This window comes from Paenibacillus dendrobii, assembly GCF_009807035.1.
GTDB lineage: Bacteria > Bacillota > Bacilli > Paenibacillales > Paenibacillaceae > Paenibacillus_AQ > Paenibacillus_AQ dendrobii.
This window is the reverse complement of record NZ_WUBI01000001.1, coordinates 2,190,245-2,247,915: the sequence shown is the minus strand read 5'-3', so window position 1 is coordinate 2,247,915 and position 57,671 is coordinate 2,190,245. Positions and strand designations below refer to the sequence as shown.

The window sequence follows — 57,671 nt, the reverse complement described above, 5'->3', positions numbered from 1 at the left end:
CTTCCTCCGCAAAATGCTCTGCCTAAAGACTATGAAGGCGGCAAATATTTCGTGGGCGGCGGACAGCTCGTCATGGGCGCGACATCCAAGCATAAAGAGGAAGCTTATAAGCTGATGCGGTTTATGACGACAACGGATTCGGAATCGAGATCGGAGTTCGCCGGTGCGAAGAAATCCGACCAGAATAAACTGGTGGACCGTTTGATCGGCAAAAATACAGACAAATACGATGTGGATTCACTCAAAAGCACGCTGTTCGGTCCGGACATTAAATATTTGGATGCCTCCCCGATCGTTACAGTAAGTTCTTCCGATCTGTCCAAGGTCATCGATGACGGGTTCAGCAAATTTATGCTGAGCAACGAACCGATTGAAGTGGTGCAAAAATGGATGGTGGATGAAGCCACCAAAATCATCAATGAGAAGGAAGCCAAGTAATAGAAGAGACACCAGCAAGCGCTTTGAAGATTTAGCCATAGTGGCTGATTAACTAACAAACCCGCCCGAACGCCAATGCGTACGGAGCGGGTTTGTTGGTTAGTCTGGGTTAAAATGCCTGAAGCACAAAATAGATAACGAATAGCAGCGAAACGATATAGAAGAGCGGCTTCACTTTGCGCCATTTGCCTACTGCAATATGGAACAGCGCATAGCTGATGAAACCGATTGCGATACCGTCCACGATGCTGTGCATGAGCGGAATGAACGCGATGATGAAGAACGCGGGAAGGCCTTCTTCCATCCGTTCGAAAGAAATATTGCGAACGGCGGGCATCATCAAGCCGCCAATGAAGATGAGGATCGGCGCTACAGCCTGATCCGGTACGAGCGTAATGACCGGCATCGCGATGAGCGAGAACAAGAACAGCATCCCCGTAACGATCGGGGTCCAGCCTGTTTTTCCCCCGGCCGAAATGCCGGCGGCCGCTTCCACGGTGGAAACCGTCGGGCTTGTGCCGAAGATGCCGCTTAGGAAGACGGTAAACGAAGTGGCTTGAATGACACGCTTGAAGCGTTCCGATCTTCCGCTCATGTTCAATTGCGCGTTAATGAGACCCACGTTCTCGAACACGATGACGAGCGTAAGCGAAAAGACGGCGACGATCACAGTCGTCATCGAGACGCCTTTAAACGAGAGATGGCCGAACACGTCTCCATAGGCGGACCAGGAGGAGCTTCCGACGCTTGCTGCCTTTGAGGGCGCGGCTCCGAATAGATAGGCAAGCACCGTTCCCCCAATTATGGCTAGCAGCAGGTTGCCCGGAACTTTGCGCATATACAGGATGCACGTTAGCGCCAGCGTTGCGAGCGTTACGATCACGCCCGGGTCGGCGAACGACTGCACGGCAATCACCGAGGACGGGTCCGAAACGATCACGCCGCCCTTATGCAAGCCTATGAGGACCAGCATGAGACCGATGCCGACCGAGATGGCTTCCTGAAGCGAAGCGGGGATGGCCGTACGCAACTTCTCGATCAGAGAGGTCATGCTGATGACCAAAAAACAAAGGCCTGACATCATGCCGACGGCCAGCGCCTGCTGCCACGTCAGACCCATGCCTTGAACGAGCGTGTAGGTAAACATGGCGTTAATCCCCATCCCGGGTGCGATAATCAAGGGAGCTTTGCCCCATAAGCCCATAATGAAGCAGCCGACCGCGGATGTGAGGATCGTGGCGACAATACCGGCTTCTTGAGGAATGCCGGCATCCGCCAATATCGATGAATTGACAATAATAATATAGACAATCGCGAAAAAAGACACGGCTCCCGCTAACAGCTCCCGCCGCCAATCGCTAGGAGCGAGACGGGAAGCCGGATTAGGTGAAGTTGTTTCCTTTGCTTGCGATGGCGTCCGACTTTCTTGGTGGACCAATTGAATACCTGCTTTCCATAATAGCCCCTCACCCAACCCTTTCAAATATGAAAGATAGACGGCATGAAGCCGCTATGTGCTCGATTGTAACATATCCATAGTAAAAAAGACTATGATCGAGTCAAATCCGACCTTTGGCGGACAAGAGTGACATGCAGCGAAACTTCGCGTTATGAAAGTCGTACAATATCATGGACCCATTAATAAAGAAGTGAGGATGAAGCGTTTGAAGGCCTTAAAGTCTGTATTGTTTGTATGGTTAAGTTGCATATTGCTTTTGGCTGGCTGCGGGATTAACGAGATCCAGCCGCAATCGGAAAGTTTGACCTCGTTTGAAGGCGTGGCTAACTACATCAAAGCACATCACGAATTGCCGGAAAATTTTATAACCAAAAATGAAGCGAAAAAGCTCGGCTGGGATCCTCAGGGAGGAAACTTGCAAGAAGTCGCGCCTGGGAAAAGCATTGGCGGGGACGTTTTCCAAAACCGCGAAAAAAAATTGCCTTATAAAAAGGGAAGGATATGGTACGAAGCCGATATCAATTACACATCCGGACATCGGGGGAAAGACCGTATCCTCTTTTCCAACGACGGTTTAATATACAAGACAGAGAACCATTACGAGACGTTTGAACAAATCAAGTGAGTCATTGGGGGTTCGGAGATTGCGCAATATCATATTGGATGGCAATATGTTCGATAACAAGAGCCAGCTTCATGCCGTTTTAAAAGAAGCCATGGAGCTTCCGGGCTACTATGGCGGCAATTTAGACGCCTTATGGGATATTCTGACGGGGTGGGCCGACATGCCGCTTACGATCCGGTGGATTCATTTTCAAGAAAGCGAAGAGAAACTCGGGGAATACAGCCGGCAGCTGTTAGCGCTTTTCCGGGACGCGGAGAAAGAAATCGAAGGTTTTCATTTAGAGCTCGAATAATAAAATAAAGCGTAGCTTGGGATGCCGCAATGCCCTTAATCCCCGCCTGAAGAGGCGGGTTTTTCTTTGTCTGGGAGGAGGACATCAAAGAGGACTATGAACGATGGATTTACAAACGGGAGATCACGCAATATAATTCATTTGTATATACAAATGAATTTTGGCTCAAAGGGGGTGGTTTGATGGAGAGTCCCGATTCCGATTATTTGCTAAGTCACTGCTTGTATTTTACTGCTGCGCGATTCGGAAGACATATGGAAAAACTGGCCGTCGAGGCATTCGCATCGTTAGATATTCCGCCCTCATACGGGTATATGATCATCACGATCAATGATCACCCAGGCATAACCCAAAAAGAACTATGCCATAAACTTACGATAGCTCCCTCTACGAGTACAAGATTCATCGATAAACTCGTGAACCAATCGCTTGCGAAACGAAAGCAGGAGGGAAAACACATCTTGTTATTTTTGACGGATGAAGGTAGAGCGATGTGCAACGAAATTTACGAATGCTTCAATAAAATATACATGCGTCATTTAGAAATACTGAATAGCAGTCACAGTCAAGAACTGATCCGTTTGCTTCACGAAGCCAATGAAATTATGGAAAAAAACAATCGATAAGGAGTGTTGGAAATGAGTTTATTGACGAATCGAGTTGCGATCGTTACAGGTGCAGGTACCGGTTTGGGGAGAGCGGCCGCAATCCGGCTTGCGGCCGAAGGAGCGGAGGTTGTCCTCGTTGGACGCCGTCAAGAAAAGCTGGAGGAAGTCGCTCAGATCATTGAGCAGACTAACGGCCGAGCCATTGTATATGCAGCAGATGTCACCAATCCAGACGAGGTTGAGCGGCTGCGCGATCATGTGTTGGCACAGGCGGGACGTGTTGACGTGTTAATTAACAATGCCGGAGGTACGGGTACATACAGCACCATTCATGACATGGATTTTGAGGTTTGGGATCAGGTGATCCGTCTCAATTTATACAGTTCCTTCATCGTAACTCATGCATTCCTCCCTGTCATGAGGAAACAGCAATATGGCCGCATCGTATCGATTACTTCAGCGATGGCGAATTTTGTGTACGCGGGGCTAGGGGCATATTCCGCAGCGAAAGCGGGATTGGAAGGATTAATGAGAACGGTGGCGGACGAGGAAAAAGATAGCGGCATACTGGTGAACATGTTCGATCCTGGCAATTTGAAAACAGAACAAAATCCATATGGAGAGGGAGATCCTGCGAGCGTTGTCGATACGATCGCGGATTTGGCATCCTTGCCCGAAAATGGATCTAACGGACAGGTCTTCAGAGCCAATGAATGACACGAATCTCTACTTATAAATCAATGGAAGACGTATGGGGAAGACTGCCTTTGCGCAGAGCGGCTTAAGATGGGGAGTATCGCTTCCTTGGACTGAGCATTCGGCTTGAAATCAATTCTCGACAGAAAGCATGGTTCACAAAATCTGTGAACCATGCTCTTTGTGCTATATTCATAGAATTTACATTGCGCAAATCCTCCGATTACATAATGAACATAAAATTAATATAACTACATTTACATGGAGGATTTGAATGCCACACTTTAACCGCAAGGACCTTTGGGTCAAGAAAATAACGATTGCGATCATGGCTGCGCTGCTGCTTGATCCAGCCGCATCCAGCCTGGGTTGGGGCGGCCATACGGCTCATGCGGAAGAAAGCGATACCGCTTCAGACGACGTTAATGCCAATCCGCCTTCTGCGGAGGAACAACCAAACGACAGCAATGACGCAACCGAAAATGAAGAGAACGAAGTCAGTTCCGAAATTCCGGAAAACCCGGGGGACGCCCAGTCAGCGGAAGATCCGGATGTTCCTTTTGCTTCGTTGGAGAGCTATGCGGTGCCGGAGTCGGACAAGCCGGTCGTCATCAGCAAAGTTTTCGGTGGAGGCAGCCAGAACGAAGATGCGCTCTACAAATATGATTTCGTTGAGCTGTATAATCCGGCAGATACCGAGGTAAGTTTATCGGGCTGGTCCGTTCAATATGCCGTAAGCACGGCCAAAACGGATAGCACCTCGTGGCAGGTGACTCCGCTTCACGGGACAATTCCCGCCAAGGGTTACTATTTAATTCAAGAGGCAGCCAGTAAAAGCACGCTTAATGGTCCGGATCTGCCCACCCCGGATGATACGGGGAGCATCGACATGGACAATAAAGACGGCAAAGTCGCATTGGTAGCCGGTACGGTCGCATTAACGACCGCCAATCCGGCCAAACCTGCGGCTTCTTCGCTGGTCGATTTCGTCGGATACGGTGCGGCACCAAGCTATGACGGCTCTGGCGCTGCGCCGACGCCATCCGCGCAAAAGACGCTGGTCCGCAAAGCGGAGGACCCTGTTCTGGGTACCGGAGTACCAAGCATTATCGGCAGCGACGCGGAGCTGTACGGGAACGGCTGGAACACGCATGATAACAAAGCAGATTTCGATATCGCTACGCTCGGAACTTTCGCACCTCATAATGCGATGTCTTTAACGCCTCTATCGGCCAAAGCCGATGCGAATTTACATACGGTCAAAATGGCTAATCTGCGGGAAATCAGCGCTTCCGACGCACAGTTTGTCGTAACCATGACTACCGGCTCCCTGAAGCAGGGAGAGCTGAATCCGCAGGATTACGAAGTCGGCGGCTTGCCTGCAGGCTTGTCCGTGACCCGGGCGGAAGCCGATCCGCAGCTTCATCAAGTGACGTTCACGATTGGCGGCACGACTACTGCGGATGTAACGTCCAGCGTGGAGCTTGGGATCGTGATCCGCAAATCGGCCGTGTCGTCCGGGGCTTATGACGATTCCCGCACGGTTAGAGGGATCACGCTGGAGAACAACACGCCGAAAATTAGCGGCGAACTGGTATCGAACACGTTAGCCATGAGGGGGCCGACTACTGCTTCCGGATCGTTCGCCATCCGGGTCAAGACGGGAACCGTCAAAGAAGGCGAGCTTACGGATGGTGAATTTACCGTAACCGGCCTGCCTGAGGGATTGAAGGTTCAGGCTATTGGCGATGCGGTGTCCAATCAAGTCATCTTCACGGTTAGCGGGACCGCCGTTACGCCAATCATCGAGGCGGTGCCGCTGACGGTCGTGCTCAAAGCTTCTGCCGTTGTCACAGAAGGGTCGCTCGACTCCGAGCCGATGACAGGGATCATGCTGGACCGATACAAGACACCGGTTCAAGCGGATGAGAAGCGGAGGGCGGAGTTGACGCAGCGGATTCGAGAGGGCAACGCGTATTATAACGATCCGGATGCCAAGAGCTATAAGTACGGAACCTCCGGCATGGCAGCCACGGCTGCGGCTTTTTACCGCGGAGCCCCATACTTGATGTATCAGGATCTCGGTGCCGCCATTCCGATCCCGGACAGCTGGAAGAAGCTCGTGAACGTGAAAACATGGATCGAAGGGGATGCGCACATCGCCAACGTCGGCTTTTACGATGATAAGCCGGGACAGATCATTTTTGATCTGAACGACTTTGACGGATCGTATATCGCCCCTTTCTACCTGGATTTGCTCCGGATGACATCGAGCCTGTATCTGACCCGCGACTCTGAGAAACTGGGCCTCTCGGATGCGGAGATCAGAGACATGGCCACGGATATGTTGAATGAATATATGTTGACGCTGCAAACCCTGATCGGCAACGATAACAAGAATACGGCAGCAACGAAGCTGGACATGAACCATGTTAACGACGGATTCACGAAAACGATCATGACCAAGCTGGCCAAGAAGACCCAGCTCGATCATTTGATCAAGTGGACTGTGCCGACTGCGGACGGCAAGCATTCTACCGGCGTGTTTAACGTGGCAGGCAAAACGGATAAATACCGTCAGCCGAGCAGCGCCGAGAGAGCGGAAGTGGAGCTGAACTGGCAGAAGTACGTGGATACGCTGGCTCCGGACTTTGTGCAGGCGAAGCTGGCGGAAAACCCGGATTATTTCAAGATCAAGGACGTTGCCGTACGCATCTACCAGGGACTGGGAAGCATCGGGTCGCAACGGTATAATGTGCTGATCGAAGGGCCGACGGCAAGCCATGACGATGATATCATTTTGGATGTGAAGCAAGCCTTCAAGCCGGATATGTTCGAAAATGCGGACGGCGCAGAAACGACGCCATACGATTCTTTTCCTGGCGGAGACGGTGCGAGAGTGAAAACAGCCTATGAAAAATTATCGCTGGATGCCGAACCATTCCTTGGCTATTTCAACAGCAGCACCCGTTCTTTCTTCGTCCATAAAATTTCCCTGTATAAAGGGGATTACGAGGATGCGTCTGGAGGAACGTTCAAGACGAAGGAAAATCTTGCCGACTACGTCGGTTATATCGCCAAAGCTTATGCTTATGGGCATGCGCGTTCTTCAGGCCCGGATGATGCATTTGAAAAAAGCGTCATCTCCCAGGTCTACGATAGCGGCGAGCAGTGGAAATCGTTCGAAACGACTCTGCTGAACTTGGGCGAAGATTATTACAGACAGGTTGCGTCGGATTATGAGCTGATGAAGGCGGATCTGATCGGCGGCAAATTAATCGATGTGGCCGGTTTGAGCGCACTTGGTTTGAACGGCGCTTCATTGTCGCCTGCATTCGCTACGGATAAGCTGAACTATACCGCTTCGGTTGGCAGCGACGTATCGTCCATCGAGATGACGGTTTCTTCGCTAGACGGCAAAGCGTCGATGACAGTCAACGGTGCGGCTTATACAACCGGAACGCCGAAAGTGATCGAGCTTCGTCCGGGAGCGAACCGAATCGACGTGATCGTGACGGCGCAGGATGGAGGCACGACCCAAACCTATACCGTTGAGATTCAGCGGCAGGGGTCTACTGGCGGTGGAAATGACGGAAACGGCGGGAACACTGGAGGAAATACCGGTGGCAACGGCGGCGATGGCGGGAATGCAGGTGGAAATACGGGAAGCAACAACGGCAATACCGGTAATGGATCCGGCTCAGGAACGACCACATCACCGGGACAAGGGAATACGGGCGGTTTGGCTCCGGAACCGATCGTCATCGATGCCGATAAATTCGGAAAAGCATTGTCCGACGCGCAGTCGGGTCCTTCCAAGGATCATCAACTGATTTTTAATGTGACAGAGCATGCGACCAACGGGCTGGTTATCCAGCTCCCGCTTGAGAAACTGCAGGAAGCTTCAAAGCTGCTGCCGGACTTGAAGCTCACGGTGAATACCGAAGCGGGCAGCTATAGCCTGCTGGTCCAGACGATTGATTTCGAGAGCCTTGTCAAAGGTTTGGGAGTACAGGGGGGAGCAGGAACCTTCAACATTCGAATCGCACCGATTGCCGGACCGAATCTAGCGGATGCGCAGGCGAAGCTGAAGGCAGCGAACCTGGAACCCGTGAGCGCTACCGTTGAATTTGCATTATTTGCGGAATTGAACGGAAAGCAGTCGGACATCTCTCATTTGGGCAAACACTATTCATCCATGGTCATTCCTTACACAACGAAGAATCCTGCGAACGAGCTGGTGGTCGTGAGAATCAATGCGGATGGAACGACAACGGTCGTACCGGCTGTTTTCGCGGATGGAAAAGCGGCGTTCTACAGCCCGGATACGGGCATCTACGCGGTGGCGCATGCAATGCCGCGGACCTTCGCGGATATAACCAAGCACTGGGCAAAAAGCGAAATCGAACTGCTTGCAGGCAAACGGATCGTGCAGGGAACTTCGGCAGAAGCCTTTTCTCCCGATAAAGTGATGAGCCGGGCGGAATTGACGTCGCTCTTTACCAAGGCGTTCGCGCTTCAGGAAGATCAAGCATCGGCCGGATTCAGCGATGTTGCTGCTGCAGCCTGGTACGCAGGCGCAATCGGCGCTGCTTCCAAAGCAGGCATCGTCACGGGTTTCCCGGGGGGAGAATTCAAGCCTTCCGAAGCACTCACCCGCGAACAGATGGCCGTGATGATGGTGAAAGCCGCCGAGCTGGCCGGCAAGCCGCTCCAGAGATTGTCGGGTGCAGGCGCAGCAGTCCCGTTCAAGGACGCCGACCGCATCAGCGGGTACGCGCAAACAGCCGTGAACCTGTGCCGCGAGGCCGGAATCATTCGTGGGAACCCGGATGGAAGCTTCTCCCCGGCAGCTCCGGTCACTAGGGCTGAGGCCGCGGTCATGATCAAGCAGCTGTTGCAGCAAATCGGATTTATGAATTGATGATTATGCAACATTTCTCATAAATACTTATTTTAAACCACCTTCATCCGAAGGTGGTTTTTTGCTTTTATTCGTATTTCTATGCCTCTATTGTGGATATTTCCCCGTCATTTAGAGGAATGTATCCCCTTACATTAATTCCAACTATTGTATGATAAGAACAGACAGCAGAAGTCGAAACAAAACACAAAAAAACATTTTAAGGGGGATTTGCAAGTGAAAAGGTCATCTTTAGCTCTACTAAGCATGCTCATGGTATTCACTATGTTCCTGGCGGCTTGCGGTAACAAAACTGAGGAAAAAAATACGGCAAGCGAAACGCCAAAAACGGAAACGGAAACTCCGAAAGAAACGGAAGCTCCGAAAAAAGACGTATCCCTGCGTGTGTTCTCGACCTTCGGCGGAACAGATACCGCTCGCGAAGCTTTCCAAGCTGCGCTGGATGAGTTTACATCGAAAAATCCTAATGTAAAAATTGAAAACGATACCATGTCTGCAAATGATGACGGTTTCAGAACGAAAGTCAATACCGACATGAACTCCGGCAACGAGCCTGACCTGCTCTTCTACTTCGTCGGCACTGACGCGCAAGGCTTCGTAGATGCAGGCAAAGTGGTTCCGTTGAACGATATCTTGGATGCAGACGCTGAATGGAAAGCAGGCTTCTCCCCAGCAGCTCTGGAAAATACAAGACAAAAAGACGGCAATATCTATGCTGCTCCACTTACAGGTTTCTATGAAGGATTGTTCGTAAATAAGAAAATTTTCGCGGACAACAACCTCGAGCTTCCTACAGACTGGGAAAAAATGAAAACAGCCGTTTCGACCCTGTCCAAAAAAGGAATTATTCCGCTCGCGGCACCATTTGACCAATCTCACTACGTCATCGAGCACTTTATCCTGTCCGCTGCTGGTGCTAAAGGCCATAACGCAGGTCTGGCAGACGGCATCGATCCAAACTGGGAAAAAGGCTACGCTGCTATGAAGGAACTGTATGACCTGGGAGCATTCCCTAAAGATGCGGCAACCATCGACCTTGGCATGGCTTCCAACTACTATGCCGAAGGTAAAGCAGCTATGATCATTGAAGGTTCTTGGGCTATGAACAACTGGAAAGAACCGAACGTGATCGACAACACAACGGTTCTTCCGTTCCCTGCGATCCCAGGCGGCGTTGGCACAGGTAAAGACGCTATCGGTGGTTTCGGAACAGGCTTCTACCTTACCAAAGCAACTTATGACAATGCAGACAAAAAAGATGCTGCAGTCGCATTGTTGAAACACATGACTTCTCCTGCGGTTATCGAGAAAATCGCAATTGCTAACGGTGGTACTCCAGCTGCAGCTAACGTTGAAATCAAAGGCGTAAATCAAACGGCAACGGACGGATTCGCGATGGCAGCAAGTGCTACTTCTGTCAACAACCCTATCGACTCGATGGTAGCTCCTGAAACCTTCTCCACGTTGCGTGCAGGTGTTCAAGCGGTCGTAACAGGTAAGAAGTCACCAGCTGACGCGGTTAAAGAGGCAAAAGATATCGAGGACGCTAATAAAAAGTAATCTTATCTTTTGAGAGATTCTGAATTAGTTAACAAAACGCCGTCCTCTTTTGAGGCGGCGTCATCTTTTAAATACCCGAATGCTAGAGAAAATAAAACTCAAGTGGTGATAAATATGAAGGGCGATCGAAAGTATATCTGGATCTTTTTGTTCCCTATGGCTGCGTTTTTGACCGTTTTTTTATACTATCCGTTTTTCAAAAGCGTGTATTTCAGTTTCTACAGAACCAAAGGATTCTTCGATAAAAAGTTTATCGGATGGGACAACTATGATCGGTTGTTCTCAGATAAACTGCTGGGCGCAGCAACGCTGCATACGCTGGAAATTCTGGTGTATGTCCTAGTCTTCCAGGTGGGCATCGCTTTGGTGCTTGCGGTTATGGTGGATAATATCAATAAGTTCAAAGGTTTTTTCAGATCCGTGTTTTTCTTTCCTGTCGTCATTTCCGGTACAGCTATTTCCTTGCTGTTCGTTTTATTCTATAACTATAACTTTGGGTTGCTCAATAGTATCTTGGCGAACTTTGGACTTGAGAAAGTGCTGTGGCTGAGTGAGAACAACGCGCTTAAAGCCATCGCGGTTCCGACCGTTTGGCATTATGTCGGATTTTATTTCGTGTTGTTCGTGACGGCCATGTCTAAGATTCCTGAAGATTATTACGATGCGGCCAAGCTTGAGGGAATTACGGGCGTTAAGAAAATGGTGAAGCTTACCATCCCGCTGATTCTTAGCGATATCAAGGTTGTTATCACGCTTGCCATTACCGGTACACTCAAAGTGTTTGACTTTGTCTGGGTTATTTCCAGAGCACAAAACGGTACGGATGTGCTGGGAACCTATATGTACAAAAAGGCAATGGTCGATCAAAACTTCGGTTACGGCTCTACGGTTGCGATCTATATGGTCGTACTCGGGGTTGTTATCGCATTGCTTGCGAATCGTTTGTTAAAGAGCGAAGAAATCACATACTAAGCTGTTTATTAGGGGTGTTATTGTTATGCAGCCAGCTATTAGTAATGGACAACAGATCCAGCACACAAAATCGAAACGACATTTTCGTTTTGGTACGGCCTTCATGTATATCATATTGTCAGCCTGGGCTTTAACCACGATTTATCCGATGTTTTGGATCATTAATAACTCATTCAAGGTATCCCGGGATGTCATGAATAAATCATTTTCATTAGCTTTAGACCCTGTATGGATTAACTATACAACAGCCTTTGAAAGAATAAACATTGGAAAAAGCTATATTAATAGTTTGATAATGTCCGGCGGTACCGTGTTGTTCGTGCTGCTGCTGGGCGGATTAGCAGCATACGTATTATCCAGATTCACCTTTGCGGGAAAACGGTTTATTTATTCCGTATTGTACGCCACGCTTCTCGTACCTGCATTCGCGACGGTAGTGCCGGTATATGAGCTTTTGATCAAAACCAAACTGGTCAATACGTACTGGGGACTTATTTTGCCGCAAACCGCCGGGAACTTGACGTTCGCCACACTGGTTATCGCAGGCTACATGACGACCATCGCCAAGGAACTTGAAGAAGCCGCATTCATGGACGGATGTAATCGTTGGCAAATGTTCTTGAAGATTTTTATGCCCGTATCCAGACCGGCATTTGCTTCCGTAAGTATCTTTGTATTTTTATGGTCGTATAACGATCTGTTCTCTGCGCTCATTTTTGTGAATAAAGAGAAGGTTCGTCCGATTGTTGCCTTGTTGAATGAAATCAGCTCGCAGTACGGAACCGACTTTGGATTGATGGCGACAGCGGTGACACTGACGGTTTTACCGATTTTGGTGATCTACCTGTTCATCTCCAAATTTATTGAAAAAGGCTTAACCGAAGGCGCGGTCAAGGGTTAGACATAATTCTCACGAACCGCATACAGTCATCATATGAATAAAGTGAAGCCGCTGAACAATCTTCATGTTTAAGCGGCTTTTCTGGATTCAGTGAGGGAGGAAGATCCGATCGGCCTGCCGTCTGGTCATCTAAGGTGCTGTAGTTTCGGATTTGTATTTTTACGATTGTTTATCAGAATAAAGTAATAAAGCGTTAAATCATACGCTTGCACCACTTAACCGATTGTAATACAATGCTTTTAATTTAATTCCTCAAACCTATTTTGAAATAAGCGATGAAGGAAAGAGTAAGCGGAGAAAGGTCTTAACAGGGACGGCATGCCGATAGACTGAGAGCATCCGAGGAACACTGTCCGCCGAAGTTCATTCTGGAGCTGGTATCTGACAGCCTGCATGGATTATGCTGGCCGTAGGAATGCCCGTACCCTTGCGTTAAAAGGTCTGAAGTGAGATATGCCTCTATGAACGGGCATGTCTAATAAGGGTGGTACCACGACTCCTCGTCCCTTGGCGACGGGAGTCTTTTTGTTTTTTTTTAATAAATTTGAACTATAGTTTATTCTCCCATCTTCCGAATTCCATGGTGTTACCATCAAGATGGATGATCCATTCTTTAGTTCAGTTTATAATTTAGATCATAAAAGGAGAGATTCGAGATGAGTCAGGGAAGATTAGAAGAGCTGCGCACGAAATTGGATGAGGTGAACCTTCAGCTGCTGGGGCTGCTGTCGGAACGCGCCAAAATTGCGCAGGAGCTCGGAGTTGAGAAAGAAAAGCAGGGCGTTCCGAAATTTGATCCGGTGCGCGAGAAAGAGATGCTGGAGGCCTTGGTAGCCAGCAACGAAGGTCCTTTTGATCACGAAACAGTGCGTCATTTATTCAAGCAAATTTTTCAAGCCACGCTTTCGCTGCAGCAGGTCGACCATAAGAAGCATTTGCTGGTCAGCCGCAAAAAGAAGCAAGAAGATACGATTATCCAGCTGGGCGATGTGTCGGTTGGCGGCAGCAAGCCAATCATGATCGCAGGTCCTTGCTCGGTTGAAAGTTACGAGCAGGTGCGTACCGTTGCCGCGGCTCTGAAGGAAGCTGGCATCACCGTCATGCGCGGAGGCGCGTTTAAGCCAAGAACTTCGCCTTATGATTTCCAGGGCCTTGGCATTGAAGGGCTGAAGATCCTGAAGGAAGTGGCATCGGAATTCGGTCTGAAGACGATTAGCGAAATTGTGGATCCGGCCCATATCGAGCTGGCTTGCGACTATATAGATGTCATCCAAATCGGTGCAAGAAACATGCAGAATTTCGAGCTGCTGAAGGCGGCAGGGGATGTGAAGACGCCGATCCTGCTGAAACGCGGCCTGGCCGCCACGCTCGATGAATTCGTTCATGCGGCGGAGTACATTGTTTCCCGCGGAAACACGCAGGTCATGCTGATTGAACGCGGCATCCGAACCTATGAAAAAGCAACGCGCAACACGCTGGATATCTCGGCCGTACCGATTCTGAAACAAGAGACGCATCTGCCTGTATTGGTTGATGTTACGCACTCCACAGGACGCAAGGATATATTGGCACCGTGCGCCAAAGCAGCCTTGGCTGCAGGAGCAGACGGCGTGATGGTTGAGGTTCATCCGGATCCGGCCACGGCGTTGTCTGATGCTGCGCAGCAGCTGAACATTCCGCAGTTCCATGACTTTTATCATGCAGTGAAAAGCTCCGGACTGATGTAATGAAGATCGGAGCGCTAGCAGCATATCTTGAAAAGAATAACGGATACAAGTATTCGTAATACAAAAAGGGGTCCCGCTCGGGGCCCTTTTTTGATATTGCCAAAATTAATGGTGATGTTACCGGGCAGCATTTGCTTCTGCCGATTTCCGTGCTGCTTCCGACTTCTTGGGTTTGAAGCATACTTCCAGCAGCAATCCGAGGAGATACACCGCTGCACCGAAGAGGTATGCCGACGCAAAGCCTCCGCCGAATTCAATGAACACGCCTGCCAGGATCGGGCCAAGCATTTGCCCCACCGCATAAAAGACGGAAATGAAGCCAATGACAACCGAAACATAGCGCTGAGGCACCTGATGTGAGGCTTTGGCCTGGATAAGGGTGGCTATTCCGCCGATGGTCGAGCCAAGGAGAGCGCCGGAAATCAGAAAGCTGATCAAATTCTCAAACAGCACCGGCAGAACGTTGCCCGCTATAGCGGCTAAGATCGAGAGAATCAGCGCTTTCCGCAGGCCGATCCGATCGGAGAGGGCGCCCCATCCAGGTCCTCCGATGACTCCGAAGATGCCTGACACGGAAAAACATAAGCCGGCAATCGTATCCGAAAAATCCAGCTTGATCATATAACTCGTCTGATACAGGAGAGGGACAAGATATGCCATTCCAACTGCGAAATACAGGCAGGCCGTTAGCAGGATGTTCTTGTTCCGAAACCAGTTTGTCTTTTGCGGTGCTCCCGCTTGCGCAGAGTTGGCGGGTGATACCCTTCTCAGTACAACGGAGGATGCAATGAGAACCAGTAATGAAAAGATGGCGAAAATAAGCCAGACCCTCCGATATCCCGGCTGAGGAGCATGAAGCACAATGAGAGGCACAACGATGCCGCTCAAGAACATCCCGATGCCGGCTCCGCTGAGGAGCAGTCCGAGCACGATACCTCTTCGATCAGGGAATGAAGCGATCATGATGGATACCAGCGGAGTGAATACCAGGGCACTTCCCCCGCCCATGATGAGAATAGAGATGCAGGCAAGGCTAAAGGAAGGAGCGGTTGCCAAAGCAAACAAGCTAATGACAACACCCCAGCCGCCGATGAAAAGGACCTTCTTCGCTCCCCATTTCATGGTTAGGGGGCCTGATAATCCGACCGTAATCAGATAACCCAGGAACATCATTGTTCCAAGCAGCCCCGCCTCTGAATTGGACAGGCCAAGGCCCGTCTTCATATAAGGGAGTACGGCGCCGAAAGCAACGCGAGATAAACCCGTGGTAGCAATAATCAGAAACATGCCGGTCAGGACCAGGGGCCAGAAAGAACGGCTGCGGACAGCGGCGGATGTTGTGGTTGATTCCATCTTCGAAAGCCTCCTTCGTAGTCAAACTACTTGTCATTATAGGAGACGGGGTCCCATACGACTACCGGATGACGGATAAGAAGGAGGTTGGACGGATGATTGTTTGGTTAGCTCCTCATGCGCAGCCATTCGGAAGGATTAACGCCAAATCTGAGGCGGAATGCCTCGGTAAAATGGCTTGCATTGGCATAGCCTACCTGCGCGGCTACGCTGCTTATGGTAACGTTCCCTTTCTCCAGAAGCGACATCGCTTTAAGCATGCGCTGCTCCCGTAAATAACCGAACACGGTGGTTCCGAAGATTTCCTTGAATCCATGCTTTAACTTGAAGTCGTTCAGCCCGACGAGTCGCGAGAGTCCAAGCAAAGACGGGGGACTCTCCATGGAGGTGATCAACAACAGGGCCGCCTGTTGAATTTTATCCCGGTCCGACCTTGACAGATGCGATGTGCCCGAAGGCTGCCCTTTTTCAAAGAAAAAGCGTTCAAAATATATGGACAACAGTTCCAGGGACTTGGCCTCCAAGTAAAGGCTGCGGGTTGCGTGGCTGTAAGGACATGCGAGCATTTGGAGCAGGATGTCCGATACTGCAGAATCAATGGGCTTTTGATAGATACGGAAAGGAGTCTCGCCGAGAATGCTGGAGAAATCCATTTTTTCGCCTGCGCTGCAACCGTGCATGAAACGGGCATACAAGGAGACGGGAATTCCAAGAGCCAGGGAGCGGACAGGCTGGCTTTTGGCATATTCAAATACCGCTTGAAAATGGTTCATAAACTGAAGTGAGCAAGTGCCCGGAGATAGTTCATGTGATCGTCCCGAAATACTGAATCCGCCTGCGCCTTCCAGGCAGAAGCTGAGCTCAACCATCGCCGATTTGGATGCAAGGGTAATGGATCGGTGATCCGATAAATGATAGTCTGAAATGACGATTTCGATCCCGCTGGTTGTAGACATCCGCTGGATCGATCCTTCACCATCATAGGGAGTGAAAACCATGTCGGTATTTTCTCCAAAGGCACCTAGATAGGGGTTCATGCCCAGAAAGTAATGATCATAAATATCACGCAAATAGGTTGTCGCCATCGTTGATTGTAACTCCTTTATGCGTAAATGGATTTGGAATGTACAAAGAATATAACATAAAACGCATGTGTCCTGTGCTCGCCGGGGCTATTGGAGCGATCCGGATGTTGGTTAGGCGAAGTGTTTTGGCGTTCGTCAGTGAATGTATTACCTTTGCATAATCTGATCGTCTATAATGAAATAAAATAGAATCGAAGCACAGAAAGGATCAAAAACCGTGACATTACAGCAGCTGAAATACGTAATCGAGGTCGCCAACCGGGGCTCCATGAATGAAGCCGCCAAGCGGTTGTTTATATCCCAGCCCAGCCTGTCCAATGCGATCAAGGATTTGGAGGAAGAAATCAGGATTACGATTTTTGAGCGTACGAACAAAGGCATATCTCTGTCCAAGGAGGGAGCGGAGTTCCTGGGTTATGCACGGCAGGTGATTGAGCAGGCGGAGCTGCTGGAAGGCCGGTATTTGAACGCGAAGCCCTCGCCGCAGCACTTTTCGGTGTCGACCCAGCATTATGCTTTTGCAGTTAACGCATTCGTGAATCTGGTGCGGGAGTATGGTCATGATGAGTATGAGCTAGCGCTGCGCGAGACCAAAACCCATGAGATTATCCAGGATGTCAAAAGTCAGCGCAGTGAAATCGGCATTCTATATCTGAACGAGTTCAACAGCAAGGTGATCAATAGGCTCCTGAAGGATGCGAATTTGAAATTCACAAGTCTGTTTACGGCAAAGCCGCATATTTTTATCAGCGTTCAGAATCCCCTTGCGAAGCAGTCGATCGTAACCGTTGATCAGCTGCAGGACTATCCATACCTGTCTTTTGAACAGGGAGAATTTAATTCATTTCATTTTTCCGAGGAAATTCTGAGCACGCTGTCGCATCCGAAAAGCATTCGTGTCAATGACCGGGCGACACTGTTCAACTTGTTGATCGGTCTTAACGGCTATACGATTTCAACGGGCGTACTGAGTGCGGATTTGAATGGGAACGAGATTATCCCGGTGCCTCTGGATATTGAAGAAACCATTAAGGTTGGTTGGATCTGCCATCAGAATGCGGCCTTGTCCAAGCTGGCGTCTGCTTATATCGAAGCGCTGCATGAAGCGATTGCGAATTGAGAATCGGGCGTTCGTGACGGGAAATGAGAACAAACTTCGTTAGATATAGCTTTTGGCTATAACCGGCTATAGTTATTAGAAGTTACGCTATAACCGTAAAGGTGTGATATCTTTCTCTTAACGATATAGACGGCTGGAGGAGAATGAAGGATGAGCACAATAACGGAAAATGCACAGCAAAGAACAGCAACGCCTTTTAGACATGATCACGTGGGAAGCTTTCTGCGCCCGGAAGTATTAAAAGAAGCGAGAGCCCGCTTTCAAAATAACGAGATTTCAGCTGCCGAGCTGAAAAGCATTGAAGACCAGGAGATTATCAAGCTTGTCGAGAAACAAAAATCGGTTGGCTTAAAAGCCGTGACAGATGGCGAGTTCAGACGTTCCTGGTGGCACCTGGATTTCATGTGGGGGTTGGACGGCGTTGAAAAGCAAACCGTGGATCAGGGCTACCTGTTCCAGGGCGAAGAAACCAGAGCTGAAACGGCGCGCCTGTACGGCAAAATCGGCTATACCGGACATCCTTTTGTCGAGCATTTCAAATTTTTGAAGCAAGCGGCAGGGGACGATGCGATTGCTCGCCAAACGATACCGGCCCCAGCCCAGTTTCTTGCCGAACTGCAGCGCGCGGACAATAAAGAGAGCACGGATGCTTTCTATAGCAGCACGGGAGATCTGGTGGAGGATATCGCCAAGGCTTATAAAGCAGCAATTCTGGACCTTTACGAGGCAGGGTGCCGAAGCGTGCAGTTGGACGATTGCACGTGGGGAATGCTCTGCGACAAAAACTACTGGGAAGCCAGACAGCAGGAGGGCGTCAATGTTTCGGATATTACGAAGCTGTACGCCACCTTGAATCAGGAGGCGATCACCGGTCTGCCCGAGGATCTGATCATAACAACGCATGTCTGCCGCGGTAACTATCATTCGACTTGGGCATCTGCCGGAGGCTATGAGCCTGTGGCGGAAACACTCTTCGGTGTGGATCATATCGATGCGTACTATCTGGAATTCGATACGGATCGCGCAGGAGACTTTGCACCGCTGAGATTCCTGAAGGACCAGCAGGTCGTGCTGGGACTTCACTCCTCCAAGACAGGAGAGCTGGAAGATAAGCAGGAAATCATCAATCGGATCAAGGAAGCAGCGAAATATGTGGACATCAATCATATCTGCCTCAGCCCGCAATGCGGATTTGCCTCGACCGAAGAAGGAAATATCCTGACGGAAGAGCAGCAGTGGAATAAGCTGGCTTTTATCAAAGAGATCGCCGATGAGATTTGGAAATAAGTTCATAAACCGTCACTGGAAAATATTCCGGCTGGCGGTTTTTTTTGCGAGCAATTCAACAGCGAATCACCTTCTGCCCGCTGTGAAAGCATGGCAATCGAAGATATTCTGCCTCATTAATAGGCTCCCTTTTGCCAAATCGATCTGAAATCGGATTGTGGGGAACATAAAGCCAAGAGAAATTGAGATAAACGAAGATATTGAATGACAAAGTTGTATAAATGATAGGTAATCCATTAAAGGTATCGAAAAAGCCCCGAATTCTGTGTTCCCCATGCTTTACAGTTTGCTTGCTCAGGCGTATATTCAGTTCATTGTTAGTCTTTTTGCAGGCCATTGAATTTACGCTGAATTTTCATTGTGAAAAGCGGGGGAACCATATTGGCATAGACTTTCATTTCTGCTATCGGAGCGGGTGATGTCAATGCAAGGGGTGAATCGGATCAGATGGTCATAGGCCGTCTGCATCCGTAGGGCAACTCTCACTGCCCGAATCCGTCAGCTAACCTCGTAAGCGTCGCTATGAGAGAGGAGTGAAACTGTGAGCTATGAAACGTAAGCACAGGGTACCCGCTCTGTGTTTTTCTGTGCGCTAATTTAATCATTTGTCTATATCGCTGAATTTCCGCGGATCGCGGAAAGCGGGGGAACCGGCCGTGACGATATGTTGATGATCGTCACATGGGGTGAATCTCATGCCAATGAGTAGGGCTACTCTTAAGTCCGAATCCGTCAGCTAACCTCGCAAGCGTAACAAGAGAGGCAACCTGTATATATGCGGTTTTGAACAAGGCTTTTTTCGCCTTGCGCAAAGAAGCATTGAGAAGAGGTCCTCTTTTCGATGCTTCTTTTTTTGCGTTTGTTTTTCATCTGCCTGAAGAAAGGCATCCATGGCATCACGTTAAGGTAGAGAGGAGAAGGAAGTTGCCCAACATACAAGTGAACGGAACCACATTATATTATGAGACGCATGGCAGCGGCGCGCCGATTGTCTTCATTCATGGACATCTTTCAACCCACCATATGTTCGAGCCGCAGATCGAATATTTCAGCCAGCGGGCACAAGTAATTGTGCTCGATTTAAGAGGTTACGGCAATTCCGGAAAATTAAACGTCGAAGTTGAGGATATTATAGATACGCAGTGCAAGGATTTGAATGAGCTGCTGGATAAGCTGAATCTTGCCAAAGTAACGCTGGTTGGTTGTTCGAGCGGAAGCTTGCTTGCGCAAAAATTCGCGGCATATAGTCCGGATAAGGTGAATGCGCTGGTGCTGGTGGACAGCTATTTTTTCGGCCCGTACGGGACAAAAAGCAGCCTCTGGAAGTTTTTTGAGGCATGCAGTTGGATATCCTATTATCTTCCGGCAGAATTTTTCCTCAGGTCGCTTCGGGTGACTTATAACCGGTGGGTGCCTGCTTACAGCATACTAAGGGATGAATTGTTCCACAAACGGCCGACGGAATCCATCAAACAGCGGATGGCGTTACTGAAAATCGATGTGGACTCTAACTCTTCGCGCCTGAGAATGCCTATATTATGCGTGGCCGGCAAGCAGAGTGAATGGTTCGTCAAGCAAATGAACCGAGCTGCAGAAACGTTCGCATGCGCTCAAAAGGCCGTCATCGACGACGCCATTTATCCGAGCCATTTATGCCAACCTCAGGAATTCAACCGCATCCTGCTGAATTTTATGATCGACCAGCGCATTTTTCGCGTGGAGAAGCAATGGGGGTGAACGGGGGCTGCAGGAGGAAAAGGCAGTAGCGGAAAAGCACAGGAAAAGGTGATGGGATGAACAAGGAATACAGACAATTGAAGTCGCTGCTGCATTTGCTGGATCGTGAAGAGCGCTGGTTTACATTCGCGGAGATCGAGAAAGAACTGGGCATATCCGGCAAATCCGTCAAGAGAATCGTGGAGGAGGCCGTAACGCTGCTTCCCGCTTCCATGCAGATTGAGGTATCCAGGGGGAAAGGTATCATCTTTTACCGGGACCGGCACGGAACGACTGTCCGGGAAGTCCTCGCGTCCCTTTTCAGGGAGACTTCCTATTTCCGGCTAATGCAGCTTGTACTGACGAAAGACGGAGAGGCTTCCGCCGAAGAAATGGCAGAGGCCCTTTTTATGAGTTTTTCCTCTTTTAAAAAATGGATCATACATCTCAACCAAGAGGAATTGCGTCCTTTCCATCTACGTATGACGTATTCCTCGCCCACGCTCAAGGGGAATGAGATTCATATCCGGTATTTTTTATGGAAATTATTCACTGAAGCTTTCCCGACGACGGGATGGCCGTTTTCCGGTATCGACGATCAGCAGTTGGACGGCTGGGTGACGGAGATCGAGCGGGAGAGCGGCATGATTTACTTTCTGAATTCCAAACGTAATTTATCTTTTCTGATGGCGATCGTGGTGGAAAGGGTTCGGCGCGGACACGGCATTTCTTTGAAAGGCGGAAGCTACGCTTGGGAGCACAACCTGTTTTACGGACCGGTAACCCGGCTTTCTGAAAAATTGATGCACCGCTACCAGATTCATCTGACCTGCGATGAGGTTTATTTTTTGCAGTCCATGTTCAGTCTTAGCCAGTATCATGTGCCGGATGGTAATCTTAGGAACGAAGGGCAAGAGTGGACAGCAGACAAGGGGAATGAAGAGGAATGCCTTATGGTTGACCTGCTCATCACCCTGTTAACCCGTGCATTTCCTGCGTTAAATGCAGGTGACAGGTTTCGCTCTGAAGTTGCCGAATTCATCGATAAGCTGCGGATTGATCATGCCATACCCGAGCTTATGGCCGTCTCTCGCAGCCATCTGACTTCTTACATCGAACAGGCGGAACAGCCTATTTTCAAGACCGTTTCGGAGTGCATGAGCAGCTGGGAAAAGAGTTACCCTGCCATATCTTATAATGATTACCATTTAACCAAGCTTACGTTCATGATCAGTTCCAGCCTCAGGTATAGGAGCAAGAAGGCATTCCTCATTGTCGGGGAAGAATTCTCGGTCCGGCATTACGTCGCGAAGTTGATCAAAAGAGAGATTGGCGACGATCTGACGATCGAGACCTCGATTTTGCATGGTCTAACCGATGAAATCGTTGCGCAGCATCAGATTGATTTCATCATCAGCACCATCCCCGTTTCCTTGACCAGCATCCCGACAGTCATTATTTCGACGATTCCAACGAAAAGAGATTTGGAAAATATCCGGCAGGAGCTGCTTATTTGAGTGGTTGTGGTCCTTTTTCTCCCTTATCCAACGGCCCCAATTGGACTAGTTTCTCTGCCGGACTCCTTTTAAGATGAATATTGTAAGCGATTACGAATTCGCAAACAGTTATTTTGAAGGGAGAAACATCAACATGAGTATTCATATGGAAGCTAAAGCCGGAGAGGTTGCGGAACGCGTTCTGCTGCCGGGTGATCCGCTACGGGCCAAATTCGTTGCCGAACACTTTCTCGAGAACGCTCGTTGTTACAACGAGGTCAGAGGGATGTACGGGTATACGGGCTTATATAAAGGAATTCCCGTCTCGGTGCAGGGCACGGGGATGGGCAATCCCTCGATGAGCATCTACGTTACGGAGCTGATCCGGGATTACGGCGCGAAGAAGCTCATTCGGATCGGCACATGCGGTGCCATGCAGAAAGAACTGCAAATCCGTGACATTGTTCTAGCTCAAGCGGTTTCCTCGGATAGCAATATGACAGAGAAAATTTTTCTGGGCTGCAACTATGCGCCGTCAGCCGACTTTGACATGCTGATGAAGGCCTATTTGCAGGCGAAGGATCGAAACGCCAACGTATTCGTAGGCAACGTCTACAATTCCGACGAGTTTTACAGGGAGACCATGGCAAGGTTGCATAAATTCATGGAGTTCGGCGTCCTGTCCGTGGAAATGGAAAGTACGGCGCTATATACCCTGGCTGCCAAATACGGCGTTAAGGCGCTGTCGATCTTGACCGTAGGGAGCCAGCTGTTAACGAATGAACGGTCCGCGCATAAAGACAGCGAACAGTCGTTCAATCAAATGGCCGAAATTGCGCTGGAAACCATTATTGCGGAGGATTAAGGCACCGAATCCCAATAATTTGTGATTGTATTCACATGTGTCGAGGGGGACCAAATATGAAATATGTGATCGCTTTGCTTGGACTGGTCGTCGTTTTGGCGTTTGCATGGATCGCCAGCTCCGATAAGAAAAATATTAAAATCCGCCCGATTATCGTCATGATCGCCTTGCAAATCGTGCTGGGGCTAATCCTCCTGAAGACAAGCATCGGCGAATTCCTGGTCAGGGGTTTTGCGGACGGCTTTGCCAAAATCCTGAATTTTGCCAATGACGGCACCGAGTTCGTGTTTGGCGGCATCGTGAATGAAGGCATACACTCGTTTTTCTTCCACGTGCTGATGCCGATCGTATTCATGTCGGTGCTCATCGGAATTTTGCAGCATTACAAGATTCTGCCGTTCATCATCAAATATATCGGGCTTGCGCTGAGCAAGGTCAACGGCATGGGTAAGCTGGAATCTTATAACGCCGTTGCCTCCGCGATCTTGGGGCAAAACGAGGTCTTCATCTCCATCAAAAAGCAGATCGGGCTGCTGCCGCGCGAACGTCTCTATACCTTATGCGCGTCGGCCATGTCCACGGTGTCGATGTCTATAGTCGGCTCGTACATGACGATGCTGAAACCGGAATACGTCGTGGCTGCGCTCGTATTGAACCTGTTCGGGGGCTTCATCATTTCTTCCATCGTCAATCCCTATCGAGTGCAGCCTGATGAGGATATTCTGGAAGTACGGGAAGAGACCAAGCAGACCTTTTTCGAAATGCTCGGCGAATACATCATGGACGGATTTAAAGTGGTTGTCATCGTCGGAGTCATGCTGGTCGGCTTTGTCGCCCTGATCTCCATGATCAACGGTATCTTCAGCGGCATCTTCGGGATTTCGTTCCAGAATATTCTTGGCTATGCGCTGGCGCCGTTCGCTTTTCTAATGGGAGTTCCCTGGCATGAAGCGATCCAAGCGGGAAGTATCATGGCCACCAAAATCGTGGCGAATGAGTTCGTGGCTATGCTCGACTTCGTGAAAATTCAAGGGGAGTTCAGCGAGCGCACCAAAGCGATCGTTTCGGTCTTCCTGATTTCCTTCGCGAATTTCGGTTCCATCGGAACGATCGTGGGCGCCGTCAAAGGCCTGCACGAGAAGCAAGGCAATGTGGTTGCGGGTTTCGGTTTGAAGCTGTTGTATGGAGCGGCGTTGGTCAGCTTTTTGTCGGCAACGATCATCGGGATCGTATTTTAATAAATTCTTCCGCATGGTTAAAGTGAGGAACAGAACGCAAAAAAAACCAGGTTAGCTGATGAACAGCAGCCTGGTTTTTATGATGTTATTACGCTAAAATTCGGCATGAATCGTATCCCTGATTTTGGACCCACGGAACGTAAGCATTTGGAGGATATTCACCGAAGACTGCAGATCGCTCTGCAAGAGATCAATGACAAACCAAATCATCCGCGATGAAACCTCCAAGGAGCTGATCATTCAGGGCGTCGCAGGTTCCGGCAACTTGCACAGGATCGCCTTTCTGTTGTACCGCTACAAAGATACCTTGACCTCCAGCAACGTGCTCATCCTATCGCCGAATAAAGTCTTTTCCGATTATATATCGAACGTCCTGCCCGAGCTCGGGGAGAAAAAGATCATGGAGGCAGGCATGGAGGTTCTTGCTGCAAAAGAACTGGCAGGAATATGCCGATTCCAGACCTTTTACGAGCAGGTGGCTGAGCTGCTAGAAGGACAGCATACGGAGAGCGCGGAGCGGATTCGCTATAAAGCGCGTTTGGAATTGATCCAGGAGCTGGATTCGTTTGCTGAATATGCGGAAATGCATTTTTTTGAGGCTCGGGATATTGTGCTGGAGAACGTTTTTATTGCTAAGGAAGATATGTTAAAGAAGTATCATTCGTTGGAGGGAACGCCCGTCAAACCACGGCTTGAGAAAATTGCTTCCTTAATATGCAGGCAAGCCCGAAGCCATGATGGGGAGAGTATTCCACCTGCGGCAGCCAAAAAAAATCAAGACGGCCATCAAAAATATGTACAGGTACCCAAGCGTGCTCAGCCTGTATAAGGAATTCTACAATAATACGGGCAAGCCCCACATGTTTAAGATGAAAGATAAAAATATGATCGAGTATGCAGATGTCTTCCCGCTCATATATTTGAAGCACGTATTCGGACGAAATCACGCCATTTTTGCATGCTGGATGATGGACGGAATGAACGAGGCATCCATCTGATTCAAGCCGTAAGCTACGAGATATCCGTGAGCTTGCGGCTTTTTTTATATACGGAAAAAATGAATGATCATTCATCTTGTTTGTAAGCGCTTCACGACCTATAATGGATGAGAATCCATAAATAACCAAATTGTCTGGGGGAGTCCTGCATGAAGCTATTGGCTGCGGTGACCGTTCCGCGCGTCAAACCACGCAAAAAACGTTGGCCGCGCGTCATCGGAATCATTGTTCTGATTATTGTGCTATTGATTGCCTGCGCAGGAGGGTACGCATATTGGCTCGTGAACAAAAGTTTGCCGGTCATCAAGGGGGAACTCAAAATTTCCGGACTGGAAAAGGAAGTAACGGTGTGGCGGGATGACGCGGGCGTGCCGCATATCGAAGCGCAAAGCGAGCATGATCTTTACATCGCCCAAGGTTACGTTACGGCGCAGGACCGCATTTTCCAAATGGATTTAAGCAGAAGGCAAGCTTCCGGACAATTAAGCGAAGTGGTGGGAGCCAAGGCGATAGATCGCGATAAGTTCTTCCGCAGCTTCGGCCTGAGGCGGGCGGCAGAGGCCTCGCTGGGTGCCTATTCCGAGGAATCGAAGCAAGTGCTGGAATGGTACGCGCAGGGCGTTAACAATTACATACATCAAGCCGAAGGCACCAAATCATTGCCGATTGAATTTACGATTCTGGGATATCATCCGGCGGACTGGCAGCCGATTGATTCTTTAACGATTGGCAAATACATGGCCTATGACCTGGCAGGCAACTGGGAGGGGCAGGCGTTCCGGTATGCGATGGCGCAGAAGTTGTCACCGGAGAAGCTTCAGTCGTTGATGCCGACCTATCCAAAGGACGGAGCTACGATCATACAGGCGCTGAAGGAACATCCGGTTGATCTGACGGAGCTAGCAGCCACGGCAGTGACGCCTGATCCGTTTAATGGAAGCAACAACTGGGTGGTTTCGGGCGCAAAGTCGGCTTCAGGAAAGCCGATGCTGGCGAATGATCCGCATCTGGGACTGGATACGCCCTCCATCTGGTATGAGACACATCTAACGGCGCCTGGTTTAAACGTGAGCGGGGTCATTTTTGCGGGCGTTCCGGGGATCATTCTCGGACACAATGACACCATCGCTTGGGGAGTGACGAATCTGGGGCCGGATGTGCAGGATCTGTATATTGAAAAAAGAAATCCGGAGAACCCAAACCAATTCGAATATATGGGCAAATGGGAAGACGCCAAGATATACAAAGAGGAAATCAAGGTCAAGGGCGAGGCTCCGGTACCCTATGATGTCGTCGTGACCCGTCACGGGCCGATCATATCGGAATTCGCCAAGGACCAGCAGCAGGATACGGCGCTATCGATGAGATGGACTGCGCTGGATGCAACGACCGAGCTTGAGGCGATCCAGATGTTCGCCAAAGCAAGGAACTGGGAGGATTTCAAGAAAAGCCTGGAGTATTTTGATGCGCCTGCCCAAAACTTCGTGTTTGCTTCACAAGACGGCACGATTGCTTATCGCGGAAACGGGCGGATACCTATTCGCAAGAATGGCGACGGTTCGGTTCCCGTACCGGGATGGACCGATGAATATGAATGGACGGGATATATTCCTTGGGATGAGCTGCCAACGACGGTCAATCCGAAGGAAGAATTCATTGCCACGGCGAACAACAAAGTGATCGATGACAGCTACCCCTACCATTTGACCGACAGCTGGGCCGAGCCATACCGCGAAGAACGCATTCAGCAGGTATTGTCAAGCAAAGATAAGCTGACGGTGGAGGATATGCAGAAGCTGCAGTTTGACCGTAATAATCTTCAGGCCGAAGAATTTTTGGATGGACTTGTGGCGAGGATCAAGGACTCACCGGATCTGCGTCCTGTTGATCAGGAGGCACTTGCCTTACTGCAGAGCTGGAATAAAGTCAATGATCCGGATCAGGCTGCACCGCTTGCGTATGAGTTGTGGATGCAAAGCTTTGACGATGTGCTGTTCAAGCCCGATATTAACGATGACATGATGAAGCTGTTCAACAATAAATCCATCGTGAAGGATGAAATGCTACGCAAAGCTCTACAAGGCGAGAAGGAAGCTTGGATCGATGAAAAGGGCGGTTTGGAAAAGGCAGCGCTGCAGGCGTTTCAAGCGGCCGTTGATCGTGCCGTTTCACTCCAGGGCAAGCATCCGGACAAATGGCGCTGGGGCCAATTCCATGAAGTCGATTTTCCTCATCCGCTGGGATCGGTGAAGCCGTTGAATCTGATCTTTAACGCCAAATCCGTTCCGATGGGCGGAGGCAGGGTCACCGTTGGCGCTGCAGGATGGGATTCGGCCACAGGTGAAGTGAACCACGGGGCACCATGGCGAACCGTCATTGACATGATTGATCCCGCACGCTCGTATAATGTGGTTGGACCGGGTCAATCCGGACATGTGCTGAGCAAGTGGTACCATGACCAGGTGAGTGATTGGACAACGGGACATTATCATATGACGAGCATCGTACCCGCGATTTATCGGAGCGCCGGAAATGAATTGAAGCTGATTCCGGAATGATCAAGTGAAAGGCCAGCAGCCCGCAAGGGCTGCTTTTTTTCATCTGTGATATGAGATGTTCATTTTTATCTTGACGCTTTCATGCTTTAATGCTAATTTATATGATAATTCATACCGGATTACTAGAGATAAAAGGGGGGAGATCGGTTTGACAATGCAAAAGAGGACTTCCTTATTGGAAATGGATCATATTACTGTGGCATATCAGGATAAGCGAAGCATTCTTAACGATATTCATCTAACAATAGATCAAGGCGAATTCATAAGCATTATCGGCAAAAGCGGCTGCGGAAAGAGCACGCTGTTAAACGTCATCGCGGGATACATTCAGCCGAAGAGCGGAAAGATCATGGTACAGGGTCGTGAGGTTACAAAGCCTGGTCCGGACCGCGGATTTGTATTTCAGGATCTGGCGTTGTTTCCTTGGCTGAGCGTCCTGGATAACGTCTCTTTCGGGCTGCGAATGGCAGGGGTTGGCAAGCAGGAAAGGCTGGAACGCAGCAGGGAGGCCATTCGGATGGTCGGGCTTTCAGGCTCAGAGCACAAAAGCATCAGTGATCTTTCCGGAGGGATGAAGCAGCGGGTGGCGATTGCCCGGACGCTCGTGACCAAGCCCAATATCCTGCTCATGGATGAACCCTTTAGTGCTTTAGATGAGCAAACGAGGGAATCGCTGCAGGAAGAACTGCTGCGGATTCAGAAGGAGACGGGCATGACCGTCATTCTGGTTACCCACAGCATTGACGAGGCGATTTATCTTTCGGACAGGGTAGCGGTCTTTGACGAACAGGGAAGCATTCATAATCTGATCCATATTGGCCTTGGCAAACCAAGAAAACCGGAAATCCGGGTCTCCTCTTATTTTAATGAATATAAGAAACAGTTGATGAAGGATCTGCGATATGATTTTCAAATCCAATACGACGAGTCAGAAGGCTCAGGGATCTAAAAAGGGGAATGTCACAATGAAAAAGAGATCGGTATACGGCAAAATATTCGGTATGGCAGGCAGTCTTGTACTGGCTGCGGCGCTGACCGCAGGCTGCGGAGGCAAGGACAAATCAGGGGAAGCCGCATCAGGAGCAGGACAAAAAGAACAGGTGCAGGAGATCAAGGTTGGGTACGTGAACCTGCTTGCCGCGGCACCTGCCATTATTGCAAAAGAAAAGGATTTGCTTGGCAAACAGGGACTAAAGGCAGAATTTTTTTCATTTGCCAACGGACCGGATCTGTACAAAGCCCTCTCCTCCGGCAAACTGGATGTGGCTTATGCAGGAATGCCCGCTGCAGTAAATTGGGGCTCGCGCGGAGCTGAGTTCAAGATCATTGCCAAAGTGGATGACGGGAAAAACGGAGTGTTGACGAAGCCATCCTCTGGCATTCAGCAGCCGGCTGATTTGAAGGGGAAAAAGATCGGAAATTTGGTGAAGGGCAGCGGCGTGGATTATCTGATCCGTGCGGTACTGTTACCTGAAGGTCAGCTTAGCGATCAGGACGTGACCCTGGTGCAGATGGAGACATCCAACATGGAATCCGCAATCACGAACGGGACGATTGACGCGGCGGTTGCCGGTGAGCCGTTCCTTACGTTCGCGGAGCTGCGTGGTCTGAAGGTCGTGAAGGAGCTTCCGGATCCGGCGTTTGTGGTATTGGGGTCGAACTCATTCTTAAAAGATCATGCGGATACCGCGAAAAAATTCATTCAGGGACACATAGCCTCCATTGAGGATCTGAATCAGAACACGGAAGCGGATGCCGAGGTACTGGCCAAAGCCTTTAACGTGCCGGAAATCAAAGGAACGGATAAAACCTATACGCCGGCCGAAGTCATGGCTCAGGCTCTAAAGCGCAATCAATTCTCTTATCAATTGAGCGATGAAGATCTGAAATATTACCAGGAGATCGCAGATAACAGCTATAAGATCAAGTCATTGGAAAAACCGCTGGAAGTGAGCACCATCATCGATACGACCTGGATCAAATAACCGAGCCTACGAAGGCAGGGGGAAAGTTATGAAAAGATTTCATTTTGGCATTCTGGCCGTCCCTTTTATTATCGTCGTGTGGATGCTGGCTGCACGTCATTATCCGCCCATTATTTTTCCGGGGCCGTGGAGAACTTTACTAGAGCTGAAGAAGCAGCTTGCTTCGCCGGACTATTATCATCATATTGGAATCAGTTTGTACCGGTTGTTCTTCGGTTTTGCCATAGCGGCCGTGTCGGCCTTCGTGCTGGGATTGCTTGCGGGAGTCAGCAAAGCGTTCAGGCAGTTTCTGACGCCGATGGTGACGCTGTTTCAAGCCACGCCGCCGATGGCCTGGGCACCGCTGTTGATCCTGATGCTGGACCTCGGCAATGCACCGATGATTGCCGTCATCGTTATCGCCGCCTTTTTTCCGATTGTGGTCAATGTTATTCAGGGTATGGAGCGCATCAAGATATCCCATATACGTGCCGCGCAGACCCTCGGTGCTAACCGGTTACAGCTGGCTTGGCACGTATATTTGCCGGAAGTGATGCCGTCAGCGTTTACGGGAATTGTCGTTGGCTTCGGTATTGCATGGCGTTCGCTGGTAGCAGCAGAGATGATCGGAGGAAGCGCCGGCATCGGCTGGTTGATCTCCTCCAGCGGGCAGATCGGGAACTCACCGCTGGTCATGGTCGGCATTATCACGATCGGGATTCTGGCCATGTTCTTCGAATTTGTTCTCATCTATCCGCTCAAGAAGCGGTTTGCATCTTGGGCGCCGAAGGCGTAACGCATACATACAGAGGAGGATGGTTATGCAGGTTTTTGTGGAGCGCGTGAGCGGCTTTTTACAGCTGGCCCATGCCCAAAACCGGACGGTTACGATTGATCAAAGCGTGGAGCGGGGAGGCGGAAACATGGGTTTTCGGCCGACTGAGCTATGGCTCGTCGGATTGTCTTCCTGTTCGGTGATGACGCTGCTGCGGTATGCGGAACAGCAGGAGCTTCAACTTGTGGACGTTACGGTTACGGCCGAGGATTCAGTGGATGAGCAGGGTGATATAGCAGCCATTGATTTTAGAGTCACTTTCTCGGGAAGTCTGGCAGCGGAGCAAAAAGCGGATATGCTGGAACATGTTAAGAACAATTGCAAGGTATTGAAAACGGTAGGACCCCATATCAAGATCAGTTACAGGGAAGCGGAAACGTCCAATGTGCAGCTTGCGGGAACAAGCTGCACATTGGAAGGCGGCAATTGCTGCGGATAACGTACCCGTGGTAGCGCGGAAAAAGAAAAGAGCTGGTTTCCAATGAACTTGGAAGCCGGCTCTTTGTATTGAAAGTGCATAATGGGCTCACTCGATCGGGAACTGATAGAATGCAAGCATCGGCAGATAAGATGCTTGATCGAGCGGAAGATGGGCCGCTGGATTCTGTTCATAGGCTCCGTGTACTACAGCTCGTCCAGCAATTCGACGGGGAAGATGAAGCCAAATGATATGGGAGCCGGCTAATGAACATTTGGCTGCCTGGATGGTGCCTTGATCATCTTCTATCGTAAATACAGGCTCAAGCGGACCTGTGGTCAGAAAATGGCCTTTGACATGATCAAAGGTAAGTTCAATAACGGCGGGACCGTCTCCCGGCAATTGCCGGGCCGATTGGATTTCAGGAGCCTGGTAATGTACCGGCTTGCCATAGACGGTAGCCAGAGCGGCGCGAGCCATTCGTTCGCCGATAAGCAGGTTGCCGGCAGGGCTGTTGTGGATTTCATCCGAGAGTGGACAATCCAGTGCCGGGATGACCGTTACATGAGCAATCTCATGAGCGGCTTTGCGCTGATGCTCGCGCAGCGTTCCCCAAGAGATATCACTTTCCGGTTCCGGATTGGATGACGTATGACGATTCAATTGTACGGTAAGCATGGGCAGCGTGTCATGGTTCAGATCTTTGCGGATGGAGTGGACCATTCGACGGAAGCGGTTCAAGTAGGTCGGAGACTCTTTAGGCGTACAGTCGGTGCAGCCCTGATACCAGAGAATGCCGCGAACGTTGCCCCCGATCGATTGAATCGTCCGGAGCATCAGCCGGTACAGTGTGCCGTCTTCTTCCGGATTCCATTTACTGAGAGGAGACCCCCCGTGAGCCAGCGGAATAAGGCCGACCGGAAAGCCCGTCTCCCTCTTGACGATGCGGGCGAAAGAGAGGAACGGGGAGTGTCCCGGATTGGCGTTCTCTCTGTTCTCCATGTGAATCGAATGAGTCGAATCGCCAAAAGGATGTGAAGCCAAGTCCCATTGTCCATTGTGGCGCAGCAGGTGAATGCCAAGCTCGGGCGGATCGTTGACCGGCCCTTTGCCATAACCCGCGGCATTGCTTTGTCCGGCAATGACCCAGAGATCACCCACCCCGAGGTGGTGAACCATGTCCCCGCGCGTAAACCATTCCATAGCAGCTTTGTCATCCATCTGAAGGGAAGTTTCGAGTCTGTATAATCCTCCGGCGGGAATGTTTTTCAAACGTAGTGACCAGGTACGAGAATTCTGATCCGTATCTGCGGGTATCCAGCCCAGGACGGGAGCAGAGGTGTCCTCGCTGACCAACCTTACGTATACTTTTCCGACGATGCTGCCATCACCGGGTGGGGTCCAGTTTCCCTGAAGCTCAAGCGACGCGAAGCCTTTCTTATGCTGAAGTACGGTCCAAGGTTTGGGACCCTGAGTAATGGTAACGCCAATTTGATCGTTCATGAGGCACAACTCCTTTACCACAAAATGTTTCAAACAAGCGACGAATATAGAGCGTATGATTTTTCTTTCTATCCTGCTATCCGGAATCCTGCCGGCGCCAGTCAATAAAACGACAATTTCCCTGGAAATATTTCACGGTTTACGCAGAGCAGGAACGTATTTTCTTCGGCAAAACCATCGAAACCTGGGGGGATTCCAATTCAAATGTCGTTCCTTCGCAGATATAAATTCCGTTCGGATGATCATGCATCGGCCATCATGTTTCTGTACTTTCCCCTATGTGAAATAAACACCCTTTCGCAAAAATGGCAGCTTCAGGCTACCATTTCAGGAAAAGGCGTTTTGTTTTATACCTCATCGTACAACCGTTTCAAATATGCCATGCTGCCTTCCAAATGCTCCTCGGGCGTGCTCTCCAGAATGCCTTGAATATGCGGGCGCTGATATTTCATGTACCGGAGTATCGGGGCAAAGGAGAGGCAGCCCTGGCCGGCGGGCACGATTCGGATCTGTCCGTCCTTGAACACAAAGTCCTTAAGGTGGATCACCGCAACTCGATCGCCCAGCAGCGTTAGGGCTTCGTCAATCACGGCTTCTTGCTCTTTGTAATTATCGGGACGCATCAGATTGGCGCAATCGAGTATGATCTGCAGGTTTGAGGAGGGTACCAGGTCAAGTAGTCTTCGCGTCAGCCGAGCCGTATACAAAGGATGGTTTAGCCCTGCCTCGATCCCCACCGTCACGCCAAAGCGCTCTGCTTCCGCGACCATCATTCTCACGGAGGCTACAACCTGCTCAAAGGCCTCGTCTGTAAAGTTGTCCGTCGTGTATCCCTGCCCGATACTGCCGGTTTCCGTTCCTACCATGCTGGCGCCGAAATCTCTTGCCAGGCGAAGATGGGTGCCGAAGCCGGAGAGCGCTTCGGCACGTTTAGACAGATCGGTATCCACGATGTTGACGTAACATCCAAGCACGGCAATCCGAATACCCGCTTGCCGGAACGCTTCGCCGAAATAATCCGCAGTTCCAGGGCTTAAGGAAGACAAGCTGGGAGCGCTCTCGGGAAATGACTTGGCGAGGGCAAATTGAATGTGTTTGAAGCCATATTGTTGTATCTTCAGGATCAGTTCGGGTAAAGGGATCTGTCCAAAATCATGTGCACGGACGCCTAATTGCAGTGGGATATTCATTGCCGCACTCCTTTCATGTCGCTCGCAGATAGGGATGTAACCCGGATAATGCAGCGGATTGCGCGATCGTTTCCGCCACGAGTCTGGCGATGTGCTGAGCGCCTTCCTCCGAAAAGTGGGTATCGTCTGCGATCCCTTCCGGATAGTTCGGGTGATTGCCTTGCGGCAAATGCATGAATAATTGTTCCGAATGTTCATGCCCCATCATCTGCAATAATTGCTGAGAAGCTGCGAATATATCCAGTAAGGGTGTCCCGGTCTCCGCCGCAGTTTCCCTCATGGCTGCGGGATACAGCCCGACGGCCAGCGGATCCGGAACATCCGCATTCATGAAACGGCGTCTGCTCACGGGAGTCAGCAGAACAGGTATGCCGCCGAGTCTGCGCGCCGTGCCGATGTAATGCAAGAGGTTACGGCGATATTCATGGGCAGGATCGGTATAACGCAATGGATCTTCCTTTTTTTCGTCATTATGGCCAAATTGAATGAACACATAATCGCCTGCACGAAGCTCTTGCTCAATCGCAGCCCAATGGCCCTCAGCGAGGAAGGATTTGGTGCTTCGTCCGTTGATGGCTTTGTTGATGATAGAAACGGGGGCATCCAAATAGTCGGCAAGGTATTCGCCCCATCCGGCCATCGGCTTTTTGCATGCTTCCTTCCGGGCAGCAGTCGAATCGCCGACGATAAACAGTCGATGCATCATCTATGAGTCCCTCTTTGTAAAATGATGATGTTGCAGCCAACTGGCGCAGCATCCGAGCCACTGCCGGCAGTGGAGATTCTCTTCGGACAAACCGAGACCATGACGGCCTTCTTCGAACACATGCAGCTCAAATGGAATTCCCGCCTTCGACAAGGCGCCGGCAAACAGCAGGCTGTTCTCTACCGGAACGGCAGCATCATCGGATGTAGTCCACATAAAGGTCGGCGGCGTGTTCATGGAAACTTGGCGGTCGGAAGAGAAATCCTGTATGTGTTCCGGATGAGGGTGATCGCCAAGAAATCGCTGCCGGCTTCCTTCATGCGTATAAGACTCGGCGAAAGTAATTACAGGATAGCCGAGCAGCAGCAGATCCGGTTTAGCGGTACCTTTGACGGCTGCGATAGATGCAAGGTGTCCACCGGCCGAGAATCCGATCATGCCGACCTGCTTCGGGTTAACGTTCCACGGATGAGGAGCCTCGCGAACCCATGAGATCGCATCTTCCACATCCTGAATCAGGTTAGATGGGACAACGGGATCGAGCTGATAATGAAGAACACCCGCATGAATGCCCAGCTGATTGAACCAACGCGCAACAGGTTCGCCTTCATGCGGAGCCAGATGGGAATATCCGCCGCCGGGCAGAACCAATATGAAGGGAAGCGTTTCCTGATCCCGGCCTTCAACCGGATACAACTTCAGAAGAGAGGAGCCCGGTGAAGCCAAATCTGCCGAAATCTTTTCTGTGTAATGAGTAATGTGCATCATGGCCGAATTCCTCCTAATTTGCGGACTGAAAGCCGAAATACCCGGCAGCGTTATGGTATGAAATATCCTCGACCAGTTGTCCAAGGAGTGTCATGTCATCGGGAGCTTCGCCGCGCTGAACCCATTCGCCAATCAGCTCGCATAGAACCCTGCGGAAATATTCGTGGCGCGTATACGACAGGAAGCTTCGTGAATCCGTCAGCATGCCGACGAAATGAGCGAGCAAACTGTTGTCTGCGAATAAGGTTAACTGCTGGCGCATGCCATTGCGTGTATCGTTGTACCACCAGCCCGACCCAAGCTGCATTTTTCCCGGCGTATCCTTTTGATAGCAGCCCATGAGCGCGAGCAGGGATGGATAATCATTCGGATTCAACGAATAAAGAATGGTCTTTGGCAGGCCTTGCGTGCTTTCAGCCCGGTCCAGCAGCTTCGACAAGGCTCCGGTCAGCGGCAGATCGTTCAAAGCATCGTAACCCGTATCCGGTCCGAGCTGTTTGAACATCCGTGCGTTGTTATTGCGGTAGGCATGGATATGAAGCTGCATCGTCCATTTTTTTTCGGCATAGAAACCGATCAAAGCCGATAAGAGCTCGGTCCGATACAAGGTGATTTCTTCGACAGTCAATCCTTCACCTGCAACTCTTTTGGCAAAAATCTTCTCCACGGCGGTAGAATCGCCTGCCTGGTAGCGCAGCGTATCCAGGGCATGGTCGGAAAGCCTGCAGCCTTCCTGGTGGAAAAAATCCACACGCTGTTTCAGAGCATCTATCAAGGCAGCATAGGAAGGAACCGGTTTGCCTGCGGACTGCTCCAGACGCTGAAGCCAATCGGTAAACCCGGGAGCATCAATATTCAGCGCTTTATCGGGACGGAAAGTCGGAAGTACCTGGAAATCATGCTCTTCAGCCCGCAGCAGTTGATGGTATTCGAGCGAATCAGCGGGATCATCGGTGGTACATACGACTCTGACATTGGAATTCTTGATGATATTGCGGCGCTGGAATGCCGGAGTGGCCAGCTTCGTGTTGACTTCTTCCCAAATCCGGGCAGCGGATTCTTCATTCAGCAGCTCTTCAATGCCGAAAAATCTTCTCAGTTCCAAATGCGTCCAACTGTACAACGGATTGCCTATCGTCTTGGGAACGGTTACGGCCCACGCCATGAACTTATCGTAATCGGAAGCATCTCCCGTAATATGGGATTCGGGAATACCATTGGCACGCATCAGGCGCCATTTGTAATGATCGCCCGATAGCCAGGCTTCGGTCAGATTCCGGAAAGGCTTGTTGTCGTAGATTTCCTTGGGATCCAAATGACAGTGGTAATCGATAATCGGCATATCCTTGGCATGCTGGTGAAATAGGGTGCGTGCGGTATCGGTCGATAATAAGAAATCGTTGTTCAGGAACATATGAAAGTCTCCTTCTCGTCAGGGGATGTATGAACGAATGATGGCAGAACGGGACAACCAGATTACAGAGTCACTCCGGTTTTAAAAATGGCCAGCTCACGGACTTCATTTTGTTCATTCCGGGTTTGGCGGCCGCTGGCGACAGCGATGACGTATGCAATGAATTGTTCCAGCACTTCAGCCATCGGGGTTTCGAGCAACATACCTGCGTTGAAATCCATCCAATGACCTTTTTTGGCGAAAATGTCGTTGTTGGTCGCGATCTTGACCGTGGGCACAAAACTGCCGAAAGGCGTTCCACGTCCGGTTGTGAACAACACAAGCTGGCAGTCGGACGCAGCCAGGGCGGAGGAGGCAACCAGGTCATTGCCGGGGGCCTGAAGCAGGCTCAGTCCCTTTTTGCGGAGCTTCTCTCCGTACTGCAGGACATCCACGACGGGCGCGGTTCCGCCCTTTTGCGTGCAGCCCAGCGATTTATCCTCGAGCGTGCTGATCCCGCCTGCTTTGTTACCTGGTGAAGGGTTCTCATAAACCGGTTCGCCATAGGACAGGAAATACTGCTTGAAGTCATTGATTAAGGATACGATATCGTTGAAAACGTCGCGATTCGAAGCACGCGCCATCAGCATCTTTTCGGCGCCGAACATTTCGGGTACTTCCGTCAGGATGGTTGAACCGCCCTGGGAGATGAGAAAGTCGGAGAACGCGCCCAGAAGCGGATTGGCCGTAATGCCCGAAAAACCGTCAGAGCCCCCGCATTTCAGGCCCACGTTCAATTCGCTGAGCGGAACGGGTTCACGGCTGTCCGTTTCCGCGGCTTCATACAGCTCTTCGAGCAGCCGAAGGCCCTCCTCGATTTCATCGCCGACTTCCTGCGCAACCAGAAACTTCACACGGCTTTCATCATAATCACCCAGCAGGCTGCGAAACTCCGCTACAATATTATTTTCGCAGCCAAGCCCGAAGACCAATACGCCGCCGGCGTTCGGATGCTTCACCGCATCCAGCAGAATGCTGCGGGTTTGACGGTGATCATCTCCCAGTTGAGAACAGCCGTAAGGATGCTTCAGAATGGTGATATTGTCGAACGTCCCGAGATCCGGATGGAGCATCTTGAATTCCTGCAGCATCTGTTCGGCGATCCCGTTTACGCAGCCGACCGTCGGAACAATATACAGGTCATTACGGATGCCGACTTTTCCGCTCTTGCGCCGATACCCCTGAAAGGTGAGTCCGCGAACGGGATAAGTTACTGGATGCAGGTCCGGAAGGTATTCGTATTCTTCCTCACCAGCAAGGTTCGTAGCGATATTGTGCGTATGAACCCAGTCGCCGGGCGCGATGGCGGTCGTTGCATGCCCGATCGGGTAACCGTACTTCATGATTCTGTCACCGGCTTCCAGACGGGTCAGCGCGATTTTATGGCCTTGCGGGATATCTGAAGCAGCGGTGAGCGCTTGTTCTCCGGCCATTACCGATTCACCCGCCACGATCGGGGTCAGGGCTACAGCAACGGTATCTCGGAGATTCATTTTCAATACTTGTTTCATTCGAGCTCCTCCTTTACCATCATTTGTTATTTCATGATCTGTAAAGCTGCACGACTGCCCGACTGATCCAGCTGACGGATATCAGCTTCGATGGTTTGGATAAGTCCTGGAATCTTTGTCAAATCAGCGCCCCACAAGCTTTCTTTCCTTAGAATCGTGGTAACGAAGGATGAGGGACGGCTCCAGGCTTCATCAAATACGTCGTTAACCTCCGGAAGGTCCTGCCTAGGGATTCGATCCCCGCGATAGCTGAGCAACAATGCAGCGAAGGAGAGACAGATGAGAGGGGGAAGAATCCCTTTCTCTTGCTGATAGCGAAGCAATATCGGCAGCAGGCGTGCTTTAAACTTGGAGATGCTGTTGAGCGATATCGACCGGAGCTCATGCCGGATATATGGATTCCTGAACCGTTCCTGAATGTCGGATGCATACGCAAGCACATCTTCAAGAGGGAAATTCAGCATGGGAGCAAGCTCCTTTTCCATGATCTCCTTCACAAACCGCGAAAAACACTCATCCTGCATGACTTCTTCTACGGTTTCGAGCCCGGCCAGCAAACCAAGCGGAACCATCGCGGTATGGGGACCGTTAAGCAGATGAACTTTGCGTTCGCGATATGGGGTCATATCATCGGTGAAAATGACGTTTAGTCCCGTTTGGTCTAACGGAAGCCGCTCGGAGAGCCACTCGGGTCCTTCAATCACCCACAAGAGGTAGGGCTCAGCGGTGACCATTAACTCGTCGGTGTAGCCCAGTTCATGCTCAAGTTCCTGGTCTCTGCCGCGCGGATAACCTGGAACAATCCGGTCCACCAAACTGCAGCAGAAGGTGTTTTCCTCGCGAAGCCATGTGACGAAAGCTTCTCCGAGCTGCCATTCCCGGGCGTACTGCTCGATAAGCTGATGCAATTTCTCCCCATTTCGGTCAATCAGCTCGCAAGGAATGATGACGAATCCCTTTTTCCGCAGCTCGAATCGTCTGAACAACAGCGCCGTAAGTTTGGCAGGAAAGCTGGCAGGCGGTTGATCTCCCCGGCAATCCCCGGCATGATAGGCGATTCCTGCTTCCGTCGTATTGGATGTGATGAATTCCAGCCCGTCATCTTCCGCCAAGGCCAGGTAGTCTTCATAATGAGTGTAGGGATTGATCACTCGGCTGACAGTGGTTATGATTTCTTGGGAGTTCACGGTCCGGTTCTGAAAAATGCCATTTAACAGCACGGTGTATAAGCAATCCTGCCGGGTCATCAAATCGCCGAGTCCGCGTTCCGTAGGCTGTACGACAACGGCGCTGCCTTGGAAAAGACCTTGCCGATTCATTTGCTGCAGCTGCCAATTCACGAACGCGCGCATGAAATTGCCTCCGCCGAATTGAATGACGCGTTCTGGATAAGAGGGCAGGTGAGGATGAGTGGTTCTGGAAAGTGGATGTGACATGACAGGCGTCTCCTTTATTCGTGAAGTTATGCTTGTTTGCACACGTTAACATTTTAAAACGAAAAAAGAGGATGCCTCTTTTTCTGTGAAATAGGGAATCCATCATACGGCAGCTACGCTTTGGCGTACCATTAAAGCGGTTTTGACGAATAATTGCTCGGGAGCGGTATCCGGATCTTTCATCAAATCGATCAGTTTGGTCGTGCCCAGCTTGCTGATATCGGCTACGGGTTTGTGAATCGTAGTGAGTGCCGGATTGGTGTACCTCGCAAATAAAATGTCATCGAATCCAATGAGCGATAGCTGCCCGGGAATGTGGATGCCCTTGGCATAACAAGCATTCATGGCACCGATCGCCATGTCGTCATTCGCGCAAAATACGATAGAGGGCGGTTCGGGAAGAGCGAGCAAGGAACACATCGCCTCATAACCGCTTTCTACGCCATAATCCCCGGCAGCAAAATATTCCGGTATGAGCGGCAGGCGATGAACGATGAGGCTGTCCATGAACCCTTGCTTGCGTTCCGTCGACGACTTGAAGCCTGCTTTGCCTTCGATAATGGCACATTGGCTATGACCCTGGGAAACGGCATAATCGATCGCTTCCTTCACGCCTTCCCGGTCATTGGCCACGACATTCATAATGCCGGGATCCTCCAGATGACGGTTCAACACCACGAGCGGGATGCCCATTTTCTTGACATGATAGATAAAGGCGTTATCGGCGTCGCTTTGGCTCATGACCAGGATACCGTCAAAACGCTGCGGCAAAATGGCATCAAAATGCTGAATGCCGTCAATGCCATGAACCGTCAGGCTGTAGTTTTCATCAAGTACCGAATGGATTCCTTTGATTGCATCCACCAAAAAGCTGGCGGATGTTCCCTGATCGATACTGGAGAAGAACAACCCGATCGTATACGACTTTTTCATGACGAGGCTTTTGGCGCTGTAGTTGGGAATGTAGTTCATCTCTGCAGCGATTTTTTCGATTCTGTCACGGGTTTCCTTTTTGATCAGCGGATTGCCGTTCAGCGCCCGGGACACGGTGGTGTGCGAAACGCCGGCGACACGGGCAATGTCTTTAATTGTAATCATTTTGACCTCATAGGATATATATGGTTTGGTTTGCGATTTCAGTTTCAGTGTAAGTTCTGGTTTTTGGGAAGTCAAGGAATTTGAATAAAAATGCACACGTGAAAAATGTTTGTCAACTTGATTATGTAAGCGCTATAATTGGGTTTGATTACATCCAAAGGAGTATTTCGATGAAAAAAGGGCGCATGTTTTACAACACCTTCATTCCCATTCTGGTTTTGGGAATCGGACTTGTCGTCAGCTTTGGGATATACATCTATCTGAATACCGCGCATTCCGTCATAGACAGGGTCGCAAACGGCAAGCAGAGCTTTATTTCTCAAACGAAGAATTCGCTGGAACAGAAGATCCAAACCATTGAGTACGCCTTCAATACATACAGCACGACCAGCTCATTCGAATCGGTAGTGAAGAACCCCATAACTGAACAGGATTTTGAAGCGTACCGTAATGTGAATACACAGCTGAATTACATTGCCACGATGGGGCTGGAAGGAACGGAATATTCGCTGATCAGTTTGGAGCAGAACTGGCAAATATCCAATGGCAAACTATCCTATTTGACGGAAAATGACCGGACAAACCTATATGAAACCTATATTAATGGTCAGGACCGCGGATTGTTTTGGATGAAAACGGATAACGGCATCCGTTTCGTGAACACCCTGCCCGTATTCTCCAAAAAGAAACAGGCCATCGCATTATCGGATATTTCGCTGCAAACGCTGGATCATACGCTCAAAACCGAAGAGAACACGCCGGTGTTCATCCTGAATAAGCAGGGCGAACTGATGTATGAGACCGGGCGGGACGATAAACGTCTATCCGAAGACCAGCTTCAGGGAATCCTGAAATCGATTGGCACAGAGCGCCGCACGGGTATGGTGACGCTGGATAACGCCAAGTCTCCGTCTGTCAAAGCGATTTATGCCCGATCCGCCTATAACAACTGGGTTTATATCACGCTGCTGGATCAAAAGGAAATATCCGGAGCGCTGAATACGACCAAATTCGGCTTGATCATGATGGGACTTGTCATTACGATGTTTATCATCATCATTGCATATTTGATCGCCGTGTATTTTAATAAACCGATTGAGCAAATCCGTCGCAGCCTGCCCAAAAATCCGCATTCATCTTTAAAAAATGAAGTCGAGTGGATTCTCCACTCCATTGATACGATCGTCACCGAAAAAGAAAATCTGGAAAGCCTGATCGAGGCTGAACTGCCGCAGCTGGAAACCCAACTGATCCTGAATTTGTTCCGGAACCGGATTTCACGCGAAGAGCTGGAGCGGATCATGCCGCGGTTCGGATATGAAAAAATCAAGGACCCCCGTTATCTAACGGTTCTGGTTCAAATGGACAGCTATGGCGACCGCGAGGCTTCGGATAAGGATCTGCTGCTTTTGGCCATTAACAGGTTAGTAGAAGAAATCGTACCGAAAGCATCGCGGCTGCTGCCGATTATTTTAAATGACAAGACCCAGGCGACGATCCTGATATTTAGCGGAAGCCACGAGCAGGAGATACGGAAACAGGTTCTGGATTACGCCAAGGCCATCATGAAGGCAGTGCGGGAATATTTGAAGGTATCCGTCAGCTTCGGCATCAGCCAAACGTACGAGCATTTATGGGAAAGCAAGGAAGCCTGCGAAATGAGCAAGCAAGCGCTGCATCACCGTTTAAATCTGGGCAAGGAATCGATTATCTTCTATGAAGACATCTCCATGGTCGTATCCGGCCCGGTATTGCTCCATTATCCTGCCGAGCTGGAATCCCAGTTGTTTGATGCGATCCGGTTAGGGGATGAAGAGCAGGTTCCGCGTTTTCTCTACCCGCTGCTCGCCGAAATGATGAAGAAGAACAAAAACTCCATGAACTTTGAAGTGGCGCTGGTACGTTTCGTGAACAATCTAATCCAGCTGGAGCAGCTTCTGGGCGTTGAGGTACTGATGACGCAGGACAACCATGCTTTATATCACCGTCTGCTGGATATCCGTAATCCGGAGGAAATCGAAAGAATCCTGGTGCAGGAAGTCATTTTGCCGATGGTCAAGAGCATGAAGGAGAAGACGAACCAGCAGTTCCGTTCTTTGTCTGAAAAGATTGCCGCCATCGTCCGCGCGGAATATGATCAGGAATTGTCGCTGGAGTGGATCGCCGACCGTCTCCATTACAACCCCAACTATTTGAGCAGCATATTCAAAAAGGAGTACGGCATGACGTTCAGCGAATATGTGATGAACTACCGCATCGAAATGGCCAAAAAGTGGTTGGTAGAAACGGATATGACCATCAAAGATATTGCCGAGCGCCTGCAGTACCATAACTCTCAAAACTTCATTCGCTCGTTCCGCAAAAAAGAGCAGGTAACCCCAGGCTCATACCGAAAAGTGAAGCAAGCGCAGTAAGGAAATACGGGGATCAAGCGATAAACCGATAACCTTTTCGATTTTTTAGGACCCATGATATCCCGGTCGCGTTGATCCGTTCCATATTCCCGCCAATAAGCGAAGAAGTCTTGTTTTCTGCAGAAAAGACTGCAAAAAGCAAGACCTCTTTGTTTTTAAGGAATGTTAACCCTTGACCGAGCCAAGCAGGGCTCCCTTGACGAAGTGTTTTTGCACAAAAGGATAAGCGATGAGCATCGGAAGCGTCGCGACCATGATGACGGCCATTTTGATGGTCTGGGCAGGAGGAACCACGTCTACGGACGTGCTCTCTGCCTGCATGCCGCTGGAGACGATAACGATCTGGCGGAGCAGCACTTGAATCGGCCATTTGTTCGAATCCGTGATATAGAGAATGGCGTTCATGTACGTGTTCCAATAAGCGACCCCATAGAAGAGGGAGATCGTGGCGATGGAGGGCAGCGCCAGCGGCAGCATGATTTTGAAGAAGACGCCAAAGTCATTGCAGCCGTCGATTTTGGCCGATTCCTCGAGACTGTCGGGAAGAGCTTGAAAGAAGTTTCGCATGATAATCAGGTTGAAGGCATTAATCGCGACGGGGAAAATCAGGGACCAGTAGGAGTCGATCAAGCCAAGGCTTTTCACGACCAGGAACGTCGGGATCATGCCGCCGCTGAACAGCATCGAGAACACGACGAGAAAGTTGATGGCATTCCTTCCATATAGGTACCTACGCGATAAGCCGTAAGCCATTAAAGCAGTCAGAGCCATACTCACGAGTGTACCTATGGCAGTGACCCCGATGGAAACGCCCAGTCCTTTAAAAATCGTAGGTGTCGAGAGAATGTAACGGTATGCATCCAAAGAGAACGTGGTGGGGAACAAAATAAACTTCTTGGCAACGACTTCCTGGGTCGAAGCAAATGAGCTGGCAAGCACATTAATAAAGGGCAGGAGACAGGCGAGAGCAACCAGGATCAATAACGTGCTGTTTACAACAGTAAATACAATATTGCCTACGGATTGTTTTTTTCGTAAGGATTGTGCCATATGTTTGTCCTCCTTGTAGTCGGGTTACAGGGACACTTTATCAAGGGGGAAGAGTTACGTATATAATCAAATCCTAAGGTACCGATGAAGACCCCAATCCCGGGATGGAATTCTTGCCACCGCCAGATAATCATTATCTTGCATCATGATCATTACATGAGATGAGTAAGCGGAAAACCGCGTGGCTGCGCATCTTTGCAACCGCTATCATGAAATGATTATGTACGGAATGACGGCAACCGCCTAAGCTAGGAAACGTAAACAGTAACGCTTACAAGGAGGTCGACTTGGTGAAGGATTCAAGTACTGCCGCAGTGAACATGAACATCAAAACCGTGAAGAAACAACGATCAACGCATCTGGAAGCTTTAAAAAGAAACAAGCTGCTCTACCTTATGATTTTGCCCGGCGTGCTGTATTTCATTATTTTCAAATATTTGCCGATGGGCGGGCTCGTGATCGCTTTTCAGGACTATCAGCCTTATCAAGGCATTACAGGCAGCCCATGGGTGGGATTCAAGCATTTTATCCGTTTATTTACGGAGCCAACCTTTTTTATGCTGCTGAGCAATACTTTGATTTTATTCGCGCTGAATATTGTCATCTTTTTTCCGCTTCCGATTATTTTGGCCCTGATGCTGAATGAAGTCAGGCACAAGCTGTTTAAGAACGCGATTCAAACCATCATTTACATTCCGCATTTTATGTCATGGGTTATCATTGTTTCGATTACCTATGTATTCATGAACGTGGACGGCGGGGTCCTAAACGAGATGATTGCGGCTCTCGGCTTTCACAAGATCAGCTTTCTGACCTCACCCGAATGGCTCCGGACCGTTTATATCGGACAAGTGATATGGAAGGAACTCGGATGGTCTACCATCATCTATTTGGCAGCCATTACGGTCGTAGATACGCAGCTGTATGAAGCCGCGGGAATGGATGGCGCAGGACGCCTGCGCAAAACCTGGCACGTGACATTGCCGGCGATCCGGCCGGTCATCATTACACTCTTAATTTTGAAAATCGGCAGTACGCTCGATCTGGGCTTTGAACATATGTATCTGCTGCTCAATTCTTTGAACCGCGAGGTTGCTGAAATTTTTGATACCTATATTTACACAGCGGGTCTGAAGAACGGGCAATTAAGTTTCAGCACGACCGTAGGTCTGTTCAAAGGCTTGGTGGGCTTGATTCTGGTTATGGCTTCCAACAGGCTGGCGAAGAAATTCGGGGAAGACGGCGTGTACTAACACAGGTAACACTTCAAATCTTTCATATAAGCGTTGTGTAAAATCCAGAAAAAGGGGAAATGTACATGAAACTCATAGTCAAAAAAATGGCGGCGCTCACCCTCTGCTGCGGTCTGCTGCTCACCGCATGCGGAGAGAAGAGCAAGACAGGCGAGGGTTCGGGAGGTGCGGCGGCAGATCCCAATGCAAAAGCGAGCATCAGCTGGTTGAATATTCTGCATACGGCATCGCCTCCGACAGACACGATTATCAAAAAAATCGAAGAGAAGACGAATGCCGAAGTCAAATTCTCATGGATTCCGGATGCATCCAAGGAGGAGCGCATCAATACGTCGCTTGCATCGGATTCTCTTGCAGATATCGTGACCTTGACCATACTGGATAATTCCTCCGTTAGAAACGCCTTGAAGTCAGGCATGTTCTGGGAAGTGGAATCTTATCTCGATGAGTTTCCTAACCTGGCAAAAATCTCGCAGGATACTCGGACATCCGCTTCCATTGGCGGCAAATTGTACGGCGTCCCGTTCCAAAAAGACTTGGCCCGCAACGGCGTTGTCATCCGGAAGGATTGGCTGGATAAGCTTGGACTCGCCGTGCCGAAAACGACGGATGAACTGATGGCGGTAGCCAAGGCGTTTACCGAGCAGGACCCGGACGGTAACGGCAAAAAGGATACGACGGGATTCATGGACCGCAGCGATTTGATCTATGGCGCGTTCAAAACCCTGAGCTCATACTTCGGAACGCCTAACAATTGGAAAGTCGGCGATGACGGGAAAATGACGCCGGAGTTCGATACCGAGGAATACGTAAAAACGATGGACTACATGAAAGAGCTGTACGACAACGGCTATATCAACCAGGATTTTGCCGTAACGGCGAAGACGGATCAGCAGCAAAAATTCGCTCAGGGCAAAGCCGGGATTTATGTCGGAGCCCTGTTTGACAGCAAAAATCTGAAGAACATGGCCAAAGGTGTTCAGGATAACATGGAGCTGGTGCTAGACAACAACATTACCTCCACCGGCAACGAGGCGGATCGCGCCATTTGGGCAGCCAATAACGGAATCGGAGGCCTGCTGGCATTCCCGAAATCCGAGGTGAAGGACGAAGCGGAGCTGAAACGGGTACTGAAATTTGTGAATGATCTGATGGATGACGATATGTATGCGTTGATGACATACGGCATCGAAGGCGTGCATTACACCAAGGATGCGGACGACGCCGCAACGATAACCAATCAGGATCTGTGGCAGCAGGAGGTGCAGCCGTTTGCTTCCTCGCGTCCGAACGAAACTGGCTATAAGATTCACGATTCCGATCCGCTCAAAGCCGAGTCCGATAAGCTCATCAAAGAAAATGCGGAGCACGCGGTGCTGAACCCGGCCTATTCCCTGGAATCGGAAACCTATACGACCCAAGGGTCGGAGCTGCAAAAGATTATTACGGATGCAACCTATAAATACATTCTCGGCAAAATCAAACTGGATGATTTCAAGGCAGCCGTAGAGAACTGGAAGAAATCCGGGGGCAGTAAGATCATTTCAGAATACGAAGCGGCTTACCAAGCGGTGAAGAAGTAGATTCAATATCACGGTCCTATCCGCCTGGTCTGGGGTTAGGACCTATTTATTCCTGGCAGGAGGTCATCATGGATAAAACAAGCTGGGCCGTCAGAACGGCGGATTCGATTATGGAACGTACGCCTAAGTTGTATGAGGATAAAGGTTATCATGGCAAATGGTCTTATGATTACGGCGTGGTGCTGAAGGGTTTTGAATGGTTGTGGAAGCAGACGGGCGACCGCAAATACTTCCGGTTTATTCAGGATAATATGGATTACTTCATTCAGGAAAGCGGCATGATCCGCGGATACAGTCCGGAAGAATATAACATCGATCATATCAATAACGGGAAGATGTTGTTTGTCCTGTACAACGAAACGAAGCTGGAGAAATACAAGCAAGCGGCAGAGCTGCTGATGTCACAGCTGCAATCCCATCCCCGAACATCCGAAGGGGCATTCTGGCATAAGGAAATCTATCCTTATCAAATTTGGCTGGATGGTCTGTATATGGGCGCTCCGTTTTACTTGGAATACCAGTTCATGTTTGGTTCGGGCGAAAATGTGGAGGATGTCACGAAACAGTTTAAGCTTTGCGAAAAGCATACAAAGGATTCCGTGACGGGGCTGCTGTTTCATGCATGGGACGAGAAAAGGGTTCAGCCGTGGTGTCATCCGGAAACGGGGCTATCCGGGAATTTCTGGGGACGCTCCTTGGGCTGGTTCGTTATGGCACTTGTAGACGTATTGGCGCTGCTGCCGGAGGGCCGCGCGGATGCTAAGGAGCTATCCCGTATATTGAATGATACGCTGGCCGCTATCCGCAAATATCAGGACGCTGACAGCGGCGTTTGGTATCAGGTGCTGAATTATGGCGGTCGAAAGGGCAACTATCTGGAGGCCTCCGCTTCCAGCATGTTCGTCTATGCCATTGCGAAGGGAATTCGGCTTGGATTGCTGGAAGACAGTTGGTCCGAAACGCTGGACCGTGCATATCAGGGGCTGATTGCGGAGTTTGTGCTCGAAACGAAAGAAGGCTGGGTGAACCTCAATAAAAATTGTCAGGTTGCCGGTTTAGGCGGAGCCGATCAGCGGGATGGAACCTATGCTTATTATATCAGCGAGCCGATCGTGACCAATGATCAAAAGGGTCTTGGAGCATTCTTGCAGGCCTGCGGCGAGTACGAGGCCTTGAAAAGCTAGGCGTGTAGCGGAAAAGAACTGATAATCGGTAGATTCAGGCATACTTTGTAGCAGTAGAACTCATCGCATCGGCAAGCCTTGGCGGCAACAAGACGCGAGAAGAGGAGGAACGGGCATGCATTTTTACAACATTATGGACTACGGTGCTCACCGGAACAGTCCTGAGCTTTCGACAGAGGCGATTGCGGCGGCCATTGCAGCGGCAAACAGTGCAGGCGGTGGAACCGTATTTGTACCGGCTGGAAACTACCATACGGGTGCCATATTTTTGAAAGACCATATTGAACTGCGCTTAAGCCCCGGGGCGGTGCTATCCTTTAGCACGAATCCGGAGGATTATCCCGTTGTGCAATCCCGGTGGGAAGGCGTTCTGCAGCAGGTGCACGCTTCCTGCATCTTCGGCATGGGCCTGGAGAATGTTTCGGTTACCGGAAGCGGAACCCTGGACGGAAACGGTCAGCCATGGTGGGATAAGAAACGGAACCGTCCTGAGGAGTTGCCTTATCCTAGACCAAAATTGATCAGCCTGGACGGCTGCATCCGGGTTACGATCAAAGACGTGACGTTAAAGAACTCCCCTAGCTGGACGGTGAATCCGATCCGCTGCGATAATGTCACGATCGACAACATATCCATTCTGAATCCGGCTGATTCCCCGAATACCGACGGCATAGACCCGGAATCCTGCCGTAATGTTCGCATCAGCAATTGCCATATCGATGTAGGAGACGACTGCATCGCCATTAAGTCAGGGACGGAAGATACGCAGGAGCGCATTCCTTGCGAGAACATTACGATTACCAACTGCACCATGATTCATGGGCACGGCGGGGTTGTGATCGGCAGCGAAATGAGCGGGGATATCCGCCATGTGACGATCAGCAACTGCATCTTTAAACAGACCGACCGCGGGATAAGATTGAAGTCCAGGCGCGGCCGCGGAGGTATCGTGGAGGATGTCCGCATTAGCAATATCGTCATGGAGGACGTGATTTGCCCGTTTATCATGAATTTGTATTATTTCTGTGGACCGCGCGGGAAAGACAAATATGTCTGGGATAAGCATCCTTACCCGGTGACACGCGAGACTCCTCAATTTAGACGCATTCACTTTGCGAATATTACGGCCCGGAAGGTTCATGCGGCAGCAGGATTTTTATATGGTTTGGCGGAGCAATACATATCGGAAGTGACGTTTTCGGATATCGAAATATCGATGGCAGAGAATGCGATCCCCGGCCGTCCTGCGATGATGTCGGGACTCCCGGATATGAACAACCGGGGCTTCTATTTGGGCAATGTACGGGATGTACAGTTTCGGCAGGTGACGATTGAGAACCATGAGGGACCGGCTTTCTATATTGAAAATGGTGAGAATGTTGAAGTCCTGCAGTGCCGCTCCAGAAACACTCGCAAGCCGGAGGCTTTGGTAGAGCAAGTCGAGGTGTCTCCTTCGGACGAAGATTTGACCGGACAGGAAGCTTAAAACGATGGAACAGGATCAGCTAGAATTTTTATTGGGTGAATTGCCAGCAAAAGTTCCGGTCTCCGCTGAGTTGTTGAGGCAGGAGGTATATGACGGATATCGTCTGGAATCACTGCTGCTGGACCTGAACGGAATCGAACGGGTACCGGCCTATGTGGCAAAGCCGCTCGCGGAAGAGGGACCGCTTCCTCTGGTCGTCTTTAACCATTCCCACGGAGGAAATTACACGAACGGGCGGAAGGAATTAATCCATGGCAGCAGCTATCTGCAACAGCCCTCTTTTGCCAAGACATTAACCGATATGGGGTATGCGGTTTGCAGTATCGACATGTGGGGTTTTAATGAACGCGGCGGGAAAACCGAGAGTGAACTGGTGAAGGAAATGCTGTGGCAAGGCCGGGTTATGTGGGGCATGATGCTGCATGACAACCGCCGCTTGATCGATTATATGTGTTCACGTGAGGACATCGATGCTGCGCGGATCGGGACGATAGGGATGTCCATGGGCGGATTGATGGCATGGTGGCTCGCAGCATTAGACCAGCGAATTCAGGTCACGATCGATATTTGCGGACAAGTCGACGCACATACCCTGATCGCCAAGCGCGGTCTGGATCACCATGGCTTCTATTCCTACGTTCCCGGTCTGCTCAAGCGTTACACGACGCTGGATATTCAGTCGAGAATTGCTCCGCGGCCGCGGATGAGTCTGGTTGGCCGAAGCGACCGCATGTGTCCCTTGGAGGGGGTGGAGCATCTGGCAAAAGGACTGCTGGAAGTCTATCATGCGGCAGGGAACCCGGAGCATTGGCAACCCGTCATCGCGAGCGGGGGGCATATGGAGACCTTGGAAATGCGGGTCAAATGGCAGCGATTTATGGCAGAATACCTGTAAATTCCGAATGGAAGAAGTGAACGGGCAATGGAAAGGAACCGGGCTATGCTTGTGGGAAAGGAAGCTTACTGTGATTATCAAACGATCCAGGAAGCGGTGGCTGCGCTGGATCGGGAGTCTTCCGATGTGACGGCATCGCTATATATATTATCCGGCGTCTATGAAGAGGCGATACGAATCGATCGTTCGAACCTGCGCATCGTCGGCATCGGTCAGGTAGAAATCACCATGAACCGGTATGCCAAGGAAAAGAATGGGAGAGGCGAGGACATCGGAACGTTCGCTACGTCGACCCTGTTCCTTGGCGGGAGCCGGTTGATACTGGAGAATCTTGTGATCTCCAACACAGCCGGGCAGGGCGAGGACATCGGGCAGGCCGTGGCGGTGTCTGCGCACTGCGACGAAGCCGTGTTCCGCTATTGCACGTTCAAAGGCTATCAGGATACGTTGTTTACCGGCCCGCTGCCTCCCGCGCCCAAGCAGGGAACGTCTTTCGGCGGTCTTCCGATCCGCAGGCATCATGACCGGTATCGCCAGTTGTACCAGCACTGCCGCATCGAAGGCACGGTGGACTATATATTCGGCGGCGCGACGGCTTACTTCGACCGCTGTGAAATCCGCAGCCTTTGCCGTCAAGGTCAGGGTCCGGGATATATCACCGCGGCTTCGACACCATCCGGCGAAGCGTATGGATACGTGTTTAACGAGTGCTATTTAACGGCGGAACCTGGCGCTACCGCCGTGTACCTGGGGCGTCCGTGGCGCAGCCATGCCAAAACGGATTTCGTGAACTGCCGCATGGGGGCTCATATTCATCCAGCGGGCTGGCATGACTGGGATAACGAAGCCAACCGGCGCACGGTGCGCTATCGCGAATACGACGGCAGGACCGCTGCGGCCGTGCGTGAACAGCGCGTTCCATGGGCGGTTTGCGCGGAGAAGGGCAAGGAGGATCTGGATGTGCGCAGCGTATTCGCCGGCACGGATTTTTGGATGGCATTCATGGATTAACGAGAGGGAATAACGAAACGGCGAGGAGAGGATGAAAAGTGGCGGCAGCGACGACGGAAACGGCAAGAGGCATCATCCGCAATCCCATACTGAAGGGATTCAATCCGGACCCCTGCATTCTGCGTGTAGAGGACGTGTATTACATCGTGGTATCTTCCTTCGAATGGCTTCCGGGCCTGCGGGTATACGAGTCACGCGATTTGGTCCGCTGGGAGCACTCGACCGATCTGCTGACAGACCAGGTCGATTTGCGCGGAAATCCGAAAAACTGCAGCATTTGGGCACCGCAGCTCAGCTACCGCGATGGTCTTTTTTATCTGGTCTATACGGATGTGAAAAGCACGAAGCGTCCTTTCAAGGATGATCATAACTACCTGATGACGGCACCCGCGATAGAAGGACCTTGGTCTGAACCGGTCTATTTGAACAGCAGCGGCTTCGACCCTTCTCTGTTTCACGATGACGACGGGCGCAAATGGCTGCTGAACGCCTTGTGGGATTACCGGATTACGGAAGGCAACAAATCCAGCGGCATCGTCATCCAGGAATACGACCCGGATCTTCGGCGCCTGGTCGGCAAACCGCATAAGCTGTTTGACTGCACCTGGCTGAAAAAGACGGAGGCGCCCCATATTTACAAACGCGGTGGATATTACTATTTGATCACGGCGGAGGGCGGAACCGGCGCAGGCCATGCCGTAACCGTCGCACGTTCGGAAGAGCTGCTGGGAGACTATGAAGTCGACCCGCACAATCCGATGTTGACTTCGCGGAATGATCCGGGGCTGCCGCTGCAGTGCGCGGGTCACGGCAGTCTGGTGGAGACGCCCGGCGGCGAATGGTATATGGCACATTTATGCACGCGTCCCATCGAAGGGTTATACGCGATAATGGGGAGGGAAACCGCCCTGCAGCAGGTGTACTGGAATGAGGAAGGCTGGCTGCGCTTAACTACGGGCGGCCATGAGCCGCAGCTGGAGGTGCCCGCACCACTAGGGATTCAGGAGGTGCAGAATGCGGACCCGGTAACCGTCTTTGAGGACAGATTCGATGGACTACAGCTTAAGAAGACCTGGAATACCCTACGGATCCTGGCGGACGATAACTGGTGCTCGCTCCGCGCACGGCCGGGGCATCTGCGAATCATGGCCGGGGAGTCCGTGCAAAGCCTGTTCCGTCATCATCTCGTAGCCATCCGGCAGACGGACATTCAATTCCGGGCAGAGACGGCGCTGGAATATGCGCCCGCAAGCTATTTGCAGATGGCTGGCTTGATACTGTATTTGAACGAAGACAATTATGTATATGCCTATACCAGCCATGAAGACGGGCAGGGTAAGGTACTGCGAATGATGCGCTGCGCGGCGGATGAATTCGTTCTGCTGCCTGAAGTGATTCCGCTTGAAGACGATGCGCCGGTGCATTTGGCGGTCGACGTCGACGGAACGAAGGCACAATTTCATTACCGCAGTTCCGCTGAAGAGACGTGGAGGCCACTGCATAAAACGCAAAATATCAGTTTTTTATGCGGGGGTTTTACGGGAAACTTCGTGGGGATCGCCGCCCATGACATGAATCAATACCAGGGAAGCCATGCTGATTTCTCCTATTTCCGTTATGAGGGCACGGAGTAATAGCATGCAAAGGACAATTCAACCAACAAGCACATCGAACCGGATGTGCTTGTTTTGGCATTTGCGTGATTGAACACAAAAATGACAAAATAGTAATTTTTCCTGCAAATCCATATTTCAGGAAGAAAAAGGACTAAGGACCTACATTTACCCATAATTTGGAGTGTTATTACGCGAAAAAAGCCCTATGCAAACATGTTTCAGCTTTGAGATAATGAGGGACATAGAACGGTAGCTATCCTGCTTTTGGCAGAGGCATATCTATTTGGTTACAAAATTGTAATTTTTTAAGGAGGAACTACATGATTAACATCAATAAAAGCCTGCTCGGCTGTCTAGCGATTACCGCAGCGGTGTCGGCAGCCGTCATTCTTCCATCCCCCTCGCACGCAGCAGCCTCCAAAGCTGTCGTACAATCGGCTTCGGCTTCGCAAACGGGCGTCATTCAAGCATCGGTAAGATTAAGAGACAAGCCTTCCTTGAGCAGCAATGTACTCGGCTATGTGAAAGCCGGCGAGCAGGTGAAAATTCTGGAGAAGAGCACCTCTTATTTTTATAAAATCAAAACCTCGGCCGGCAAAACCGGATACATCAGCACGGCCGATAAATATATCCGCGTTGGACAAGCATCCTCGGGTTCGTCGTCCTCGAATTCGTCGAATAACGGCTCTTCGTCGGCGTCCAAACCAGCGCAATCGGCTTCGGCAGCCATTGAGAAAGTGATCAAGACAGGTATGAAATATTTGGGCACACCGTATGAATTCGGATCCAACCGCAATACGACAACGACCTTCGACTGCTCCGATTTCATTCGCCAAATCTTCAAAGAAGGCGCAAGCCTTGTGCTTCCTGCCGATTCCCGCCAGCAGGGCTCGTGGATTCAGTCGAACAGCAGCCCGGTCTATAGCGTGGACAAGCTAAAGCGCGGCGATCTCGTCTTTTTCATGAGCTATAAAGGTTCAAGCAGCTCTGCTTACCAAGGAATCGACAAGTCGAAACAGCGTATTACCCACGTGGCTTTGTATTTGGGAGACGGCAAGCTCCTGCATACGTATTCCCAGAAAGCCGGAGGCGTCGTCGTGACCGACTTTACGAATTCCTGGAAGTACCGCTTCATGTATGGAGGCAGCGTCCTGAAATAGAACAGCATAAAAAAGCAGGAACAAAGGACCGGAGGGAGCTCCGGTCCTTTTTCGTCCGTGCGCTTGCCGGGCGTTATTGAGGCTGATGGCGAAGCTTCGGCCCACTTGCATAATTTTATATACTGACCCTATAATTGAAATCTGGTATGATATCGCTTACACTCACCCAGGTCAGTCAGCAGTCAGCTTAAGGGAGCGAGAACGATGGGAAGCCTGAAAAAAACATGGAGCCGATTCAATTCGATCCGAAATAAAATATTTTTCTCCATTTTGGTATTTTTGATTATCCCCTTTCTTTTGACCTTCTATTTTATGGACAAGCCTCTGGAAAAGGTGATCGAGCAAAAGATCGGCCGTTCCGCGCAGGATGCGCTGTACCTGGTGAATTTCAACGTTCAATTGTTTCTGGAAGAGATGCTGCAATCCTCCGTCAATATTACGATCAATCCAAGCATTACGAAGCTGCTCAAGGACCCGGATGCCTACAGCAAGTACGAGAAGCTCCGGTTGAACGATACCGTGCTGAACCGGCTGTTCAGCTCCTATTTTTCCAACTCGTACGTTACGCTGTTCGACCGGGAAGGCAACTGGATCAGCACGAGCTACATGTTCGATCCGCTTCTCCACGGTTATCTGGATTCGAAATGGTACCAGGATATGATGGACAAGCCTTATCAACTCAAGTGGATGTTCAACAATAAAGAGCTAATGTACGCCGACCGGAAGCCGATCATCACGCTGGTGAAGACGATTACGGAGCTGCAGACCAACAAAAATACGGGCATGATCGTGTTCAGCGTGCGTGAGGAGGATATCCGCAAATACCTGACCGGCCTTGAAGGAAACACCTACCTGGTAGACGCCGGTGGAACGATCGTCTCCAGTCCCGACAAGAACGAGATCGGGCAGAGCCTGCTGAACGAGACTTATATGCCGAAGGTATGGAAGTCCGACCGAGGGCAGCAAATCATCGAGAAAAAAGGACAGAAGTGGATCGTCAACTACGATACGGTACGCATCAACGGCTGGAAGATCATTCAGATCGTGCCTTACGACACGGTATTTAAAGAGATTTTCGATATCCGCAAAGCGAACATATTGATCTTCTTTGCGATTTTTATCGTCTTTTCCGTTATCACGATTTCAATCGCGTACGGCATTTCCAAGCCTTTGAAGCTGCTTCGGAAAAAAATGAGGGAGCTGGAGGACAAGGAGTTCTATTCCAACATTGCCGTGACCGGTCCGCAGGAAATTGCCTCCTTGATTGAGACCTACAATAAAATGGTCAGAAAAATACGCGGACTGCTGGGACGGGTCAAGGAAGAATACGAGCAGAAGGAAGACATGCGCTTTCGCGCGCTCCAGGCCCAAATCAATCCCCATTTTCTGCTGAATACGCTAAACAATATCAAATGGATGGCGTATATACGGAACGACAAGGATGTGGGAGACATGCTCTCGAACCTGGGCGGCATCCTGGAAGGAAGCATCGGCAGGGGAGGAAGCCTGATCATGCTGCGGCAGGAGCTCGATTATATCGAGAATTATATGGCTTTGATGAAAATGAGCCATCCTGATACAATATCCCTTAATATCGACGTCCCGGACGACCTGATGGATCAGGAGGTCATCAATATCATGCTGCAGCCGATTATTGAGAACTGCCTGGTCCACGGATTGCAGAACATGACGGGTATGGGCTTGATCACGATCCAGGCATGGCATGACGAGGACGATTTCGTGCTCCGGGTCGCGGATAACGGCACCGGAATTCGGCCGGAGAAGCTGGAGGAGATCCGCGGCAGGCTCGGAGCCGGCTCGATGGATCCTCTGCCGGAGCGGATCGGCGTCCAAAATGTTCATGACCGGATCAGGCTCCAATACGGAGATGCCTATGGCCTGAGTTTAGATAGCGAACCGGACGAAGGAACGACCGTAGAGTACAGGCTTCCAATAAGAAAAGTTCAGAAGGGGATTGGCGATGACACTAAAAGTGATGCTGGTTGATGATGAACTGCTGGTACGTTTAGGAATCAAATCGTTGATCGATTGGGATAAGCATGAATTCGAATTTATCGGGGACGCTCCGGACGGGGAAAAGGCGCTGGAGCTGATGGAGCAGAACGTTCCCGACATTCTGCTCACGGATATCGTGATGCCGCGGATGAACGGATTGCAGCTGATCGAACAGGTGAGGGCCAAATACCCGAGCATGCTGATCATCGTGCTGAGCAGCCATAACGAGTTCGATTACGTACGCAGCGCGATGAAGCTCGGCGTCGAGGACTACATGCTGAAAACATCTATGAAGCCGGATGAGCTGCTGAACATCTTGGTGGAATCCGCGGGCAAAATCGGGCGCGGCAGCAAGACGGTACAGCCGGAAGAAGTTCAGGGCGCCGAGAGTCGGGATACGCGCTCGGATGCAGTAACGGAATGTGTCCGCAGCTTTCTGGCAGGGAACCCGGCGGATGCCGCCGTGCCTGCGGGTCTGCAGTTGCGGCCGCACGGCATGTTGTTGATGCTGCACGTGCTTCATACGCGCGACGGCGGTCCGGAAACTTCCGCCATGAAGCTGCTGGGGCATCTGGTCCAAACCGAGCTGGAAGCGCTGCTGGACAGCCATCCCCTTGCACTCGACAACCGCAACATCGCTGCGCTGCTGGCGGTGCCTGAAGAACAGCTGCCGGATTTGGGAAGGCAGATTAGCGGGTTGGTGAGCTCCGCGCAGATGCTGCTCGGGGTTACCCTTCGGGCCGAAACGGAGGGACCGCTTACGGCATGGGAGGAGCTTCCCGCCGCTTACAGCAAAGCAAAGTCCGCCATTATGGAGCAGGGAATGCAGCTGACATCCCGGGAAGATATCAATTCGCTGCTGACTTACCTCAAGGACAATCTGACCAGGGATATTTCGCTGAAGGAAGCAGCCGAACGGATCAATATCAGCGAAACCTACCTGAGCACGATTTTCAAGAAAGAGACGGGCATGGGCTTTACCGACTGGATCAACACGATGCGCATCGATCAGGCGACGAGCCTGCTGATGGAAACGAGCCTGCCGAGCTACCTGATTGCCGAGCAGGTGGGCTATGAAAACATCAATTATTTCGGGCGCATCTTCAAAAAGATGAAAGGCGTGAGCCCGCAAAAATACCGCTCCCAGTTCCAGAAAACGAAAGCATAGCGTACTTATCCGACCCTCCTGCATCCGCAGGAGGA

Annotated in this window: 45 protein-coding genes and 2 riboswitches (1 of these 47 cut by a window edge); of the genes, 33 read left to right on the top strand and 12 right to left on the bottom strand. The window is 50.4% G+C overall.

What is annotated here, in order from left to right; translation table 11 throughout:
• Positions 1 to 438, top strand: partial view of an ABC transporter substrate-binding protein gene (locus GRF59_RS09825; RefSeq protein ID WP_160497392.1) — the final stretch only. The gene continues 930 nt to the left of window position 1, outside the view; only the last 438 of its 1,368 coding nucleotides appear in the window; its start codon lies beyond the left edge, outside the window; the stop codon is at positions 436 to 438.
• A 109-nt stretch (positions 439 to 547) separates the two neighbouring features.
• Here GRF59_RS09825 and GRF59_RS09820 read toward each other — a convergent pair whose 3' ends face one another.
• On the bottom strand, positions 548 to 1,876 hold the full coding sequence (locus tag GRF59_RS09820; protein WP_160497391.1) for an NCS2 family permease: 1,329 nt from the start codon (positions 1,874 to 1,876) through the stop codon (positions 548 to 550).
• A gap of 217 nt (positions 1,877 to 2,093) precedes the next feature.
• Here GRF59_RS09820 and GRF59_RS09815 point away from each other — a divergent pair, with 217 nt between their 5' ends.
• The 9 genes from GRF59_RS09815 to GRF59_RS09775 all read left to right on the top strand — a co-directional run bounded on the left by GRF59_RS09815 (position 2,094) and on the right by GRF59_RS09775 (position 14,202).
• The gene (locus GRF59_RS09815) at positions 2,094 to 2,522 is read left to right on the top strand and encodes a ribonuclease domain-containing protein (protein ID WP_160498212.1); all 429 of its coding nucleotides are present in this window, start codon (positions 2,094 to 2,096) and stop codon (positions 2,520 to 2,522) included.
• 19 nt (positions 2,523 to 2,541) lie between these two features.
• Positions 2,542 to 2,814 carry a barstar family protein gene (locus GRF59_RS09810; RefSeq protein WP_160497390.1) on the top strand — a complete coding sequence of 91 codons (273 nt, stop codon included), beginning with the start codon at positions 2,542 to 2,544 and terminating at the stop codon, positions 2,812 to 2,814.
• Between the two features lie 182 nt (positions 2,815 to 2,996).
• Positions 2,997 to 3,440, top strand: coding sequence for a MarR family winged helix-turn-helix transcriptional regulator (locus GRF59_RS09805; RefSeq protein WP_160497389.1), 444 nt, complete (start codon positions 2,997 to 2,999; stop codon positions 3,438 to 3,440).
• Positions 3,441 to 3,452: 12 nt separating this feature from the next.
• A complete protein-coding gene (locus GRF59_RS09800) occupies positions 3,453 to 4,139 on the top strand; it encodes an SDR family NAD(P)-dependent oxidoreductase (RefSeq protein WP_160497388.1) in 687 nt (228 codons plus the stop codon).
• A 253-nt stretch (positions 4,140 to 4,392) separates the two neighbouring features.
• On the top strand, positions 4,393 to 9,042 hold the full coding sequence (locus GRF59_RS09795; protein WP_160497387.1) for a DUF2252 family protein: 4,650 nt from the start codon (positions 4,393 to 4,395) through the stop codon (positions 9,040 to 9,042).
• A 216-nt stretch (positions 9,043 to 9,258) separates the two neighbouring features.
• Positions 9,259 to 10,602: an extracellular solute-binding protein gene (locus GRF59_RS09790; protein WP_160497386.1), complete on the top strand. Its 1,344-nt coding sequence runs from the start codon at positions 9,259 to 9,261 to the stop codon at positions 10,600 to 10,602.
• A 156-nt stretch (positions 10,603 to 10,758) separates the two neighbouring features.
• On the top strand, positions 10,759 to 11,574 hold the full coding sequence (locus GRF59_RS09785; protein ID WP_237391697.1) for a carbohydrate ABC transporter permease: 816 nt from the start codon (positions 10,759 to 10,761) through the stop codon (positions 11,572 to 11,574).
• A gap of 295 nt (positions 11,575 to 11,869) precedes the next feature.
• Positions 11,870 to 12,475, top strand: a complete 606-nt coding sequence (locus tag GRF59_RS09780) for a carbohydrate ABC transporter permease (RefSeq protein ID WP_237391696.1) — start codon at positions 11,870 to 11,872, stop codon at positions 12,473 to 12,475.
• A gap of 656 nt (positions 12,476 to 13,131) precedes the next feature.
• Positions 13,132 to 14,202, top strand: coding sequence for a bifunctional 3-deoxy-7-phosphoheptulonate synthase/chorismate mutase (locus GRF59_RS09775; RefSeq protein WP_160497383.1), 1,071 nt, complete (start codon positions 13,132 to 13,134; stop codon positions 14,200 to 14,202).
• Positions 14,203 to 14,319: 117 nt separating this feature from the next.
• Here the strand turns inward: GRF59_RS09775 and GRF59_RS09770 are convergent, their stop codons facing one another.
• The gene (locus tag GRF59_RS09770; RefSeq protein ID WP_160497382.1) at positions 14,320 to 15,555 is read right to left on the bottom strand and encodes an MFS transporter; all 1,236 of its coding nucleotides are present in this window, start codon (positions 15,553 to 15,555) and stop codon (positions 14,320 to 14,322) included.
• A gap of 107 nt (positions 15,556 to 15,662) precedes the next feature.
• Positions 15,663 to 16,640: a helix-turn-helix transcriptional regulator gene (locus GRF59_RS09765; RefSeq protein ID WP_160497381.1), complete on the bottom strand. Its 978-nt coding sequence runs from the start codon at positions 16,638 to 16,640 to the stop codon at positions 15,663 to 15,665.
• A gap of 217 nt (positions 16,641 to 16,857) precedes the next feature.
• Between GRF59_RS09765 and GRF59_RS09760 the strand changes: the two genes are divergently transcribed.
• The 12 genes from GRF59_RS09760 to GRF59_RS09705 all read left to right on the top strand — a co-directional run bounded on the left by GRF59_RS09760 (position 16,858) and on the right by GRF59_RS09705 (position 31,156).
• Positions 16,858 to 17,760: a LysR family transcriptional regulator gene (locus GRF59_RS09760; RefSeq protein WP_160497380.1), complete on the top strand. Its 903-nt coding sequence runs from the start codon at positions 16,858 to 16,860 to the stop codon at positions 17,758 to 17,760.
• Between the two features lie 150 nt (positions 17,761 to 17,910).
• A complete protein-coding gene (locus GRF59_RS09755) occupies positions 17,911 to 19,047 on the top strand; it encodes a 5-methyltetrahydropteroyltriglutamate--homocysteine S-methyltransferase (protein ID WP_160497379.1) in 1,137 nt (378 codons plus the stop codon).
• A 335-nt stretch (positions 19,048 to 19,382) separates the two neighbouring features.
• Positions 19,383 to 19,579, top strand: a riboswitch (cyclic di-AMP (ydaO/yuaA leader).
• 73 nt (positions 19,580 to 19,652) lie between these two features.
• Positions 19,653 to 19,814, top strand: a riboswitch (cyclic di-AMP (ydaO/yuaA leader).
• Between the two features lie 157 nt (positions 19,815 to 19,971).
• Positions 19,972 to 20,784 carry an alpha/beta fold hydrolase gene (locus tag GRF59_RS09750; RefSeq protein WP_160497378.1) on the top strand — a complete coding sequence of 271 codons (813 nt, stop codon included), beginning with the start codon at positions 19,972 to 19,974 and terminating at the stop codon, positions 20,782 to 20,784.
• A 56-nt stretch (positions 20,785 to 20,840) separates the two neighbouring features.
• Positions 20,841 to 22,280 carry an AcpB/EbpR/MafR family transcriptional regulator gene (locus GRF59_RS09745; RefSeq protein ID WP_160497377.1) on the top strand — a complete coding sequence of 480 codons (1,440 nt, stop codon included), beginning with the start codon at positions 20,841 to 20,843 and terminating at the stop codon, positions 22,278 to 22,280.
• Between the two features lie 133 nt (positions 22,281 to 22,413).
• On the top strand, positions 22,414 to 23,124 hold the full coding sequence (gene deoD, locus GRF59_RS09740; RefSeq protein ID WP_160497376.1) for a purine-nucleoside phosphorylase: 711 nt from the start codon (positions 22,414 to 22,416) through the stop codon (positions 23,122 to 23,124).
• A gap of 56 nt (positions 23,125 to 23,180) precedes the next feature.
• Positions 23,181 to 24,362, top strand: coding sequence for a NupC/NupG family nucleoside CNT transporter (locus GRF59_RS09735; protein ID WP_160497375.1), 1,182 nt, complete (start codon positions 23,181 to 23,183; stop codon positions 24,360 to 24,362).
• Between the two features lie 193 nt (positions 24,363 to 24,555).
• Positions 24,556 to 25,191: a helicase domain-containing protein gene (locus GRF59_RS09730; protein WP_160497374.1), complete on the top strand. Its 636-nt coding sequence runs from the start codon at positions 24,556 to 24,558 to the stop codon at positions 25,189 to 25,191.
• A 318-nt stretch (positions 25,192 to 25,509) separates the two neighbouring features.
• Positions 25,510 to 27,918, top strand: coding sequence for a penicillin acylase family protein (locus GRF59_RS09725; protein ID WP_160497373.1), 2,409 nt, complete (start codon positions 25,510 to 25,512; stop codon positions 27,916 to 27,918).
• Between the two features lie 181 nt (positions 27,919 to 28,099).
• Positions 28,100 to 28,867: an ABC transporter ATP-binding protein gene (locus tag GRF59_RS09720; RefSeq protein ID WP_237391695.1), complete on the top strand. Its 768-nt coding sequence runs from the start codon at positions 28,100 to 28,102 to the stop codon at positions 28,865 to 28,867.
• 16 nt (positions 28,868 to 28,883) lie between these two features.
• Positions 28,884 to 29,903: an ABC transporter substrate-binding protein gene (locus GRF59_RS09715; protein WP_160497372.1), complete on the top strand. Its 1,020-nt coding sequence runs from the start codon at positions 28,884 to 28,886 to the stop codon at positions 29,901 to 29,903.
• A gap of 28 nt (positions 29,904 to 29,931) precedes the next feature.
• A complete protein-coding gene (locus GRF59_RS09710) occupies positions 29,932 to 30,678 on the top strand; it encodes an ABC transporter permease (RefSeq protein WP_160497371.1) in 747 nt (248 codons plus the stop codon).
• Between the two features lie 25 nt (positions 30,679 to 30,703).
• Entirely contained in the window at positions 30,704 to 31,156 is a 453-nt protein-coding gene (locus tag GRF59_RS09705; RefSeq protein ID WP_160497370.1) for an OsmC family protein, read from the top strand.
• An 87-nt stretch (positions 31,157 to 31,243) separates the two neighbouring features.
• Here GRF59_RS09705 and GRF59_RS09700 read toward each other — a convergent pair whose 3' ends face one another.
• The 8 genes from GRF59_RS09700 to GRF59_RS09670 form a co-directional block, all read right to left on the bottom strand.
• Positions 31,244 to 32,638, bottom strand: coding sequence for a sialate O-acetylesterase (locus GRF59_RS09700; RefSeq protein ID WP_160497369.1), 1,395 nt, complete (start codon positions 32,636 to 32,638; stop codon positions 31,244 to 31,246).
• A gap of 347 nt (positions 32,639 to 32,985) precedes the next feature.
• Positions 32,986 to 33,828, bottom strand: a complete 843-nt coding sequence (locus GRF59_RS09695; RefSeq protein ID WP_160497368.1) for a sugar phosphate isomerase/epimerase family protein — start codon at positions 33,826 to 33,828, stop codon at positions 32,986 to 32,988.
• A 13-nt stretch (positions 33,829 to 33,841) separates the two neighbouring features.
• The gene (locus GRF59_RS29710) at positions 33,842 to 34,534 is read right to left on the bottom strand and encodes a rhamnogalacturonan acetylesterase (RefSeq protein ID WP_237391694.1); all 693 of its coding nucleotides are present in this window, start codon (positions 34,532 to 34,534) and stop codon (positions 33,842 to 33,844) included.
• Entirely contained in the window at positions 34,535 to 35,302 is a 768-nt protein-coding gene (locus GRF59_RS29705; protein ID WP_237391693.1) for an alpha/beta hydrolase, read from the bottom strand.
• Positions 35,303 to 35,315: 13 nt separating this feature from the next.
• On the bottom strand, positions 35,316 to 36,716 hold the full coding sequence (uxaC, locus tag GRF59_RS09685; RefSeq protein ID WP_160497367.1) for a glucuronate isomerase: 1,401 nt from the start codon (positions 36,714 to 36,716) through the stop codon (positions 35,316 to 35,318).
• 62 nt (positions 36,717 to 36,778) lie between these two features.
• Entirely contained in the window at positions 36,779 to 38,266 is a 1,488-nt protein-coding gene (locus GRF59_RS09680) for a UxaA family hydrolase (protein WP_160497366.1), read from the bottom strand.
• 26 nt (positions 38,267 to 38,292) lie between these two features.
• Entirely contained in the window at positions 38,293 to 39,702 is a 1,410-nt protein-coding gene (locus GRF59_RS09675; RefSeq protein ID WP_160497365.1) for a tagaturonate reductase, read from the bottom strand.
• Positions 39,703 to 39,804: 102 nt separating this feature from the next.
• The gene (locus tag GRF59_RS09670; RefSeq protein WP_160497364.1) at positions 39,805 to 40,800 is read right to left on the bottom strand and encodes a LacI family DNA-binding transcriptional regulator; all 996 of its coding nucleotides are present in this window, start codon (positions 40,798 to 40,800) and stop codon (positions 39,805 to 39,807) included.
• Between the two features lie 170 nt (positions 40,801 to 40,970).
• Here GRF59_RS09670 and GRF59_RS09665 point away from each other — a divergent pair, with 170 nt between their 5' ends.
• Positions 40,971 to 43,214, top strand: coding sequence for a helix-turn-helix domain-containing protein (locus GRF59_RS09665; RefSeq protein ID WP_160497363.1), 2,244 nt, complete (start codon positions 40,971 to 40,973; stop codon positions 43,212 to 43,214).
• Between the two features lie 165 nt (positions 43,215 to 43,379).
• Here GRF59_RS09665 and GRF59_RS09660 read toward each other — a convergent pair whose 3' ends face one another.
• Positions 43,380 to 44,264, bottom strand: coding sequence for a carbohydrate ABC transporter permease (locus GRF59_RS09660; protein ID WP_160497362.1), 885 nt, complete (start codon positions 44,262 to 44,264; stop codon positions 43,380 to 43,382).
• 290 nt (positions 44,265 to 44,554) lie between these two features.
• Here GRF59_RS09660 and GRF59_RS09655 point away from each other — a divergent pair, with 290 nt between their 5' ends.
• The 10 genes from GRF59_RS09655 to GRF59_RS09610 all read left to right on the top strand — a co-directional run bounded on the left by GRF59_RS09655 (position 44,555) and on the right by GRF59_RS09610 (position 57,636).
• Positions 44,555 to 45,517 (top strand): ABC transporter permease subunit, encoded by a 963-nt coding sequence (locus GRF59_RS09655; RefSeq protein WP_160497361.1) that lies wholly within the window; start codon positions 44,555 to 44,557, stop codon positions 45,515 to 45,517.
• Positions 45,518 to 45,582: 65 nt separating this feature from the next.
• Positions 45,583 to 47,100 (top strand): extracellular solute-binding protein, encoded by a 1,518-nt coding sequence (locus tag GRF59_RS09650; protein WP_160497360.1) that lies wholly within the window; start codon positions 45,583 to 45,585, stop codon positions 47,098 to 47,100.
• 68 nt (positions 47,101 to 47,168) lie between these two features.
• On the top strand, positions 47,169 to 48,284 hold the full coding sequence (locus GRF59_RS09645; protein ID WP_160497359.1) for a glycoside hydrolase family 88/105 protein: 1,116 nt from the start codon (positions 47,169 to 47,171) through the stop codon (positions 48,282 to 48,284).
• A 115-nt stretch (positions 48,285 to 48,399) separates the two neighbouring features.
• Entirely contained in the window at positions 48,400 to 49,770 is a 1,371-nt protein-coding gene (locus GRF59_RS09640) for a glycoside hydrolase family 28 protein (protein ID WP_160497358.1), read from the top strand.
• 4 nt (positions 49,771 to 49,774) lie between these two features.
• Positions 49,775 to 50,665 carry a dienelactone hydrolase family protein gene (locus tag GRF59_RS09635; protein WP_160497356.1) on the top strand — a complete coding sequence of 297 codons (891 nt, stop codon included), beginning with the start codon at positions 49,775 to 49,777 and terminating at the stop codon, positions 50,663 to 50,665.
• A gap of 45 nt (positions 50,666 to 50,710) precedes the next feature.
• Positions 50,711 to 51,676: a pectinesterase family protein gene (locus GRF59_RS09630; protein WP_160498210.1), complete on the top strand. Its 966-nt coding sequence runs from the start codon at positions 50,711 to 50,713 to the stop codon at positions 51,674 to 51,676.
• A gap of 38 nt (positions 51,677 to 51,714) precedes the next feature.
• Positions 51,715 to 53,310, top strand: coding sequence for a glycoside hydrolase family 43 protein (locus GRF59_RS09625; RefSeq protein WP_341480037.1), 1,596 nt, complete (start codon positions 51,715 to 51,717; stop codon positions 53,308 to 53,310).
• Between the two features lie 302 nt (positions 53,311 to 53,612).
• Positions 53,613 to 54,452 (top strand): C40 family peptidase, encoded by an 840-nt coding sequence (locus GRF59_RS09620; protein ID WP_160497355.1) that lies wholly within the window; start codon positions 53,613 to 53,615, stop codon positions 54,450 to 54,452.
• A gap of 204 nt (positions 54,453 to 54,656) precedes the next feature.
• The gene (locus GRF59_RS09615; RefSeq protein ID WP_160497354.1) at positions 54,657 to 56,459 is read left to right on the top strand and encodes a sensor histidine kinase; all 1,803 of its coding nucleotides are present in this window, start codon (positions 54,657 to 54,659) and stop codon (positions 56,457 to 56,459) included.
• Complete coding sequence (locus GRF59_RS09610) at positions 56,434 to 57,636, top strand: response regulator transcription factor (protein ID WP_160497353.1); 1,203 nt, start codon at positions 56,434 to 56,436, stop codon at positions 57,634 to 57,636. The genes GRF59_RS09615 and GRF59_RS09610 overlap by 26 nt, the downstream gene beginning before the upstream one ends.
• The last annotated feature ends 35 nt before the right edge of the window (positions 57,637 to 57,671 follow it).

Excerpts from the sequence above, each read along its gene's own strand:
- GRF59_RS09815 (WP_160498212.1), top strand. The coding sequence starts at position 2,094 with ATGAAGCGTTTGAAGGCCTTAAAGTCTGTATTGTTTGTATGGTTAAGT.
- GRF59_RS09805 (WP_160497389.1), top strand. The coding sequence starts at position 2,997 with ATGGAGAGTCCCGATTCCGATTATTTGCTAAGTCACTGCTTGTATTTT.
- GRF59_RS09800 (WP_160497388.1), top strand. The coding sequence starts at position 3,453 with ATGAGTTTATTGACGAATCGAGTTGCGATCGTTACAGGTGCAGGTACC.
- GRF59_RS09795 (WP_160497387.1), top strand. The coding sequence starts at position 4,393 with ATGCCACACTTTAACCGCAAGGACCTTTGGGTCAAGAAAATAACGATT.
- GRF59_RS09785 (WP_237391697.1), top strand. The coding sequence starts at position 10,759 with ATGGCTGCGTTTTTGACCGTTTTTTTATACTATCCGTTTTTCAAAAGC.
- GRF59_RS09780 (WP_237391696.1), top strand. The coding sequence starts at position 11,870 with ATGTCCGGCGGTACCGTGTTGTTCGTGCTGCTGCTGGGCGGATTAGCA.
- GRF59_RS09775 (WP_160497383.1), top strand. The coding sequence starts at position 13,132 with ATGAGTCAGGGAAGATTAGAAGAGCTGCGCACGAAATTGGATGAGGTG.
- GRF59_RS09770 (WP_160497382.1), bottom strand. The coding sequence starts at position 15,555 with ATGGAATCAACCACAACATCCGCCGCTGTCCGCAGCCGTTCTTTCTGG.
- GRF59_RS09765 (WP_160497381.1), bottom strand. The coding sequence starts at position 16,640 with ATGGCGACAACCTATTTGCGTGATATTTATGATCATTACTTTCTGGGC.
- GRF59_RS09755 (WP_160497379.1), top strand. The coding sequence starts at position 17,911 with ATGAGCACAATAACGGAAAATGCACAGCAAAGAACAGCAACGCCTTTT.
- GRF59_RS09745 (WP_160497377.1), top strand. The coding sequence starts at position 20,841 with ATGAACAAGGAATACAGACAATTGAAGTCGCTGCTGCATTTGCTGGAT.
- deoD (WP_160497376.1), top strand. The coding sequence starts at position 22,414 with ATGAGTATTCATATGGAAGCTAAAGCCGGAGAGGTTGCGGAACGCGTT.
- GRF59_RS09735 (WP_160497375.1), top strand. The coding sequence starts at position 23,181 with ATGAAATATGTGATCGCTTTGCTTGGACTGGTCGTCGTTTTGGCGTTT.
- GRF59_RS09730 (WP_160497374.1), top strand. The coding sequence starts at position 24,556 with ATGACAAACCAAATCATCCGCGATGAAACCTCCAAGGAGCTGATCATT.
- GRF59_RS09725 (WP_160497373.1), top strand. The coding sequence starts at position 25,510 with ATGAAGCTATTGGCTGCGGTGACCGTTCCGCGCGTCAAACCACGCAAA.
- GRF59_RS09720 (WP_237391695.1), top strand. The coding sequence starts at position 28,100 with ATGGATCATATTACTGTGGCATATCAGGATAAGCGAAGCATTCTTAAC.
- GRF59_RS09715 (WP_160497372.1), top strand. The coding sequence starts at position 28,884 with ATGAAAAAGAGATCGGTATACGGCAAAATATTCGGTATGGCAGGCAGT.
- GRF59_RS09710 (WP_160497371.1), top strand. The coding sequence starts at position 29,932 with ATGAAAAGATTTCATTTTGGCATTCTGGCCGTCCCTTTTATTATCGTC.
- GRF59_RS09705 (WP_160497370.1), top strand. The coding sequence starts at position 30,704 with ATGCAGGTTTTTGTGGAGCGCGTGAGCGGCTTTTTACAGCTGGCCCAT.
- GRF59_RS09700 (WP_160497369.1), bottom strand. The coding sequence starts at position 32,638 with ATGAACGATCAAATTGGCGTTACCATTACTCAGGGTCCCAAACCTTGG.
- GRF59_RS09695 (WP_160497368.1), bottom strand. The coding sequence starts at position 33,828 with ATGAATATCCCACTGCAATTAGGCGTCCGTGCACATGATTTTGGACAG.
- GRF59_RS29710 (WP_237391694.1), bottom strand. The coding sequence starts at position 34,534 with ATGATGCATCGACTGTTTATCGTCGGCGATTCGACTGCTGCCCGGAAG.
- GRF59_RS29705 (WP_237391693.1), bottom strand. The coding sequence starts at position 35,302 with ATGATGCACATTACTCATTACACAGAAAAGATTTCGGCAGATTTGGCT.
- uxaC (WP_160497367.1), bottom strand. The coding sequence starts at position 36,716 with ATGTTCCTGAACAACGATTTCTTATTATCGACCGATACCGCACGCACC.
- GRF59_RS09680 (WP_160497366.1), bottom strand. The coding sequence starts at position 38,266 with ATGAAACAAGTATTGAAAATGAATCTCCGAGATACCGTTGCTGTAGCC.
- GRF59_RS09675 (WP_160497365.1), bottom strand. The coding sequence starts at position 39,702 with ATGTCACATCCACTTTCCAGAACCACTCATCCTCACCTGCCCTCTTAT.
- GRF59_RS09670 (WP_160497364.1), bottom strand. The coding sequence starts at position 40,800 with ATGATTACAATTAAAGACATTGCCCGTGTCGCCGGCGTTTCGCACACC.
- GRF59_RS09665 (WP_160497363.1), top strand. The coding sequence starts at position 40,971 with ATGAAAAAAGGGCGCATGTTTTACAACACCTTCATTCCCATTCTGGTT.
- GRF59_RS09660 (WP_160497362.1), bottom strand. The coding sequence starts at position 44,264 with ATGGCACAATCCTTACGAAAAAAACAATCCGTAGGCAATATTGTATTT.
- GRF59_RS09650 (WP_160497360.1), top strand. The coding sequence starts at position 45,583 with ATGAAACTCATAGTCAAAAAAATGGCGGCGCTCACCCTCTGCTGCGGT.
- GRF59_RS09645 (WP_160497359.1), top strand. The coding sequence starts at position 47,169 with ATGGATAAAACAAGCTGGGCCGTCAGAACGGCGGATTCGATTATGGAA.
- GRF59_RS09640 (WP_160497358.1), top strand. The coding sequence starts at position 48,400 with ATGCATTTTTACAACATTATGGACTACGGTGCTCACCGGAACAGTCCT.
- GRF59_RS09635 (WP_160497356.1), top strand. The coding sequence starts at position 49,775 with ATGGAACAGGATCAGCTAGAATTTTTATTGGGTGAATTGCCAGCAAAA.
- GRF59_RS09630 (WP_160498210.1), top strand. The coding sequence starts at position 50,711 with ATGCTTGTGGGAAAGGAAGCTTACTGTGATTATCAAACGATCCAGGAA.
- GRF59_RS09620 (WP_160497355.1), top strand. The coding sequence starts at position 53,613 with ATGATTAACATCAATAAAAGCCTGCTCGGCTGTCTAGCGATTACCGCA.
- GRF59_RS09615 (WP_160497354.1), top strand. The coding sequence starts at position 54,657 with ATGGGAAGCCTGAAAAAAACATGGAGCCGATTCAATTCGATCCGAAAT.
- GRF59_RS09610 (WP_160497353.1), top strand. The coding sequence starts at position 56,434 with ATGACACTAAAAGTGATGCTGGTTGATGATGAACTGCTGGTACGTTTA.